Source organism: Acidovorax soli (assembly GCF_014207955.1).
Lineage (GTDB): Bacteria > Pseudomonadota > Gammaproteobacteria > Burkholderiales > Burkholderiaceae_C > Acidovorax > Acidovorax soli_A.
Genome location: NZ_JACHLK010000010.1, coordinates 166506 through 221673, shown reverse-complemented (window position 1 = coordinate 221673; position 55168 = coordinate 166506). Strand labels below are relative to the sequence as shown.

Genomic DNA, 55168 nt, shown 5'->3' with positions numbered 1-55168 from the left:
CGCGGACGTCGGCATCGCTCTGGTTGAAGTTGGCGATCTTGACCTCGCTCTCGCGCAACACCTGCACCACGGCGGCCACTGCATCGGTGCCGCTGGCACTGGCGATCTGTTGCAGCGTCTTGCCCACGTACTTCGGGTTGCCCGCGGAGACCAGGATCGCCTCAGGCCCGTTGCGCAGGCGCATGTTCTCGGTGACATCCTTGCGCAGGCGCTCCTGCACCGTGGCATCGTCAAAACGCTTGAGCAGCGCCTCGCGCCCTCCCGCATTGGCCCAGGGCGGCATCACCGCCGCCGAAAGGTTGGTGCTCGACGCGAGCCAGGGGTACTGGTCGGCCGTGACTTTCTGGCCGCTTTGCTGCGCGGCCTCGACCATGCGGATCAGCTCTCCGGCCATGCCCTGCGTGTCCACGCCCAGGGCCTTGATGTGGGCGATGTGCACGGCGATTCCGGTTTCGCGGCCGATGCGCAGGGCCTCGGCAACCGCAGCAGGCAGGCCCTGCCTGGTCTGCTCGTTGCGGATGTGGCTGTCGTACAGGCCTCCGTGCGCGGCAGCCACCTTGGCCAGCTCGATCACCTCTTCGGTGGTCGAGAAGTTCTGCGGAGTGTAGTACAGCCCGGTGGACAGGCCGAGGGCCCCCTGGCACATGGCTGCATCGACCAGTTGCTTCATGGTCGCCAGCTGCGCGGCCGTGGGCGCCGCGTTGGCATTGGCCAACTGGCTCTGGCGCACAGGGCCGAAGCCCACGAACATGGCGACATTGGTGCCCGGCGGATGGGTGCGCAGGCGCTGGGCCTGGCCGGCGATGTCGTAGCCGCCGAAACCGTCGTTGCCGATCACCGCGGTGGTCACGCCCTGGGTGAGAAAGGGCAGGTTCATCCGCTTGTCGGCCGAGTCGGACAGCAGGTCCCCATCGGCATGGGTGTGGGCGTCGATGAAGCCCGGCGCCACCACCATGCCCGGCGCATCGATGGTCTGGCGCGCCACCGTGCCGGCCGGGGCCTTGCCGACGAAGACGATGCGCTCGCCCGCCACACCCACATCGCCTGAGATCGGCTCGACACCGTCACCGGTGTAGACCGCTGCACCGCGGATCAGGTAGTCGACCACGGGGGGCACGACGGGCGTACCGCCCGGGCTGCTGCAACTGCTCAGGGCGCCGGCGCCCAGCAGGGCGCCCAGGACCACGGTCAGCCGGTGTCGGGGTTTGGATGGGGTCATGGAGATCACGCAATCGTTGGAAAGAGAGAGGCCGCACGGCCCCCATGGGCCGCACTGGCGCATCAAAAGGAAGTGCGGGCAGGCCGCCCGGGATCACTGCGGGGCCGGTGCTGCCGGGCGGTCGCTGAATTCCTTGAGGTTCTTCTTCAGCTCGGCGCTCATGGGCACGTTCAGCGGCACATTGCGCGGCGGGATGGGCTGCAGGAACCACTTGTCGTAGAGCTTCTCGAACTCGCCGCTCTTCATCAGCGAGACCAGCGCGGCGTCGACTTCCTTCTTGAACTCGGGGTCGTTCTTGCGCAGCATGATGGCGTAGGGCTCGACCTGCAGCGCCTCGCCCACGATGGTCCATTCGGCCGGGTTCTTGGCATTGGCCACCAGGCCGTAGAGCAGGATGTCGTCCATGGCGTAGGCATCGGCCCGGCCGCTTTCGGCCAGCAGGGCGCCGTCGGCATGGTCCTTGGCCAGCAGCATCTCGGTGTCCTGGCTGTTGTCCTTGAAGTACTTGCGCAGCACCTGCACGTTGGTCGTGCCGCTGGTGGTGGCCAGCTTCTTGCCCTTGAGGTCGGCCAGCGAGCCGATGCCCGAAGTCTTCTTCACCATCATGCGCGTGCCGGTGTAGAAGTAGTTCACCGCAAACTCCACCTGCTCACGCCGCGCCACGTTGTTGGTGGTGGAGCCGCACTCCAGGTCCACCGTGCCGTTCATCACCAGCGGGATGCGGTTCTGCGAGGTGACGGGCTGGCGCTCGATCTTCAGGTCGGGCCGCTTCACCTTGGTCTTGAGCATCTCCACGATGCGGTCGCAGATCTCGATGCTGAAGCCGATGGGCTTGGCGTCGTTCAGGTAGCTGAACGGCACCGACGAGTCGCGGTAGCTCAGGTGGATCACCCCGGTCTGCGCCATCTTGGCCAGCGTGGACTGCGGCTGGGCGAACGAAGCAGACAGGGCGGCCAGCGACAGGGCGGCGCCCAGGGCGGTGCGGGTCCAAGGGGTCATGGGGTGCTCTCCGAAAAAAGGTGTGACAGGTCTGTGAACGCTTGCAATGTACGGGCCCGGCCGCCTTGCCGCGAGTAGCAATTTCGCCATGGTGTATGCCTTGGCGGCATGGGCCTGAGGGCACCTTTCTGGTGCAAAGACCTCCCCTCGGGCGCGTATGCCGCCAGGGCATGGCCCATTGGCATTCCGGCAATCGACGCCGCGGCCATCCACGCCGATGATGCGCCCTCTTTTCATCCCAAGGAGCAGGCGTTGTTGCGTATTGCAGTGATCGGTGGCGGTATCGTGGGCCTGGCGACGGCACGGGCCCTCATTGGCAAGGGCCACGAAGTGGTGCTGCTGGACCAGGGCCCCGGCCCGGCCGCGGGTGCCAGTGCCCAGAACGGCGCGCAATTGAGCTATGCCTATGTGGCGCCGCTGGCAGCACCCTCCATCTTCGCGCAGCTGCCGTCGCTGCTGCTCTCGCCGACCTCGCCACTGCGCCTGCGCCCCGGCCTCGATCCCGCGGCATGGAGCTGGTGCCTGCAATTCATGGCCGCCTGCACCCAGGCCCGCGCCGATGCCGGCACGCGCGAGCTGCTGCGCCTGGCGGCCGACAGCCGCGGCGCCTTCGAGCGCTGGCGCGCGAACATCCCCGCTGCACGCATCGAGCATGCCTCGCAAGGCAAGCTGGTGCTCTACCGCAGTGCGGCGGGCCTCGCGTCGGCCGCCCGCCAGGTGCAGCTGCAGCAGGCCATGGGCGGCCCCCTGCAGCAGGTGCTGACGGGCGCGGAGTGCTGCGCCCGCGAACCCGCCCTGGACCCCGCAGCCCCCCTGGCGGGCGGCATCTGGACCCCGAGCGAGGAGGTGGCCGACTGCGCCAAGGTGTGCGCCGCGCTGGCCGATGAGCTGGCCAGCGGGCCGGGCTTCACGGCGCTGTGGGGCCACCGCTTCCTGCGCTGGGAGCGCCAGGGCAATGCCCTCACGGGCCTGTTCGCCGAGCACGATGGTGTGCAGCAGCGCATTGCCTTCGATGCCTGCGTGGTCGCGGCCGGCGCGCAGACCCCCGGCCTGCTGCGCCCGCTGGGCGTGGGTGGCAGCGTGCCCATCCAGCCCCTGAAGGGCTACAGCATCGACGTGGCAGCCGAGCACATCGTGCGCATGCCCGCCACCAGCCTCACCGACACGGCCACCAAGACCGTGTTCGCCCCGCTGGGTGCAGGCACCACGCGCCGGCTGCGCGTGGCCGGCTTTGCCGAGCTGGTGGGGCAGGACACGCACATCGACCACGGCCGCATCGCGCTGCTGCTGGAGAGCGTGCGCACGCTGTTCGGCCTGCGCAGCGCACCGACCGACCTGCACCCCTGGGCTGGCCTGCGCCCGGCCACGCCCACCGGCCTGCCCTGCACCGGCCGCGCCGGTGGCATGCGCAACCTGTTCGTGAACTCGGGCCAGGGGGCCCTGGGCTTCACGCTGGCCTTTGGCTCGGCCGACCGGCTGGCCGCCGATTTCGAGGGCAGCGCACCGGTCTCCCGCTTTTCCTCTTCTTCGGCCGCGCTGGCGGCAGGCAACGCATGATCCACCCGAACCCACCGACCACCGCCCTCCCCTTCGTCGACGACGCCTTCGTGGCCGCGCACCTGACCGTGCCCGCGGTGCGCGAGTCCATCGCCCGTGCCTTCGCCAGCCTGGCGGCCGGCACGGCCCAGATCCAGGCGCGCACGCGCATCGAGTGCGGCGCCTTCCGGCTGAGCGCCATGGGCGCCGTGTGGCTCGATGAAGGCCTGGCCGCCGTCAAGACCTATGGCACCGTGGCGGGCCGCTTCGACTTTGTCTGCAACCTGTTCGACACCGCCACCGGCCGGCCCCTGGCCACCGTGCAGGGCAACGAGATCACGCGCTTTCGCACGCCAGCGCTGTCGGTGCACGCCGTATCGCGCCTGGCCACGGGCCGCCGCGTGCTGGCCCTGTTCGGCACCGGCGTGCAGGGCGCGGCCCACCTGGACGCGCTGATGGCCGAGCAGCCCTTCGACGAAGTGCGCGTGGCCGGCATGGGCGACATCAGCGGGTTCTGCGCTGCCGCAGCCCAGCGCTGGCAGCGGCCGGTGCACGCCATGGCGGCCGACGCCGCTGTCGACGGGGCCGACGTCATCGTCACCGCCACGCGCTCCAAGACGCCCGTGTTCGACGGCAGCCGGCTGAAACCCGGCGCCACCGTGATCGCGGTGGGCACCAGCCTGCCCACGGGCAGCGAACTCGACGACGCCACCCTGGCGCGCGCGGCACGCCTCATCGTGGAATGGAAGCCCCAGAGCCTGGCCGAGGCCGGCGAGGTGGTGACCGGCCTGGCCCACGGCGTGCTGCCGCCCGAGCGCATCGTCGATCTGGTGGAACTGGGCGCGGCCGACGCGCGCTGGCGCCAGTCCGACAGCGAGATCGTGGTCTTCAAGTCGGTGGGCGTGGGCCTCACCGACCTGGCTGCCGCCGCCCTGGTCTGGAAGGCCTGGCAGGCGCAGCACGGCGGCGCCTGACGCATCCCGTTCTCCGGCACAGGCGCCGCGCGCCTGTTACGCTTGGTGCCCATGTTCCGCATCCGCCACATCGAGATCTTCTATGCCGTGATGCGCGCGGGCACCGTCAAGGGCGCCGCCGACACACTGCACATCACCCAGCCCGCGGCCTCGCGCCTGCTGCAGCAGGCCGAGCAGAGCATCGGCGTCACGCTGTTCCAGCGCGTGCGCGGCCGGCTCACGCCCACCGTGGAGGCCCAGCGCCTGTTCCCCGATGTGGAGCAACTCTTCGGCCAGCTCGACGCCGTGCGCCGCAGCGCCGCCAACCTGGGCGCCGGCTCCGAGACCGTGCTGCGCCTGCTGTGCGTGCCCGGCCTGTCGATGGAGGTGCTGCCCCAGGCCCTGGGCCGCTGGAACCGCACCTACCCCGGCGTGCGCCTGACCTTCCGCACCCTGCACTCGCGCCAGATCGCCGATGCCATCGTGCGCCGCGAAGCCGACCTGGGCTTTGCGCTGGAGCCCTCGAACCACCCCGCCGCGGTGGACCTGCCCATCGGCCGCGGCCGGGTGGTCTGCGTGGGCCGGGACCTGCCCGAAGGCCCCATCCCCCTGCAGGCGCTGGGGCACCACCCGCTGATCGACCTGGACCCGGCCGACCCCATCGGCCGCCAACTGCACATGGCCTACGACGCCCACGGCGTGACGCCCGCAGCGCGCATCACCACCGCCAGCTACCACGCGGCCATCGAGATGGCCGCCCAGGGCCTGGGCTGGGCCCTGGTGGACAGCTGGTCCGCCTGGCACGCCCGGCGCCATCCGGGCCTGCAGGTGCAGCCCCTGGCGCCCGAGGTGGGCACGGTGGCCTATGCGCTGCGCTCACGCGACCTGCCCTGGAGTACGGCCGCAGGAGCGCTGGTGGAGGAGATGGGGCGGGCGCTGGGGTGACCTGGCTGGCCTGCCGTTGGCGCGAAAAGAAAAAAGCCCGCACCCCAATGGCACGGGCTTTGTCGTCATGGAGTGAGAAACGGGCACCCTTTCAGGCTGCCCGCCCCCGTGGCCGGGTACAACCGGGCCCTGAAAGCCTGCAACGGGTCAGCGCGGCTTGCGCGGCGCCATGCCCAGCGCTTCCTTGTGCTTGTTGATACGGGCTTGCTTTTTCTCTTCCATGCGCTCCATGGCCTTGCGCTTGGTGTAGCCGGTGCCATCGGCCCAGGCCCACCAGGCGATGGTGGCACCATAAAAGCCCAGGATCACCCACCACGACATATTGGCCACGGGTCCGATTTCCAGGTATTTGAGGGCCGACAGGATGACGGCGATGGCGAGCAGGTACATGGCATTCTCCAATCAATACGGTGGCGCAGGGGCTTGGCGGCCTGCGGGGCCGGGGTCAACCCAAGTCACTACAATTCCGTTAAAAGAACTGTAACCCAACCCACAGGAAAATCCCCACCATGAAGCGCACTCTGATCACATTGGCTCTTTCTCTGTCGGTGGCAGGCCCCGCCATGGCCGATCTGGCTCTGGCCACGGCCAAGAGCTGCATGGCCTGCCATGCCATGGACAAGAAGGTGGTGGGCCCCTCCTACAAGGAAGTGGCCGCCAAGTACGCCGGCCAGAAGGACGCCGTGGACAAGCTCGCGGGCAAGATCATGAAGGGCGGCGGCGGCGTCTGGGGCCCCGTGCCCATGCCCGCCAACGCCCAGGTCAGCGAGGCCGATGCAAAGAAGCTGGCCGCCTGGGTGCTGACGGTCAAGTAAGCTGCTGCGATCCCCCCCAAAAAACAGCCGCCCCTTGCACAGGGGGCGGCTGTTGCATTTTGGGGCCAGGCCGCAGGCCTCGCCCCGTGGTTGTTTCTACACGAGGTGCATGTCCGCCCCGCGTGCGCGCAGCTGCTGCTCCAGCTGGCCCACGTAGGCGGCCGTGGTGTTGTCCGACTCCTGGGCACGCGCAGCCAGGCGGGTTTCGAGGTGGTCGATGCGCGCCAGCAGCGCAGCGTGCATCTGCTGGTGCTGCGCCTCCAGAAAGCTGCGCAGCTCGGTGAAGCGCGAGGCCTCGGCCTTGTCGGCCAGTTCGCGCTGGGCCTGCAGTTCCTTGGTGTGGCGGCGCGTTTCCAGCAGCACCGAACCCTGCAGCGACAGCACATAGGCCACGCCCACGATGGCCAGCAGCGCGGTGAGGCCCAGCATCACCAAGCCCAGGGGCGCCTCCAGGGTGGTCACCCCCAGGGACACGGCCACAGGGGCAGACAGCGCACCCCAGTTGAGCACGGCCAGGGCGGCGATGGCCAGCATGGTCAGTACCAGCACGATGGATCGCAATTGCATGGAAACCTCCGTTCGTTCGTTGCGTCGTGGCGCCAGGGCCGCGGTGGGCACTGGCGCGTGGATTGAACGGGTTGTAACCCATGCAGGGCGGCAAACACAGCCTTTGCAGCGGTTTGCCGAAGCTGTCCTACAAGGGAGGCTGCCGGCCCGCGAAATGCAGGCCGGCAGCCGGTAGAAAAATGTTGCGAAGCATCCCGAAACGAAAAAAGAGAGGGAGGGAGATACAGCGCTTCGGGAGGGCAGTTGGCCCCAGAGAACCGAAAGGCTTCGCAACGTCAAAACCAGGAAGGTTCGCGCCAGGCGCGAACGAACAAGTCCAATTGTAAGGGAGCCGGACCCGGGAAGCGCAATCAGGCACCGTGTGCGCGGTGACCGAACGACGGGATTCTGTGGCCACGTCACATCGCCTGCGGCGATAGGAGTGCCCCCGAACCCTGCAAGCGCTGCGCGCAGGCGCCGCTCGCGCGGCGCCTTCCTGGATCAATTGGTCTGGGCCAATTGGTCCAGGATTGCCGGATTCTCCAAAGTCGAAGTGTCCTGCGTGATCGCCTCCCCCTTCGCAATGCTGCGCAGCAGCCGGCGCATGATCTTGCCGCTGCGGGTCTTGGGCAGGTTGTCGCCGAAGCGGATGTCCTTGGGCTTGGCGATGGGGCCGATTTCCTTGGCCACCCAGTTGCGCAGCTCATTGGCGATCTGCTTGGCCTCCTCGCCCGTGGGGCGGGCGCGCTTGAGCACGACGAAGGCGCAGATGGCCTCGCCGGTCACGTCGTCGGGGCGGCCCACCACGGCGGCCTCGGCCACCAGGTCGGTCTTGGAGACCAGGGCCGACTCGATCTCCATGGTGCCCATGCGGTGGCCCGAGACGTTGAGCACGTCGTCGATGCGGCCGGTGATGCGGAAGTAGCCGCGGTCGGCGCTGCGCACGGCGCCGTCGCCGGCCAGGTAATAGCCCTTGAGCTCTTCGGGGAAGTAGGCCTTCTTGAAGCGCTCGGGGTCGTTCCAGATGGTGCGGATCATGCTGGGCCAGGGGCGCTTGATGACCAGGATGCCGCCCGTGCCGTTGGCGATGTCGTTGCCCACCTCATCGACGATGGCGGCGGCAATGCCGGGCAGCGGCAGCGTGCAGCTGCCGGGCACCAGCGGCGTGGCGCCGGGCAGCGGGGTGATGACGTGGCCACCGGTCTCGGTCTGCCAGAAGGTGTCCACGATGGGGCAGCGTTCACCACCCACGTTCTTGTGGTACCACATCCAGGCTTCGGGGTTGATGGGCTCGCCCACGCTGCCCAGGATGCGCAGGCTCGACAGGTCCGAGCGCGCAGGGTGCACGGCGGCATCGCCCTCCGCGGCCTTGATGAGCGAGCGGATGGCCGTGGGCGCGGTGTAGAAGATGGTGCACTTGTGCTTTTCGATCATCTGCCAGAAGCGGCCGGCGTTCGGGAAGGTGGGGATGCCCTCGAAGATGATCTGCGTGGCACCCGCGGCCAGCGGGCCGTAGGCCACGTAGGTGTGGCCGGTGATCCAGCCGATGTCGGCCGTGCACCAGAAGATGTCGTCGGGGCGCAGGTCGAAGGTCCAGTCCATGGTGAGCTTGGCCCACAGCAGGTAGCCGCCGGTGGAATGCTGCACGCCCTTGGGCTTGCCGGTGGAGCCGCTGGTGTACAGGATGAACAGCGGGTGTTCGGCGCCCACGGCCACGGGCGGGCAGTCGCTGCTCTGGCCCTCGAGGATCTCGCCAAAGGTCTTGTCGCGGCCGGCCACCATGTTGCAGGCCGTGGGCGTGCGCTGGAAGACGAAGACGTTGCGGATGGTGTCGCAGCCGCCCATGGCCAGGGCTTCGTCGATGATGGCCTTGAGCGGCAGCTCCTTGCCGCCGCGCATCTGGAAGTTGGCGGTGACCACGGCCACGGCGCCCGCGTCGATGATGCGCTCCTGCACGGCCTTGGCGCTGAAGCCACCGAACACCACGCTGTGCGTGGCGCCGATGCGCGCGCAGGCCTGCATGGCGATCACGCCCTCCACCGTCATGGGCATGTAGATGAGCACGCGGTCGCCCTTGCTGACGCCGTGGGCCTTGAGCGCATTGGCGAACTGGCTGACGCGGGCCAGCAGTTCCTTGTAGGTCACGCGGGTCACGCTGCCGTCGTCGGCCTCGAAGATGATCGCGTCCTTGTTCTCGGTGGGGGTGCCGATGTGGCGGTCCAGGCAGTTGGCGCTGGCGTTGAGTTCGCCGTCGTCGAACCACTTGAAGAACGGGGCGTTGGACTGGTCCAGCGTGCGCGTGAAGGGCTTGGTCCAGCGCACGTTCTCGCGCGCCAGGCGGGCCCAGAAGCCTTCGAAGTCCTTGTCGGCCTCGGCGCACAGGGCGTCGTAGCCGGCCATGCCGGACACACGGGCGGCGCGCGCAATGGCGTCCGAGGGGGGGAACACGCGGTTCTCGACCAGCACGGACTCGATTGCGGATGTGGATGCACTCATCTTGTTGTCTCCTGGGTCTGATGGAATTGATTTGGCCGGTACTGTCCTGCGCAGCACTTACAGGCCACTGACTGGCACGAAGCTTACAGAACTGGCGGACAAGTCCCCGCGGGCCGGTCGAATACCTGTCACGCGCCACCCCCTAAAATTGCGCGTCTTCCCCACTCCACCCGCTTTATGTCCGCTCCCAAGCCGCCCCTGACGCCCGCCCCCATGCGCCCGCTGCCCTCGCTGATCTTCGCCAGCCGCTGGCTGCAATTGCCCTTGTACCTGGGCCTGATCCTGGCGCAGGCGGTGTACGTGTTCCACTTCTGGGTGGAGCTGGTGCACCTGATCGAGGCCGCCTTCGGCAACACGGCCGCGCTCAAGTCCCTGGTTTCCAGCATCGGCTACAAGAGCGATGTCGATGTGACCGCGCTCAACGAGACCATCATCATGCTGGTGGTGCTGGCGCTGATCGACGTGGTAATGATCTCCAACCTGCTCATCATGGTGATCGTGGGCGGCTACGAGACCTTCGTCTCGCGCCTGCACCTCGAAGACCACCCCGACCAGCCCGAGTGGCTGAGCCACGTGAACGCCTCGGTGCTCAAGGTCAAGCTGGCCACTGCCATCATCGGCATCAGCTCCATCCACCTGCTCAAGACCTTCATCAACGCCGCCAACTACGACATCAAGGTGCTGATGTGGCAGACCATCATTCACACCGTGTTCCTGCTGAGCGCACTGGCCATTGCGCTGACGGACCGCCTGATGTCGCACAGCGCACCATCGTCGCACCATTGAGCAAGCGCCCCGCGCTGCCCCGCCCAGGCCGCTTTCGAGCGGCCTTTTTCATGCCCCATGGAATGTCCTGGCGCCCCGCGCCCGCGCATACCATGGCGGCAAAAACCCGCTTTCTTGACATAAAAGCGCTGAATACTTAGAATTTACTGGTGTTTTACAACCTGCAACGCAGGTAATCCACCTCCCGATTCATTTCGCTTGCTGGGTGGATCGCCCTGTCGGGCCACTGTCCCTGTGATGGACAGGCCCTGACGCCACGGCCGGATCTGCGGCCCTGATGCCCCTTGCTGCGCCGGGCCGCCCTTGGCGGCAGCCCAGTGCACGCGCCCCCGGAAGTCCTCTGCCCAGACCTCTTCCGGCGCGCACCCAGGCCCTTGCGCACCGCCTTCGCGTGCCATTCGGGCCGATCTCTTCCAGCCCCGTTTCCGTGACCCGTCACGCACTGCATTGCGCGTGCCTGCCGGGTCGGCTGCCGCATCAGGGTTGTGCTTTTCCAGCCCCGCGCCTGGGCCGCCTTCGGGTGGCCGGGCCTGTTGAACGAACCGCCATTCACCGAGGGAGGACCCACCCCATGGCCAAGCAAATCACCATCGACCATGTCTTCAAGGTTTTCGGCGACGCGCCGCAGACCGCGCTGGACCTGGCCCGCCAGGGCCTGGACAAGAAGCACATCCTGGCGCAGACCGGCCAGTCCATCGGCGTCTTCGACGCCAGCTTCACCATTGAAGCAGGCGAGATCTTCGTCGTCATGGGCCTGTCTGGCTCGGGCAAGTCCACCCTGGTGCGCATGCTCAACCGCCTGGTCGAGCCCACGGCCGGCCGCATCCTGGTGGACGGCCAGGACATCAACGCCCTCGGCGACCGCGCACTGCGCGCCCTGCGCCGCAAGGACATCAGCATGGTGTTCCAGTCCTTCGCGCTGATGCCGCACCTGACGGTGCTGGACAACGCCGCCTTCGGGCTGGAACTGGCGGGCGTGGACCGTGCCGAGCGAGAGCAGCAGGCCGCCCTGGCATTGGACCAGGTGGGCCTGGCGGGCTGGGGCGCGAGCTACCCCGACGAGCTCTCGGGGGGCATGCAGCAGCGCGTGGGCCTGGCGCGGGCGCTGGCCAGCGACCCGTCCATTTTGCTGATGGACGAGGCCTTCTCGGCGCTGGACCCCATCATCCGCACCGAAATGCAGAGCGAGCTCTTGCGCCTGCAGCAGGTGCGCCGGCGCACCATCGTCTTCATTTCGCACGATCTGGACGAAGCCATGCGCATCGGCGACCGCATCGCCATCATGAAGGACGGCGAGGTGGTGCAGGTGGGCACGCCCGACGAGATCCTGCGCACACCGGCCAACGACTACGTGCGCAGCTTCGTGCGCGGGGTCGACGCGGCCGCCGTGTTCAAGGCCGGCGACATCGCGCGCCAGCGCCTCACGGTGGTCAACGAACACAGCGACCGGGGGGCGCGCGCAGCATTGCAGCGCATCGAAGGGCACGACGACGACTTCGCCTACGTGGTGAGCCCCACCAAACAGTACCTGGGCACCGTGTCGGCCGACTCGCTGCGCACGGCCCTGCACGGCCACACCGGGCCGCTGGGGCTGCACCAGGCCTACATCGGCGGCGTGGTGCCCCTTGACGCCCAGGCCCCGGTGGCCGAGCTGTTCGGCCAGGTGGCCCAGGCGCCCTGCGCCCTGCCTGTGGTGGATGCAGACGGGCGCCTGCAAGGTGCCATCAGCAAGACCACGCTGCTGCGCTTTCTGGACCGGGACACGCCGCCCATCCCGGCCACCGCCCCCACCCCATCGACCGCCACCACCGGGAGCCCCGCATGAACGAAACCACCTTGCTCCAGAACACCCAGCCCGATGCCAGCCCCTGGGCCGGCGAGGCCACCGCAGCGCCGACTGCTTATGTCGATCCGTGGGAGGCATCCATGCAGGCCGGCGACGGCGGGGCAGCGTCCACCGACTGGCTCAACGCCCCAGCGTCTCCCCCCGACCTGGCCACCGCCGTAGACCCCTCGGCCGCCAGCGGCCTGCACCTGAACCCGCTGTTCGATGGCTCGCTGCCCGTGGAGGCCTGGATCAACCAGGGCCTGACCTGGGCGGTGGCGCATTTCCGCCCCTTCTTCCAGAGCGTGCGCGCGCCCATCGACGGCACGCTGGGCGCGGTCGAAGGCCTGCTCACCAGCCTGCCCGCACCCGCCATGGTCATGCTGGCCGGCCTGCTGGCCTGGCAGTTCGCGGGCCGCGCGCTGGCGCTGGGCACGGTGGTGTCGCTGGCGCTGGTGGCGCTGCTGGGCATCTGGCCTGAGGCCATGGTCACGCTGTCGCTGGTGCTGACCTCGCTGGCCTTCTGCGTGCTGATCGGCTTGCCCCTGGGCATTGTGCTGGCCAGCAGCGACCGGGCCCAGCGCTTCATGCGCCCGCTGCTCGACGCCATGCAGACCACACCGGCCTTCGTCTACCTGGTGCCGGTGGTGATGCTGTTCGGCATCGGCAACGTGCCGGGCGTGGTGGTGACCATCGTCTTCGCACTGCCGCCGCTGGTGCGGCTGACCAACCTGGGCCTGCGCCAGGTGCGGCCCGACCTGATCGAGGCCTCGCGTGCCTATGGCGCCTCGCCGCTGCAGATGCTGGTGAAGGTGCAGTTGCCGCTGGCCATGCCCTCCATCCTGGCCGGCATCAACCAGGCGCTGATGCTGTCGCTGTCCATGGTGGTCATCGCCTCCATGATCGCCGTGGGCGGCCTGGGCCAGATGGTGCTGCGCGGCATCGGCCGGCTGGACATGGGCCTGGCCACCGTGGGTGGCCTGGGCATCGTGCTGCTGGCCATCACGCTGGACCGCATCACCCAGTCGCTGGGCCGGCCGCGCCGCGGCGTGCGCCACTGGTGGCACCGCGGCCCCGCAGGGCTGGCGCTGCGCCTGCTGGCGCGCCTGGTGCAGCCTGCCCCCCCACCGCGGCCGGACCAGGCATCGCCCGCCCAGGCGGCCCTGGCCCGTGCCGGGCGCTGAACGCCCTTTCACGAACAAGGAACACCGACCCATGGCATCCAAGAACCACCGCATCGCCGCCTTGCTGACCGCCATCGCCCTGGCAGGCGGCGCACAGGCCCAGGGCGACCAGCCCGGCAAGGGCATCAGCGTGCAGCCGCTGCAAAGCTCCATCGCCGAAGAGACCTTCCAGACCCTGCTGGTGGGCCGCGCGCTCGAAAAGCTCGGCTACGCCGTGCAGCCCATCAAGGAAGTGGAGTACCCCACGGCCCACGTGGCCATCGCCCAGGGTGACGCCACCTACATGGCCAACCACTGGGATCCGCTGCATGCCGACTTCTACAGGAACGCGGGCGGCGACGCCAAGCTCTCGCGCACCGGCAGCTACTCGCAGAACGCCGTGCAGGGCTACCTGATCGACAAGAAGACGGCCGACCAATACGGCATCACCCGCATCGACCAGCTCAAGGACCCGCAGATTGCCAAGCTGTTCGACACCAATGGCGATGGCAAGGCGGACCTCACAGGCTGCACGCCGGGCTGGGGCTGCGAGGGCGTGATCGAGCACCAGCTCACGGCCTACGGCCTCACCGCCACGGTCACGCACGTGCAGGGCAGCTACTCGGCGCTGATCGCCGACACCATTGCCCGCTTCCGCCAGGGCCAGCCCATTCTGTACTACACCTGGACGCCGTACTGGGTCAGCGGCGTGCTACGCCCCGGGCAGGAAGTCGTGTGGCTGCAGGTGCCGCACACCGCACTGCCGGCCGGGCAGACCGGGGCGGACACGCAATTGCCCAACGGCAGGAACTACGGCTTCATCCCCAACCACCAGCGCATCGTGGCCAACAAGCAGTTCACCGATGCCAATCCGGCTGCGGCGAAGCTGTTCGAGGTGATGCAGCTGCCCGTGGGCGACATCAACGCCCAGAACCTGGCCATGCGCGATGGCCAGAACACGCAGGCCGACCTGGCGCGCCATGCCGATGGCTGGATACGCGCGCACCAGGCCACCTTCGATGGCTGGATCGCGCAGGCCCGGGCCGCAGCAAAGTAAGCCGGCCAGTGTGCGGAATGTCTCACTCCTTCGGGTGAGAGTGTGTTGCGCAGGCCACAAACCGGGTTTGCAGGCTACAGACTGCCGGGCAAGCGCCACATAATCCGGCCGCTTCGACCCACCTTTCCCGGCCATCGCCTTGTGGCCCGCCGCACACCATGCAATGCCCGCGCTGCAACTGGCAGAACCACGCCTCCTACACCCAATGCTTCAGCTGCCAGGCACCGCTGCCGGTGGCGGGTGCGCAAGCGGGCGCAGCCCCTGCGCCGTTCGGCTTCCCCACGCCCGCGCCAGCCCCGCGGCCCGCGCCGGCTCCGTCGCACCAGGCGGAACTGGTGGAGGTGTTTCCCGGCACCCTGGCGCGCCTGGGCGCCACGCTGATCGACGGGCTGATCATGCTGCTTGTGCCCATCGCCATGGTGCTGGCCTGGGTGTTTGCCCGTGCGGCCTTCGACGCTGCGCCCAACGCCGCCTACCCGGGGGCCCTGGCGCTGGCCGTGCTGGGCCTGTTCTCGCCCGCGCTGATGGATGCCATGGGCCCCGGCTCGCCAGGCAAGCGCCTGCTGGGCATGCGCGTCGCCACGGCCACGGGCGAACGCCCCGGCGTCGTGCGCTCCATGCTGCGGCATTTCCTCAAGTACACGCTGACCCTCGGGCTCACGCTGGCCATCCCCTTCCTGCTGCACCGCGTGCTCACCGCCCTGTTTGGCGAACGCGGCCTGCACAGCTCGATGACGGGCACTTTCGTGGTCGCGAGCAGCGCCAGCCATACCGCCATCCAGAAGGCCGTGGCCCTGGAGCGCGGGCCCGGCTGGTTCCTCAAGGCGATGGTGGTGCTGGGCGCACTTTCGGCCTTCAGCTTTGCGGTCATGGTGGCCGTGGCACTGTGGAACCAGGGCGATGAGCCCGCCAACCCGCACCGTGAACAGGTGCGCGAGCTGGACAAGGCCGCACGCCCCGTGCTGCAGCTGGTGGAAAACCACTACCGCAGCAGCGGCGGCTTTCCGGCCAATGCGGCAGCCATCGGCATCACGCAGGCCGGGCAGTTGCCCACGGGCTTCAAGGCCCTGACCATCGAACCCACCAACGGCGTGGTGCGGCTGACCATTGCCGAGGGCGCAGGCGAGCCGCTCAGTGGCAAGCACCTGGTCTACATGCCCACGATGAAGAAGCGCAAAGGCCAGAGCGACCTGGGCAAATGGCAGTGCGGCAGCGACGACATCGCGCGCGAGAACCTGTCCTTTGGCTGCCGCCACGCAGTGGCGGGTGCCGCGAAGTAGCACGGTCGCGCGGCGCCGTCCCACGCTGGTGCCCTGCAGGCTCCTACGGCCGGCTGTGGTGGCGCGCGGTGTGATCGGGGCATGCCTGCTCCCGGTTCGTCTCCCCGCACGCCCCGCCCCCGCCTGCCCGGCGGCCTGCGCTATGTGAGCACCGCCATGCCCGGCCTCACGCGCGTGAAGCGCGGCCAGCATTTCCGCTACCGCAGCCCCGACGGCCAGTGGGTGGTAGACCCCGAGGAGGTGGCGCGCATCAACCGGCTGGCCATACCGCCGGCCTACACCAGCGTGTGGATCTGCCCCCTGCCCAACGGCCACCTGCAGGCCACGGGCCTGGACGCGCGCGGCCGGCTGCAGTACCGCTACCACCCTGAATGGCGTGCCCAGCGCGACGAGAGCAAGTTCGACCGCATGCAGGCCTTTGGCCGCGCGCTGCCGCGCATCCGCGCCCGCGTGGCGCGCGAGCTGCAGGCCGGCACGCACCACCAATCGCCCACGCGCGAGCTGGTGCTGGCCACCCTGGTGCGGCTGCTGGACACCACCTTCGTGCGCGTGGGCAACGAGGAATATGCGAGCAGCAACAACTCCTTCGGGCTGACCACGCTGCGCACGCGCCATGCCCGGCTGCACGGCAGCAAGCTCACGCTGAGCTTTCGCGGCAAGAGCGGTGTGCCGCAGCAGGCCGCACTGGACGACCCGCGCGTGGCCAGGGTCGTGCGCCGCTGCCAGCAGCTGCCGGGGCAGGAACTGTTCCAGTACGTGGATGGTGAAGGCAAACCCCATGCCGTGGGCTCGGGCGATGTGAACGACTACCTGGCCGAGATCACCGGGGCAGACCCGGCCGGCGGCGATGCCCCGCGCTTCACCGCCAAGGACTTTCGCACCTGGCATGGCACCGTGCAGGCGCTGGAGCTCACGCGCCTGGCCTGCGCCGGCGATGCCGGGCCCAAGGCCTACAGCGCCAAGCACATCCTGGCCGAGGTGGCGCGCCAGTTGGGCAACACACCGGCCGTGTGCAAGAAATCCTATGTGCACCCGGCCGTGCTGGCGCTGGGCACCCGTCTGGCATCGGACGCCGGGCCGGGCATGCAGTCGGTGTGGGAGCGCATTGGCGGCGCCGCGTCGCCCCGCGGCCTGAGCGCGGCCGAGCGGCGGCTGCTGGCCTTTCTGCGCAAGCCGCGCAGCAGGGAATAGGCCGCCGGGCGCCCCTGTCGCCAATGTGCCCCGCAGGTCCCCGGCGCCACCGATGCATCGCTAAAATTGCTGCAGCGCGGCAAATGCCGGGCCTTTCTGTCGACTTGCCCCGAGAGCAGCCACCCACCATGCTGGATTCCCTGAGCCACGGCACTGACCGCAACGCACAGCAGCGCCCCTTCCTGAGCCTGGAAGAGCGCGACGCCATCAACCGTGGCCGCTGGTTCGCGGCGCTCACGCCCTCGCTGCGGCACGACATCTTCCGGCTGGGCCGCGTCACGCGCTATGCGCACGGCAAGGTCATCGTCGAACAGGGCAAGCTCGCGACCGACTGGTTCACCTGCGCCAGTGGTGCCATCCGTTTCCGGCGCACCACGCCCTCGGGCAAGCAGGTCACGCTGGCCTATGTGGAACCCGGCATCTGGGTGGGCGAGGCCGAGGTGCTGCACCAGGGCGCCAACACCTACGATGCCCACGCACACGGCCCCACCACGGTGCTCAGCGTGGCCGAGGCCGTGTTCCGCCAGTTGCTGCGCGAGCACCCCTCGTTCGGCGAGGCCCTGCTCACCCTGCAGGCGCGGCGCATGCGCTACCTGTACTGGATGATGGAGGACATGGCCACCCTGCCCCTGCGCGCGCGCCTGGCCAAGCAGTTGCTGCACATGCTGCGCCGTTTCGGCGAGCGCGCCGCCGTGCCCGGCACGCGCGGCGCCATCGGCCTGTCGCTGGTGCAGGACGAACTGGCCCAGTTGCTGGGCGGCTCGCGCCAGCGCATCAACATGGAGCTCAAGTGGATGGAGCGCGAGGGCATCATCGGCATCCACCAGCGCGACATCGTGGTGCACCAGTTGGCCCAGTTGGAAGCGCTGGCGCAGCAGGAGTCACTGGCCCAGGACTGAGGCCTCAGAGCGGATCACAAAACTCAGCGAAGCGGTTCTGGCTAGGCGCTGCGCCGCAGGCAGTACGAGTAGTACGACAAGACGCAGCAACGACGCCAGAAGAGTTTTGTGAGCCGCTCTTACTGGAAGATCACCAGGCCCTGGTCGGCTATCACCACCGGATAGTCCCCCACGGGCAGGTTCTTCACCTGCACACTGTTGGTCCCGGCATTGTTGTTCAGCACCACGCTGGTGTCCGTCAACTGGTAGACGCTGCCGTCAAGCAGGTCGGCAAAGCGCGGGCGCAGCGTGCTGCTCTGCGCATAGCGCGCAAAGTGAAAGCCCGAGCAGTTGATGGTGATGGGCGTGGTGCCCGCCGTCGCCGTCGGCAGTTCGGTGGTCTTCTTCCACACCACCAGCATGTTGCGCACCACGCCCGCATCGTTGCGCGAGTACGCATGCACGGTGTGGCCGTACGGGGCCGTGCAGCCGTGGTTGGCGATGCGCTGCAGGCGGTTGTCGAAGATGGCCGTGACGTTCTGGTAGGAGCCATAGGCGATCTTGCGCGCCTGCACGGTCTGGTCGCCGTTCTTCGGGCCCGAGGCCGGGTTGGGGTTGTACTGCCAGGTGCCCGTGCGCAGCAGCCCCTTGGTGTTCTTGGTCGAGTCGTAGTGCAGGTCCACGATGGTGAAGATGTTGGTCTCCATGCCGCGCCAGAAGTCGCCGAGCATGCGGCGCAGCATGTACTTGGCCTGGTTCGTCTCGTCGAACGGGGCGGCGGTGTCGCACAGCGCGAAATACTGGCACGCGGTGGAGGGCGCGCCGTTCTCGCCCTGGCGCAGCTTGAAGCCCCGGCCTTCGACCAGGGTGCGCAACGCATCGAACTTGGCGACCTGCGTGGGGTAGGAGTCGTAGTCCGGCAGGGCCCAGTAGGGGTGGAAGCCCACCGAGACATCGGCACTGGGCACCGTCGCGCCCTTGTTGTCGGCAAAGTAATCGACCACCGACTTCGCATACAGGTAGCCGTCGGAGGTGGCGCCGCCCAGCACGCCGCTGGTGAAGGAGCCGATGGTGATCTTGGCGCCCGGCTGGATGCTCTTGATCAACTGCGCGGTCTGCACCGCCAGCTGGGCATAGTCGGCCGCGGGCACATGGCCGTCGGGCTCGTTCCAGATCTCCCAGTCGGTGACTTTGACCGTGGGCTGGTTGTAGCGCGTGACGGTGGCGCGCACGAAGTCCAGCCATTTCTGCCGCCCGGTGCCCGTGGGCAGCACCCCGCCCAGGCCCTTGGTGCCGCAGTTGGTGCAGCCCGCCTGCTCGTTGCCATAGCCCAGGAACACGAAGGGCTTGACGCCCTGCGCGCGCACGCCGTTGACGATGGTGTCGAGCTTGCTGAAGTCGTAGGTGGCGGGGCTGGTGATCACCGGCTCGATGAAGTGCCAGCCCGACTGGATGCGCACCTTGGAGGCGCCCAGCGGGCCCAGGTAGTCGCGCCAGTTCTCGAAAGTGCTGTAGCCCCGGTCGGTGGTCTCGCCGCCGATGCCGAAAGGGCTGGTGATGCCGGCGGCCACCATGTCGGCCGTGCTGCGCGGCTTGACCTCGCCGATGAGGCCGAAGCCGGGCCCGGGCTGGGCAAAGGCGGTGCTGGCGCAGGCCGCGAGGGCGAGTGCCTGGGCGGCGGTTTTCAGATTCCAATTCATTGTTTGTCTCCTGTATCTCGTTCTTGGGTCGGCCCGCGGTGGTGCGAAGCCATGGCTGGTGTTGGAAGGTGCTCTGGGGTGCGTCAACTCCTTTCCGATGGGAAGCCGGACAGCAGCCACCCAGGCGCGCCCTGGTAGACCACGGGCCGCAGAAAGCGCTCGCAGGCATGCAGCCCGACCGAGGTGGATGCCGGCTGGGTGGACGAAGGCCAGGGCCCGCCGTGCTGCTGGGCGCGCGTGACCGCAACGCCCGTGGGCACGCCGCCGAACAGCACCCGCCCGGCGCGCGCCGTGGCCGTTGCGACCAGTTGGCGGGCCAGCGGCGCATCTGCTTCGGCGCCCCAGAGCGTGGCCACCAGCGTGCCGGCCATGGACTGCAGTACGGGCACCAGGGCCTGCTCGTCCTCGCACAGCGCGGCCAGCACCGCGGGCCCGAAGATCTCGTGGCGCAGCTCCTCGCGGGCCATGAAGTCCGCCGCCGGCACGGTGGCCAGCAGCGCACCCATGCGCTCGAGCGATGGTTCAAGCAGCACCCCCACGCCCGCAGTGCTGCGCAAGGCCTGCGCTCCGGACAGGTAGGCATCCGCGATGGCCGGCGTCAGCATCGGGTGCGCCGGCGCCTCGGCCAGGTGCAGCGCCAGCGCGGCGAGGAAGCGGCGCGACGCCTCGCAGCCCACCAGCACCACCACGCCGGGCCGCGTGCAGAACTGGCCCATGCCCAGGGTGACCGAGGCCGCCAACTGGGCCGCCAGGGCCTCGGGCGCCTGGGCCGAGAAGGCAGCCGGCAGGACCACCAGCGGATTCACCGAACCCAGCTCGCCAAAGAAGGGAATGGGCACGGCGCGCTGCGCCGCGAGCGCCTGCAGCGCCAGCCCGCCACGCAACGAGCCCGTGAAGGCCACCGCCTGGATCGCAGGGTGCTGCACCAGCGCCGCGCCGTGCTCCACCGAAGCCCCATCCACCAGCCCCACCAGGCCGCTGGGCAGATGCTGCTCGTGCAGCACCCGCTGCACCAGGTGGAACACGGCGCGCGACAGCTGCAGGTGTGCCGGGTGGGCACGCACCACCACCGGGCAGCCGGCGGCCAGGGCCGACGCCGTGTCGCCCCCCAGCACCGAAAACGCGAACGGGAAATTGCTGGCCGCGAACATGGCGACCGGCCCCAGGGGCACGCGCACCCGGTGCATGCCGGGCCGGCCGCGCGGCGGCGGGCCGTCGACCGCGGCATCGTGCTCCACCGCATGCAGGCTGCCCGCAAGGACGAAGTCGGCGAAGGCACGCAGCTGAAAGCAGGTGCGGTCCAGCTCGCCCTGCAGGCGCACGGACCCCAGGTGGGTTTCCCCGTGGGCCAGCGCCACCAGGGGGTCGCGGTGCTGCTCCAGCACCCGGGCCAGGGCCTGCAGGAGCCCGGCCCGGGTGGCTGGATCGCTGGCCGCCCAGAAGGGTGCCTCACGGGCCGCGTCCGCGGCGGTATCGAACAGGGAAGGGGATGCGCTGGTCATGGAATGGGCGAAGTGAAGCCTGCCGGTGCGCGCAACGCACACCGGCAAGGAAGCGGAAGTAGGGGACGCAGGCCCTGCGTCAGAAGTTGTGCTTGAGGCTCAGGTCGAACAGCGTGGTGCGCGTGAGCTTGTCCTGCTTGGCGCTGCCGATGTTGGCCAGGATGGAGGTGCGCTTGCTCAGGAAATGCTCATAGCCCACCGACAGCTTGGTGTTGGCATTGCCCGGCCCTTCGGGGTCCAGGCGCGAGACCGCCAACTTGACCAGGTGGGTGGACACGGGCACGCGTGCCGTGAGCGAGACATTGCTGCTGTCCACGTTGTTCACCTTGGAGCGCGCGTACAGCAGGGCCGGGCGCACCACGCCGAAGTCGTAGGAGGCGGCGGCCATCCACATCTTCTGCTGGGCCGTGGTGCTGTCATAGGCCGCGCCCGCATAGAACGGGCCCGAGGTGTACTCGATGTTCGCGCCCGCGCTGTTCGAGCGCGTGCCCTCGCCCGCGCTCCAGGCGACATTGGTCGAAAAGCCACCCCAGGTGGCGCTGCGCAGGCCGATGGTGTTGTCGCTGCGGATGCCGCTCACGGGCACGCCATAGTTGGCCAGCAGGTGGCGCGGCCCCGGTGTGGCCACCGTGTCGAAGCCCCAGGGGTCGGCCTTGAGCGCCACCCAGAACGCGGGGATGTACTCGCGCCCCGCATACACCGTGCCCCAGGCCTTGGGCGCGCCTGCATACACATAGGAGCGCGCCTCCCAGAAGGGGTTGTGGGCCAGGCCGGTGTCGGCATCGAAGCGGTGCTCCATCTGGAAGCCCGCCTCCAGGCCGCCGCCCAGGTCCTCCACGCCGCGAAAGCCGATGCGCCCGGCCGAGCCCTGGCGCACCTGCCACATGTTGGCGGCCGGGCCGGCGGGGCTGATGCCGCCATTGGTCGGGGTGGTGCCGCCGTTCTGGTGGAACACGCCCAGGTCCACGCGGCCATAGATGGTCACGGACGACTGGGCCAGCGCGGGCAGGCAGGCGGCGGCCGCACAGGCCAGGGCGCAGTGGCGCACAAGGTTCTTCTTCATGTCTCAAGTCTCCTCGGGTTGTGAACGGGGCTGCATGCCCCATGTTCTGGATTGTAGATTTTGGATTTTATAAAATCTGAAATGGAGTATATACTGGCAACATGGACGCACTCAACACCCCCACCTACATTCGTTTGCGCGACCAGTTGCGCAATGACATCGTCGAAGGCGTCTGGGCCCTCGGGGCCCACATCACGCTGACGGAGCTGGCAAAGCACTACCAGGTGAGCCAGAACCCGGTGCGCGAAGCGCTGCTGCAGCTGCAGGGCGAAGGCGTGGTGGCCATGCGCATGAACCGCGGCGCCGTGATCCCCACGGTGGATGCGCTCTACATCAACCAGCTCTACAAGATCCGGGGCGCCATCCAGTCCATGCTGGCGGCCGACGCGGCCACGGCCGCCAAGCCCGCCGACATCGACCGGCTGGTGGAACTGGAGGACATGCGCCGCAGCGCGGCCGAGCGCGCCGACATCCCCGCCTGCGTGATCGCCAACCGCGATTTCCACCGCTACATGGACGGCATCTCGGGCAACCGCATGGCGGTGGAGATGCTCGAAGGCCGCTCAGCCCTGGTCGATGCCGTGCGGCGCAGCAAGGGCTATGGCAGCGAGCGGCTGGAGATGGTCACGGTGCAGCACGCGCAGATGATCGATGCGCTGCGCGCCAACGATGGCAAGGCTGCTGCCGCGATCGCGTTCGAACACGCCGAGATGTCGCGCAAGGACCTGCTGGCCATGCTGCCCGCCCCGTAGCGCCCCCTTTTTTCCCCAGAACTGCAATGCTGCACTCCCTGCCAGACAGGGAGCGGGATTGCCTACGCCCAAAAAACCCGAAGGAGACACCACCATGCAACCCCGATCCCCCCGCCCCACCCGCCGGCTGGCCCTCACCGCCCTGGCCACGCTGGGCCTGCTCGCCGGTGCCGGCGCGGCCCAGGCGCAGAAATTCCCCGACAAGCCCATCACCCTGTACCTGGGCTTCGCGCCGGGCGGCAGTGCCGACACGGTGGCCCGCACCCTGGCCGAAGAGATGGGCAAGAACCTGGGCCAGCGCGTCATCGTGGACAACCGGGGTGGCGCCTCGGGCAACATCGCCACGCAGGCGCTGCTCAACAACCCGGCGGACGGCCACTCGCTGGTCTTTGCGGCCATCCACTTCGCCACCAACCCCTGGATCGGCGGTGTGAAATACAACCCGGCCAAGGACCTGCAGATGGTCTCGCAGATCACCAGCGTGCCGGTGCTCATGGTGGCCTCGACCGAGAGCGGCATCAAGACGCCCGCCGACGCCGTGGCCCTGGCCAAACGCACCCCGGGCGGTGCCAAGGCGGCATCGGGCGGCGTGGCCACATCCTCGCACCTGGCCATGGAACTCTTCAAGCGCGAGATGAAGATCGACATGCTGCACATCCCCTACAAGGGCGGCGCCCCGGCCAACCAGGACCTGATGGCCGGCCAGGTGGACCTGATGTTCGACCTCATGTCCGGCTCGCTCAAGGCCACCATCGACTCGGGCCGCGCCACGCCCGTCGCGGTGATGCAGGCCAACCGCATCGCCGCCTTGCCCAACGTGCCCAGCGCCGAGGAATTGAAGCTGCCGCGCGGCACGCACATCCGCAGCTGGCAGGGCATTGCCGTCAAGGGCGGCACACCCGCCCCCGTGGTCAAGCGCCTGCACGATGCCGTGGTGGCCGCAGCGACGAGCGAGGCCTTCCGCGCCCGCGTGGCGCAGCTCGGCTCCGAGGTCGTGACCAGCGGCAAGCCCGAGGACTTCCAGGCCTTCTACCTGCGCGAACTCGCGCGCTGGCAGACCGTGGTCAAGGACGCCGGCATCAAGGCCGAGTGAGCGAGAAAAGAAAAGGAAACCCATGAAGATCCAGGAAATACGCTGCCACCTGATGCAGGCGGGCGCCCCGCCGCAGACGGGGTGGACGGGCACGGGCAAGTCGGCGTTGGCCACCTCGCGCAACTGGCTGTTCGTCACCGTGCGGGCCGACAACGGTCTGGTGGGCACGGGCGAAGGCTCGGGCTGGCCCCGGGCCGTGGCTGCGGCCGTGCAGGACCTGGCCCCCCTGCTGGTGGGCGAGGACGCGCGCGCCACCGAACGCCTGTGGCAGCGCATGCGCGTGGCCTGCATGGGCCATGGCCAGACCGGCGTGGTGGGCATGGGCGCCATCAACGCCATCGACATGGCGCTGTGGGACCTCAAGGCCCAGGCCCTGGGCGTGCCGCTGTACGAGCTGCTGGGCGGTGCCACGCGCAGCAAGGTGCCGTTCTACGTGCATGCGGCCACGCCCGAGGCTGCGCTCGCAGCCGTGCAGGCAGGCGCACAGGGCATCAAGGTGGGCGGCATCGCCAAGGTGGTGGAGCGCGCCCATGCGGTGCGCGCCGCCATCGGCCCCGACATCGACCTGATGTGCGACCTGCACGGGCCGCCATGGCTGGCGCCTGCGGACGCGGTGGCCATCGGCCGCGAGCTGGAGCCATTGAAACTGCTGTTCCTGGAGGAGCCCGTTGCGCCCGACGACCTGCGCGGCTGGCGCCTGGTGCGCGACAAGGTGGCGCTGCCGCTGGCCGGCGGCGAGCGCCTGGCCACGCTGCAGGACATGCAGCCCTTCCTGGCCGAGGGCCTGCTCGACGTGGTGCAGCCCGACGGCGGGCGCTTTGGCGGCATCACCCAGATCCGAAAGCTCGCCGGCATGGCCGAGGCCCTGTCGGTCACCGTGGCGCCCCACTCGGGCTCGCTCGGGCCGGTGGCCGAGGTCGGCATGGTGCACCTGCTCAGCGCCATCCCCAATGCGCTGGTGCTCGAACGCATGGACCCGGACTGGGAGGGTCGCACCCAGGTGATGGACAGCGGCCTGCGCGTGGAACCCGGCTTTCTTTCGGCCGGCAGCGGGCCGGGCCTGGATCTGCGGCTGCGCGAGGACTTCATCGCCGCGCACCCCAGCCAGCGCAATGTCGGCCTGGCCACGGGCGGCTGGAATGCCGGCACCGACCACGAATCTGTTTACCTGCAAGCGCGTCGCCCCCGGGCACGCATCGGACGAGACCTGGAAAACCCATGACACCACTGCACACCCACACCCTGCCCCGCCTGGAGCTGGTATCCACCGCCACCCTGACCACCGTGCTGTTCAAGCGCGGCTTTCGCAATGTCTTCCTGCAGGAGGTGCGGCCCGTGAACCCGGCCACGGCCCGCATGGTGGGGCTGGCGTTCACGCTGCGCTACATCCCGGCGCGCGAGGACCTCGATGGCCTCGATGCCTTCGACGACCCGGCGCACCCGCAACGCGTGGCGGTGGAGACCTGCCCCGCCGGCCATGTGCTGGTGATGGACAGCCGCGGCGATGCCACGGCCGCGTCCTCGGGCAACATCCTGGTCACCCGGCTGATGCGCCGCGGCGTGGCCGGCGTGGTAACCGATGGCGGTTTTCGCGATTCGCCGGAAATCGCCGCCATGCCCTTCCCGGCCTTCCACCAGCGCCCCTCGGCACCCACCAACCTGATCCGCCACCACGCCATCGACATCGGCCTGCCCATCGCCTGCGGCGGTGTCTCGGTCTACCCGGGCGACGTGCTGGTGGGCGATGCCGAGGGCGTGGTGTGCATCCCGCGCCGCATCGCGGACGCCGTGGCGCGCGAGGCCTATGTGCAGACCATCTACGAGATCTGGGTGGAGGAGCGCATTGGCGCCGGCGACAGCCTGATCGGCACCTACCCGCTCATCGACCCCGAGCGCCGCCAGGCCTACGAAGCATGGAAGGCTGCGCACGCCGACCGCTGGCCCCTCGCCCATGACTGATGCGCCACCCCGCACCATCGCCCTGACCGGGGCCGCCGGTCGCATCGGCCGCGCCCTGCGGCCCTGGCTGCTGCCCGGGTGCAGCGAACTGCGCCTGCTGGACATGGCCCCGCTGCAGGCCGAAGACCCACGCGAGACGGTGCACCCCTTGGACCTGGCGGACCGCGAGGCGCTGGCGCAGGCCCTGCAGGGCTGCGATGCCGTCGTGCACTTCGCGGGCTACCCGCGCGAGGCGGGCTGGGACACGCTGCTGCCTGCCAATGTCGTGGGCGTGATCAACCTCTGGGAGGCGGCCCACGCGGCCGGCGTGCAGCGCATCGTCTATGCCAGCTCCAACCATGCCGTGGGCCTGTACCCGCGCAGCCAGACCATCGATGGCACGGCGCCACCGCTGCCCGACAGCCGCTACGGCGTCAGCAAGGTCTTCATGGAGGCGCTGGCCGCCATGTACGCCATCAAGCACGGGGTGCGCGGCTTCGGCCTGCGCATCGGCCACTGCAGCACCGCACCCGCCGACGCGCGCGCCCTGAGCCACTGGATCCACCCGCAGGACCTGGCGCAGCTGGTGCAGGTAGGCCTCACGGCCGACTACACGCACGAGATCGTCTACGGTGCCTCGGCCAACAGCCGCTCGTGGTGGGACGACGGGCGCGCCCGGGCGCTGGGCTACCGCCCCGTGCATTCGGCCGATCCGCACACCGCCGCGCTCGAAGGCGTGCAGTCGGGCGACCCCGTGGCCGAGCATTTCCAGGGCGGCAGCTTTGCCGCGGCAGGCTTTGACAATGCACGCGCCCCATTCCTCTGAGCCCATCGCCCCGCACACGCTGGAGCACCCGGGCACCGGCCCCATCGAGGTCTGGCCCGTGGGCAACCGCGTGGGCGAATCCCCGGCATGGCACGCGGGCGAGCAGGCGCTGTACTGGATCGACGTGCGCGGCCAGCAGGTGCTGCGGCTCGATCCCGTTCACCGGCAACTGACCCGCTGGCAACTGCCCGAGGTGGTGGGAGCGATGGCGGTCTGGAATGACGGCAGCCTGCGTCTGGCCTTGCAGCAGCGCATCGTGGATCTGGACCTGCACACAGGCCTGCTGCGCACGGTGTGCTTGCTGGCGGCGCATGAGCCGCCAGGCAACCGGCTCAACGATGGCAAGCGCTCACCCAGCGGGCGATGGTTCGTCGTGGGCTCCATGGATGACCGGGTGGACAAGCAGGCCCGTGGTGCGCTGTACTGTGTGAGCGACAGCGGCACGGTGCGCCAACTGCACACCGGGCTGGTCGTGGCCAACGGCATCGCCTGGAGCCCCGATGCGCGCACGCTGTACTTCTCGGACAGTTTTCGCGGCCAGGTCTGGCAGGCCGCATGGAACGAGGCCGAGGGCACGATGGGCGAACCCCGCCCCTTTGCCGATCTGGGCGAGGCCGAGGGCCGGCCCGATGGCGCGCAGGTCGATGGCGCAGGGTGCTACTGGTCTGCCGGCGTGTCGGCCGGCGCCCTCAACATCCTGGCGCCGGACGGCACCAGGCAGGCACGCATCGCCCTGCCCTGCCGCGCACCCACCATGTGCACCTTCGGCACGGCCAATGACCTGTGGGTCACGAGCCTGGTGCGGCCCGGCTGGGAACCCACGGCGCTCGACGGCGCGCTGTTCCGGTTGCAGGTGCGCCGTTAGGCCGCGCGCAGCGCGCTCGGCGCCACCCCGAGCACGCGCCGCATGGTGCGCGCCATGTGGCTCTGGTGCGCAAAACCGGCCGCCAGGGCCACCTCACTGGCCGGCAGCCGGCCCTGGCGCAGCAGCGCGCTGGCGCGCTCCACCCGGCGCTGCAGCACGTACGCGTGCACCGGCACGCCCAGCGAGCGCTTGAACAGCGTCTTGAAGTGCGAGACGCTGCTGTGCGCCACACCGGCCAGCACGGGCAGCGACAGGTCTTCATCGAGCCGGTTCTCGATGTAGTCCACCACCCGGCGCAGTTGCGCTGCGGACAGGCTGGGCAGTGCCTTCTTCGCCAGCGTGTAGCGGCCCAGCAGGTGCACGGCCAGGGCCGTGCCCAGGCTTTCGGCATAGAGCCGGCCGTTGGGGAAACCGGCCTGGCGCTCGGCATCCAGCGCCCAGGCGATATGGGCCAGGTGCGCATCCTGCAACTGGTGGCGCGGCGCCAGGGCGGCGCGGCCGGTGGGCAAGCCCGCCTCCTGCGCCGTGCGTTCGAGCAGCGCAGGCGCAAAGCGCAGCACCACCGAACGGCCGGGCCCGTCCTCATGCCAGATATCCGCCTGGCCGGCGGCCACGATGTCCACGTCGCCGCGCCTGTAGACAAAGCGCTGCGTGCCGCACAGGCCCTGCACCGGCTCGCCCGAGTGCACGCGAATGCGCAGGTCCGCCAGCGGCTTGAGCTCCACGGTGCCGCCCGGCGTCTCCACCAGGTCCACCTGCAGGCCCGCGCGGCCGGGTACCACTGCCAACAATGCTGATTCGTCCATCCGTGCTCTCCAAACAGCCGTTCGTGCGCGACCGGCACCACGATTTTCCAGATTATTGGCTTGTCGCCGCGAGGGCACTTTTTGCCCGCGGTTTGGCGCTACAGCACGAAAGGCTTTTGCAATGGCGAAGAAGACAACGACCGTGATCGGAATGGGCATGATGGGCAAGAAGCTGGCCGCCCTGCTGCTGCAGGCAGGCCATGCGGTGAGCGTATGGAACCGTTCGCCCGCAGCAGCCGCCAAGGTGGTCGGCCAGGGCGCCACCCTGCACCAGGACGTGGCCCGGGCCATCGCCGCCAGTGAGGTGGTGGTGGTCTGCGTGAAGGACTACGAGGTGGCCAACGCCATCTTCTCGTCACCGGGTGTGGAGGCGGCGCTCAAGGGCCGCACCGTGGTGCACCTGACCACCGGCAGCCCCAAGGAAGCGCTGGACATGGACGCCTGGGTACGCGGCCACGGCGCCCTGTACCTGGACGGCGCCATCCAGGCCGCGCCCGAGCAGATGGGCGCCCCCACGACCCCGGTGCTGGTATCGGGCGCGCAGCAAGCCTACGACAGCGCGCTGGCCGTGCTGCAGGTGTTCGGCGGCGGCATTGCCTACCTGGGCGAACGCGCGTCCCTGGCCTCGGCCATGGACTTCGCCACCCTGTCCTACGTGTATGGTGCCACCCTGGGCTTCTTCCACGGCGCCCGCATCGCCGAAACCGAGGGCCTCAACGTTGCGCACTACGGCAGCATCATCCACCAGATCGCGCCCTCGTTCGGCGAGTTTCTGCAGCACGAGGGCCAGGTGATCCACAGCGGCGACTTCGCCATCACGCAAAGCCCGCTGCGCATCTCCATCGACGCCACGCGCCGCATTGCGCAGCACGCGCGCGACAGCGGCATCCACGCCGCCGTGCCGGAGCTGGCGGAAACCCTGTTCCGCCAGGCCGAGGAGGCCGGCTACGCCGACGAAGAAGCGGCCGCCGTGGTCAAGGTGATGCGGGGCTGAACCCGCGCACGGAGGCCATGGCCGCCCCTCGGCCCACTCATACGGCTTCGCCTTCGACGGTTGACGGAGAGTCCGTATCTGTTATTCATTGCGCTGCGCGCCACCCGCGACGCATGAAACTGGCGCGGCCCAGGCAAGTGCCCCCGCGCAAGGGCCGCCCCGCCGCGCTGGGGGCGTCCCCCTCCCGACTCGCGCAGCGGGTCGAGAGAGGGGTGAAGGCGCGGAGCGACTCAGGGGGTGTTCACTTCACATCACTTCCACTGGTACTGCAGTTGCAGGTCGACCGTGCGGCCGCCGCCGTAGTAGCAGTAGAAGTCGCAGCCGCTGAGGTAGGTCTTGTCCGTGAGGTTGCGGGCATTGAGCTGCAGGGCCCACTGGCGGTTGATGTCGTAGCGCACCATCAGGTCCAGCAGCGTGTACGAGGCCACCGTGCGGCCCGGGTAGGTGGCTTCGTCGACCGTGGAGCCGTTGTAGCGCGCACCGGCCGCCACCGTGAGGGCGCCGTCGGCACCGGCGAAGCCGCTCATGCGGTGGCTGACCCACAGGCTGGCCTGGTTCTTGGGAATCAGCGGCGTGCGCAGGGACTGCGTCACGCTCTGGTCCTGGCGCGAGTTGTTGTGGGTGTACGAGGCCTTGATGGCCGTGGCGGCCCCGATCTTGAAGTCGCCCTGCCATTCCACGCCGTGGTTGGTGCGCTTGCCGATCTGGCGCTGGACGTTGGACGCGTCAGCAGCCAGGGCGTTCTTCTCTTCCAACTCGAAGTAGGCCAGCGTCATGGTGCCGCCATTGAGCCAGGACGGCTCCAGCTTCACGCCGACTTCGGCCTGCCGGCCTTCAAAGGGCTTGTAGGGGTTCTTGTTGGCATCCACGCCCAGGGCCGGCCTGAACGATTCGGAGTAGCTGACGTACGGGGCCACGCCGACCGAGCTCATGTACATGGCGCCCAGGTTCACGCTGTTGTGGTCCACGTCGTAGCCGCCGGGCACGCTGTTCTTGGCATTGTCATGGCGCAGGCCGGCGCTGAAGTTCCAGTGGCTGCCCACCTGCAGCTGGCCCGCTGCGTAGGCGCCCCACTGGCGCAGGCGGTCGGCATAGGGCGTGCCCGAGAGGCTGATGGGCGCGCCATAGACCGGGGCGAACATGTCCATGTCGGGCACGAAGCCGAAGCCGTTGTTGGTGCCCGAGGTGTCTGACTTCAGGTAGTCCACGCCCACAGTGGGGGTGAACTTGATGTCGTTGCCGAACTTCAGGGTACCGGTGACGCGGTTGTCCAGGTAGTGGCTGCGCGTGTCGCCCTGCGTGAAGCTGTAGCCGCGCTTGGCCATGCGGGCATTGTCGGACGACCAGGCAAACACGTTCTGCTGGTCCAGGTCCAGGTGCGAGTACTTGTAGTTCTGCGTGAAGGCCCACTGGTCCGAGAACTGGTGGCTCAGCAGCCAGCCCAGGCTGGCCTGGGTGCGCTTGAGGTGGTCGAAATCGGGCTCGCCCAGGTTGGTGCGGCGGTCGATGCGGCCGTAGGGCGTGTTGATCAGCGAGCCCCAGCCGGGCATGAAGCCGTTGGTGGGCGTGCCGCTTTCGCGCTGCACACTGCCCAGCAGGGTCAGCGTGGTGGCCTTGCCGAACTCCACGGTGGCGCTGGGCGCCAGGTAGAAGCTCTCCATCTCGGTGCGGCGCTGCTGGCCGTCTTCCTTGCGCGCCTGCGCCACGATGCGGTAGTACACCGAGCCATCGCTGTTGGCGATGCCGTTGTAGTCCACGCCCACGCCCAGCTTGCCGCGGTTGCCGGTTTCGGCATTCATCGACAGGGCCTGCTCCTTCTTGGGCCGCTTGGTCACCAGGTTCACCACGCCGCCGGTGCCGGCAGCGCCGAACACCAGCGAATTGGCGCCCTTGACCACTTCCACGGCTTCGAGGCCGAAGACCTCGGGCTTCCAGACGAAGAAGCCATTGGGGGTGGTGGGCGTGCCGTCGATGGAGGTCGAGGCCTCGAAGCCGCGGATCTTGAACCACTCCACCTTGTTGTCGGCGCCGAAGGGCTCGCTCACGATGCCGGCCTGGTACTGCAGGGCCTGGTCGAGCTTGCGCGCGCCCTGGGCTTCGATGTCGGCGCGGCGCAGCACCACGCTGGAATTGGGGGCGTAGAAGTCGAGGCTCTGCAGCTCATCGACCGAGCCGATGACGTTGACGGTGGCGAGCTGGCGCTCTGCGGCACCGCCAGCGGCCTGCGCATGCGCGGCCGAGAGAGGGGCCAGCAGGCCGCAGGCGGCCAGCGCGGCACAGGCGGTGGGAAGGAGTCGGTAGGTTTTCATGGCAAGGCTCTTGGACGGTTGGTCGTAGAAGACAGACAGGGGCAACCGAGGGGCCCGCATGCCGGCTTGCCATGTGCGCCATAAGCCAGGACCACGCGTCCTGGGCAGCCTGGGCACGAAACGACCAGACCTAGAGCCGGCGCACCGCCGGACACGCCAAGCCCCTATCGGGTTGGTGTGCAGTTGCCGCTACCCCTGTTGGATGACAGAGGTTTTGCAATGCAACAGATGAGAATGTAAACCAGTTGTATTCACATGGCTATCGCCATGGCCTGCTGCAACCGCCGGGAGTATGTTCAGCGCCACGGTCACGCCGCGCGTGGCGCGCTGGCGTGTGCATGGACCCGCGACGGGCAGCAGGCAAGCGCTCAGCGGCCCACCATGTTGCCCGGCACCACCCACTGGTCGAACTGCTCGCCCGTGACATGGCCCGAGGCCACGGCGGCTTCGCGCAGGCTGGTGCCTTCCTTGTGCGCCTTCTTGGCGATATAGGCGGCCTTGTCGTAGCCGATGTGGGTGTTGAGCGCGGTCACCAGCATCAGCGAGCGATCCACCAGCTCGGTGATGCGCTCGCGGTTAGGCTCGATGCCCACAGCACACTGGTCGTTGAAGCTCACCATGCCGTCGGCCAGCAGGCGCACGCTCTGCAGGAAGTTGTGCGCCACCATGGGGCGGAACACGTTGAGCTCGAAGTTGCCCGAAGCACCGCCGAAGTTGATGGCCACGTCGTTGCCGAACACCTGGGCAGCCAGCATGGTCACGGCCTCGCTCTGCGTGGGATTGACCTTGCCGGGCATGATGGACGAACCAGGCTCGTTCTCGGGAATGCTCAGCTCGCCGATGCCGCTGCGCGGGCCGCTGGCCAGCCAGCGCACATCGTTGGCGATCTTCATCATGCTGGCGGCCAGGGTCTTGAGGGCCCCATGGGCATGCACCAGAGCATCCACCGAAGCCAGGGCCTCGAACTTGTTGGGCGCGGTGACGAAGGGCAGGCCTGTGAGGCGCGCCAGTTCGGCGGCCGACTGCTCGGCATAGCCCTTGGGCGCGTTCAGGCCCGTGCCCACGGCCGTGCCGCCCAGGGCCAGCTCATACAGGTGGGGCAGCGCGGCGCGCACATGGCGCTCGCCATGGTCGAGCTGGGCCACATAGCCCGAGAACTCCTGGCCCAGCGTGAGCGGCGTGGCGTCCTGCAAGTGGGTGCGGCCGATCTTGACGATGCCGTCGAAATCTTTCGCTTTCTTGTCCAGCGTGGCGCGCAGCTTGGCGATGGCGGGCAGCAGCTTGTGCGTGAGCGCCTCCACGGCCGCCACGTGCATGGCGGTGGGGAACACGTCGTTGCTCGATTGGCTGCGGTTCACGTCGTCGTTGGGGTGCACCAGGCGGCCCTCGCCGCGCTCGCCGCCCAGGATCTCGCTGGCGCGGTTGGCCAGCACCTCGTTGACGTTCATGTTGGTCTGCGTGCCCGAGCCGGTCTGCCACACCACCAGCGGAAACTCGCCCGGGTGCTTGCCCGCGATGACTTCATCGGCCGCGGCGACGATGGCCTCGGTCTTCTTCGCATCCTGCAGGCCCAAGGCCTGGTTGACCACGGCCGAGGCGCGCTTGACCTGGGCCAGCGCCTTGATGATTTCGCGCGGCTGCTGCTCGCCCGAGATGTCGAAGTTCTGCAGTGAGCGCTGCGTCTGCGCGCCCCACAGCTTGTCGGCCGGCACCTCGATGGGGCCAAAGGTGTCGCGTTCGGTACGGGAGGTCATGGGAAACGGTACTCCAGGGTAAACAACGGTGAAGCGGTGGCGCGGCGGTCACCGCAGCGAGCCCGGGACCAGGGCCCGGAACCCACAGAAGACAAAGGCTGGCCGGGGTGAACCGGCGCGCCCGGGAGCATAAGGCAAAAACAAACAATTCTCATTTACCACGCCCCAAGGCGCAGCCAGGACCAGGGGCAAAGGCGCCAGACCGCCTGGAAATGCCTTGGCACGCCCCGTCTGCCGAAGTGTTCCGGTAAAGGCGTCCTAGAGCCAGCACTCCAGCAAAAAAAGCTACAAATTGGTACACTTTGGCCTGAAAAGCCTTTTCACGGCCTTTTTTCCGGGCAAGCCGCCGCTGGTCAGGCGGTCTGTCGCCCCCCACCCCACTGCGTTGGTTCATGCCCCGCCCCCAGCCGTGCCTGTGCAACGGCCAGGCGTTGCGGCTGCACTGCGCACGCCGGCGGAAAGCACTGTGAACCGGCCCGCCGCTTGCTGCAGCATGCCCCTCTTGACGGCACGCCTGCGCAGGCGCAACCTGCCTACCGAAACCGCCATCCTTGTCCTTCTATCCCATGAACGCGTTCATGCCCTTCAGCTACAACCTGTTCGTGGTGGCAGCGTCCTTTGCCATGGCCATGCTGGCCTCGTATGTCACGCTGGACCTGGCCCGGCGGGTGCGCACGGCACAGCGCCGCGTGGGCCTGGCCTGGTGGGCAGCGGGTTCTCTCGTCATGGGCACAGGCATCTGGTCCATGCACTTCCTGGGCATGCAGGCCTTCAAGCTGCCCATCGAGATCGGGTTCTCCGGCGGCGCCACCTTGCTGTCCTGGCTGGCGGCCGTCGCCGCATCGGCCATGGCGCTGGAGCTGGCCAGCCGCGAGCAGTTCGGCACCATCCAACTGGGGCTGGGTGCGCTGGTGATGGGCGCCGGCATCAGCGGCATGCACTACATCGGCATGGCCGCCATGGACATGAACCCCGGCATCGTCTGGGACCACCGGGTGGTGGTGCTGTCGGTGGCGATCGCGGTGCTGGCTTCGGCTTCGGCCCTGCTCATCTTCAAGCTGCTGCGCCGCGTGCGGCCCGGCCAGCGCCTGCCCTACCAGCTGGCCGCCTCCTTCGTGATGGCCGTCGCCATCTGCGGCATGCACTACACCGGCATGGCGGCGGCGCGCTTCGCCGTGGGCTCGGTCTGCCTGAGCGCTGGCGAGCTGGGCGGCCCGGGCCTCACGGCCATGGTGCTCATGGCCACCGGCATGCTGCTGGTGAGCACGCTGTTCACCTCCATCCTGGATGCACGGCTGCAGACCACGGCCGAGCACCTCACGCGCTCGCTGCAGGAGAGCAATGCGCGCCTGCAGGCCGCCAACGACGAACTGCAAAAGCGCGCCTTTGCCGACGCCCTGACCGGCCTGCCCAACCGCCTGCTGTTCGAAGACCGGCTCATCCACGCCCTGCTGCGCCTGGACCGCACCAACCACCTGCGCGTGGAAGACCGGCTGGCCGTTTTGTTCGTGGACCTGGATGGCTTCAAGCCCATCAACGACTCCTTCGGCCATGCGGCGGGCGACGTGATCCTGCGCGGTGCCGCGGACCGGCTGCGCAAGGAGGCGCGCGAGTGCGACACCGTGGCGCGCGTGGGGGGTGACGAGTTCCTGATCCTGCTGGAGGACGTGAGCGACGTCGCCGACTGTGTCACCATGGCCAACCGGGTGCTGGAGTCGCTGTCGCGGCCCTTCGAGGTATCGGGCAAGAAGGTGCAGATCGCCTGCTCCATCGGCATCGTGGTGCACCCCGACCATGGCGAGCGCACCAAGCTGGTGGCCAATGCCGATGCCGCCATGTACGCCGCCAAGCGCGCGGGGGGCGGCTGCTACGCGCTGTTCGAGCCGCACATGGGCTCGGACGCCTCCGAACAGCTGGAACTGCAGAACGACCTGCGCCAGGCCATCGACCGGGGCGAGCTGGCGCTGCACTACCAGCCCAAGATCGACGGCACGCGCGGCCAGATCAGCGGCGTGGAAGCCCTGCTGCGCTGGAACCACCCCAAGCACGGCATGGTCAGCCCCATGGTGTTCATCGCGCTGGCCGAGCGTTTCGGCCTGATCAACAAGCTGGGCAACTGGGTCATCGACGAGGCCTGCCGCCAGACCGCCGAGTGGGCCCGCAACGGCATGCGCATGCGCGTGGCGATCAACCTGTCGGTGCACCAGCTGCGCGAAAGTGGCCTGGCCGACCGCATCGGGCATGCGCTGCAGTTCCATGGCCTGGATGCCTCGCAGCTGCTGTGCGAGATCACCGAATCGGTGGCCATGGAGGACATCAAGGCCACGCAGCGCACCTTCGACGGGCTGGCGCGCATCGGCGTGTTCCTGTCCATCGACGACTTCGGCACCGGCTATTCGAGCCTCAACTACCTGCGCCAGTTGCCCGCCCAGCAGCTCAAGATCGACCGCAGCTTCGTCAACGACCTGGAGAGCAGCGAGGACGCGCGCGCCGTGGTCAGCGCCGTGGTGAGCCTGGCGCACGCGCTGGGCCTGCGCGTGGTGGCCGAGGGCGTGGAGACCGAGGGCCAGCGCGACATCCTGCTGGCCATGGAATGCGACGAGCTGCAGGGCTTCTACTTCGCCCGCCCCATGCCGGCGGATTCGCTGTTTGCCTGGTCGCAGGGCGAAAAGCCGGAGGGCGCCGTGGACTTCACGCCCTCCGTCATCGGGAGTTTGTAAACCCTGTGGGGGCCCATGCCCGGCCCCTGTGACCATCCGTAGCAATCATCGGCATGTTCTTACAGCGCGCAGGGCCCAACGCGCGCACCATGGCACCACAGTGGCCGCACCGCCATTGACGTGCCGACTCACGTTGACCGGTGCGCACCCCGCCAGAACGGAGACTTCCATGGCCACCAGCAGCCTGCTCGGTATCGACGCCGACAACCTTCCGCCCCTGCACAGCGCCACCGGCAACGACAGCATGGGCCCCAGCGATGCCTCCGACTCGGGCAGCGACAGCGCGGGCGTGTACAGCGCCGACCCCGAGATGGACACCGACCGCCATGGCACCGGCGAACGCGCCAGCGTGGAACCCGGGCTGCACCGCGAGGCGCGCGACATCCTGCCCGACCACATGGAGGCCTTCTCGCCCGACGACGATGCCGACGGCGATCTGGCAGCCGAACCCGCGGTGGACGTGGATGCGGACCTGTATCCTGAAGAAGAGAGCGATGAGCCCGGAGCTGAAGACGAACCCGCCTGAGCCGGCCTTCAATCGCCCTCAATCCCCCTTGAACCCCGACTTCCTGATGACCGGCAGCCAGCGCGCCGCGGCGCGCTCGGTGGCGGCGGCCACCTCGGCGGGCTCGGACCCGGGCACCGCGTCGTAGCCCGTGTGCAGCAGCTTGCTGCGCACCTCGTCCTGGGCCAGCACCTTGCGCAGCGCCTGGTTCCATTGGGCAATGGCGGCGGGCGGGGTGTCGGCGCGTGCATAGACCACATAGCCCGAGGTGGCCACCAGATCGGGAAAGCCCGACTCCGCGAACGTGGGCACGTCGGGAAGGCTGGCCGCGCGGCGGCTGCCCGACACCGCCAGCACGCGGATCTTGCCGGCCCGGTGGAACTCCATGAAGGTGGTGGTGGCGTCCATGCCGGCGGGGATCTGCCCGGCCAGCAGGTCGTTGAGCATGGGCGTGCCGCCCTTGTAGGGCACGATCTGCCCCTTGGTGGCGGACTGGGCGATGAAGTCCATGGCCAGAAAGTGCAGCAGCGAACCGATCAGCGAGATGCCGATATCGGCCTGCGCGGGCTGGGTGCGCGCGGCCTGCAGGTACTGCGCCAGCGTCTTGTGGGGCGAGTTGGCACCCACGGCAATGCCGAACTGCAGCGTGGCGACGTCGGTGATGGGGCGAAAGTCCTTCATCGGGTCGTAGCGCATGCCGGAGTAGATCGCCGGGCCGATGAACATCGGGTCCACGGGCGAGAGCAGCACCGTGCCGCCATCGGCCGGGGCATTGCGCAGTGCCTCGCCCGCGATGCGGGTGGCGCCGCCGGGCCGGTTGTCCACGACGACATTGCGGCCCAGCTCGGCCTTGAGCTTGTCGGCCAGCACCCGCGCCAGAAAGTCGCCCGCGCCGCCCGGCGGAAACGGCATCAGCATGGTGGCGTAGTCCCTGGACTGCGCGCCAGCGCCCATCGGCAGGCCGGCCGCCGCCAGCATACCGCCCAGCAGAGCCAGCTTGCGCCGCTGCACGGCAAAGGCGGGGGAAAGGGAGAGATCGTCATCGGACATGGGGTACCTCGCAGGGGTTGGGACAGGACAGACGCACGGAAATCAACAGTTCAGCAGCGCAACGAATCCGGCGCGCTCTTCGATCGCCTGGGCCGCGTCGAGCAGCAGGTCTTCGCGAAAACGGCCCGCCACCAGTTGCACGCCCATGGGCACCGAGCCATGCATGCCGGTGGGCACGGCCATGCCCGGCAGGCCCAGGCAGGCCGTGGCCAGAAGCGGGCTTTGTGCATCGAGCAGCGCGCGAAAGCGGGGCCAGGACTGCGTGTCCTCGTCCTGCGGCGCGGGGGGTTGCCAGGACACGGGCATGAGCAACAGCGCAAACCGATCGAGGAACACCGACCACTGCCGCGCCAGCCCGGCGCGCTGGGCCAGGGCGTCCTGGAAGGCATCGCGCCCGCCCTCGGCAATGCCCTGCTCCATGTAGCCCTGGCTCGCGCGCATGGCCTCGTCCCCATGGTCGCGGATGGCGGCACTGATGCCGCGGCGGCCGTCCTCGACACCGAGAACGCGCCAGAGCTCGGCCGCCTCCCGCATCGCGGGTGGCTGAACCTCTTCGACCACATAGCCCGCATCGGCCAGCCAGTGCGCGGCATCGTCGAGCGCCTGCACCACGGCGGGGTGGGCGGCGATACCCGGGTAGGAGCGGCACAGCGCCACGCGCAGGCCTTGCTGGGCAGCAGGCTCCACGGCCGATGGCCAGGGCACGCAGTTCGGGTCGCGCGCGTCGAACACCGCCATGGCCTGCATCGCCAGCCGCAGGTCGGCCACCGAGCGCGCCAGCGGCCCCTGGGCCGACATCAGCTGCGCGGTGATGCCGCGCTCTGCCGCCGCACTCGCGTTGTAGGCCGGGATGCGGCCCACGGTGGGGCGCAGGCCGGCCACGCCGCAGCAATAGGCAGGGTAGCGGATCGATCCGCCCATGTCATTGCCATGGGCGATGGCGCCCATGCCGCTGGCCACGGCGGCCGCCGCCCCACCGCTGGAGCCCCCGGGTGTGGTGCCCGCGTCCCAGGGGTTGAGGGTGCGGCCATGCACCGCGTTGTCGGTGAACCAGCGCACCGAATACGTGGCCGTGTTCGTGCGACCTACCAGGATGGCACCCGCACGGCGCAGGTTGGCCACCACCGGCGCATCCTCCTGCGCGATGAGCCCGCGCTGGGCCACGGAGCCATTCGTCGTGGCCAGCCCCGCCTGGTCCACATTGACCTTGGTCGTGACCGGCACGCCGTGCAGCACACCCAGCGGCCCACCCGCGGCCACCTGGCGGTCGGCGGCATCGGCTGCGGCCAGCGCAGCCTGGTCCAGCACCTCGGTGAGGGCGTTGACCTCGGGGTTGGCGGCCTGGATGCGCGCCAGCACGCTGGTGGTCACCTCGCGGCATGACAGCTCCTTGCGCCGGATGGCCGTGGCGGTTTCCGCGGCGCCAAGGCGCCAGAGTTCCTGGGAGGTGTCGTACATGGAAAAGGTCCTTAGGGTCAGGTATCGGAGCAATGGACGCAGCGTACGGGGGCCCAGGCTCTCGCGTAAGATGCCTTGAACACGTCGGCAATAACCACAGGTTGTCACTCAGGATGAAGGATTACCAGCTCAAGGCCCTGCTGCAGGTGGTCGATGCCGGCAGCATCCGCGCTGCGGCGCGCGCACTCGGCGTGAGCCAGCCCGCCGTGACCAAGGCCATCCGCGAGCTGGAGGCCGAGGTCGACGCGCCGCTGGTGCACCGCAGTTCGCGCGGTGTGGAACTGACCGAATGCGGGCGTCAATTGACCATCCGTGCGCGCCTGGTGCAGGCGCAGCTGGCCATGGCGCGCCAGGACATCCGCCAGCTGCAGGGCGGCCAGCAGGCCTCGGTGGCGGTGTCCGTCACGCCCGTGGTGTTCATGGGCGCGCTGCCCGAGGTGCTGCGCGAGTTCCAGCGTGCGATGCCCCAGGCCCAGGTGCGGCTGTTCGAGGGCCTGATGCCCCTGGCCCTGCCGCAGCTGCGAGAGGGTTTCGTGGACTTCGCCGTGGCCGCCGCCGTCGAAGGCTCCCTGGACTCCGATCTGGAACTGGAACCCATCGCCCCCATCCCGATGATGGTGGCCTGCCGCCCCGGCCATCCCCTGGCCGGCGCCACCACCTGGGAAGCACTGGTCGACGCCGAATGGCTGGTGCACCGGGCGCCGGGCAGCCACCACACGGTGCTGTTCGAGCGCTTTGTGCGCCAGGGCCTGCCCGTGCCGCAGCGGCTGATCGAGGCCAACACCTTCGGCGTGTCCTGGAGCCTGATGACGCGCAGCGACCTGCTGCTGATGCTGCCCGAGCGGTTCCTGTCCATCGAGCCCTACTGCCGCCAGATCGTGCGCGTGCCCCTGCGCATGGAGCTGCCGGCGCTCACGCTGGGCATCCTGAAACTGCGGGCATCGCCCTTGTCGCTGGCAGCCGGCAGGCTGGCCACGCTGTTCCAGCGGTATTGCCGGTAGGCCGGGCTCCAGGGGGCTTGCCGGAGCGCCAGCACGGTGTAAGCCCCGGGTGGGAGGCTTATGAAATAAATTTATCTGTATTGCGCTTTCGTTTTCGCAGGAACCTTGCTGGAGTCTGGCGAAGGAGCGAGAGACTTATTCCGCGAGCAATGCGAATCACTGCAGACCAAAGCTGAGGAAAAATGACGGATTTCCCCTGTTATCAGGGTGTGATTTGACTTTTCCCGTAAATACCTGGAGCGACAAAAAATCCCGCTCCGGGAGAAATGAAACGCCAAGAACTTTAGACATCATCGTTACGCGCAAGACAGTAAGAACCGTTTACTACACGCTATTCGCAGGTGGCAAATCTAAGGATTGGCGCATTCCCCCGGAAAGCACTTTTGACTACCTGGCATTAAAGGATGGACAGGGCTACCGCGTAGATACTGTGGATGTGTTTGTCCCCGACTATTCAAAGCAGAAATACCAGCAAGGCCAAATGAAGAAGGTCTGCGACTGGGTGACAGCTACTCCCATCACCCCCAAGCCGAAGCTACAGGCCAGAACGGCAAAGCAAAGGGAAGCAGCGGAATCCATGCCTCCGATGGCCGCTCCAGACCTTTTCATCTGGTAGCCCAGGAAATTGAAATCGATTTCAAAGTGATCTTTCCCGACAACGCCTAATGACTAACCCCTCTGAAGACAATAGGGAAAGCACGTCTCACCAATAATGAGTGTTCTCCCCTCCGAAACGCAGCTACGATCGGGATCTCCCACCAAGGTGAAATAAAATTACGCCAAGGAGTCATCCATGGCAAAAAAACCCCCTCGCAATTCGGTCCGAACACGCAAGTCGCGTAATGTGAGCCCGCGGGCTCGCCCAGAGCAACGAACGGTAATCGACAAGATCATTGACGCACTTGTGATGGTCAAAGCATTTCCCTTCTGGATCAGTCTCATCTACTTTGGTGAATCAATAAAAGAGGCAGCGCGCTCCCTGCAGGGCCCGATCACGCTGCTGGCTGGGGGTGTCGTCATGTACATCTTGCAGAGATTGAACGGCAACCCATAGCCCGGAAGCCGCGTCACTATGTAACTTGTGCGTCGCGCTACAGCATTGACGATTTCGCATCCATAGAATTTCGGGCAAGGAGCGCATCCATGACCACCAAGACTACCGCGAAAACGTATCCGCCCTCGCCTCTACGGCCCTTCGTGGATGCGGGCGTGCCGGCTGAAATCCTCTTGGAAGCTCACCGTGTACAGCAACGCCCGGCAATGATCCGCAGCATTGCGCTCGTGGTTACAGCCTTCGGCTCTGCCCTTGGAATTGCAGCGTACATCTACGACTCGCACAACACGCGCGCTCGCAGCCAAACTCCCGCGTCCCATCAAGTTGTCCAGGCCGAAGACGCCCAGAAGAGCCTCCCAATGCCACAAAAGGCACCATGACAAGCACAAAGTCAGGGTCGCCGGCGTGTACCCGAGCCTATCCCTGATCGACACTTTCTGCGGCTATGGAGGCTTCTGGCTGCGGCAACAACGGCAATGGCGCACATCAAATTGGCCCAGGCCTGCCCAAGGACCACCACCGCCACGCCTACACGGCCATCTCTTCAGTCCGCGCCTTGGTCAAAGAAGGCTACACGGCCACCACATCCCGTTCGAGCCCAAACGCCACGCCAGCAGACTACTGCGCGTGGCCCAGATCTTCGCCAACAAGCGCGAAGACGTTCGCGCAGCACTTCGTGGACAAGTTCGACGACTCCTTCCGCATTGAGCAGGTGCAGAAGATCGCTCAGTTCGTGTTCTTCATCGGCTTCGCTGACACCGTCCAGCGGAACTCGCGCACCAGTTCGTTAAATACCTCGCAGGCGTAGCTCAGTCGCATTCGCTCATGGCCCCCCGGTGTTGAATTCCACTGAATATTGACCCAGTTGAAGCAGTGATTTCCATTTGAAGCTGACCCACGTACTAACCCTATCCTGCTGCTTTTAGGAGCAGGAGATTTCAGGAGTGATAGACGTGGCGACACTCAGTGTCATCAGGCGATGGGCCCTGCGCGAGCAGCTGTCCATCCGCGAGATTTCAAGGCGCACAGGCCTGGCTCGCAACACCGTGAAGAAGTATCTGCGCTCGGGTGATGAGCAACCCAGCTATGCCAAGCGCGCGAGCTCCAGCAAGCTCGATCCATTCGCAGAGAAGCTTTCTACCTGGCTAGCCCTGGAGGCAAGAAAGTCGCGCAAACAGCGGCGCACTTTGCGGCAGCTCCACACACCCCAGCCTAAAAAGGAGAAAACTCAGCACTTATCCACATCGTAGACCTCTCAGTTCAGACAACAGAGTGGGTCAGTATTCGATGGAAAACGCGGGTCAGATCTCAGTGGAATCCAACATACGACTATGCTGCTCTACGCGAGCGGTTGCAATGCGCGGTGGATCCTGGCGCTGTTGTGTGGGATGACGCTTTGAGAAATCACAAAGTCGCGGACGCAATGTTCGACAAGCCAGCGGTAAACGTAGGAGATGACGAGCGCAGGGAAGCGTAACTCAATCAGAACGGAAGCCAGTTGATGTTTTTGCAAGAGTCTTCGCGCGCATAGGCCGGTTCCAGAGCTGTACAAGCACTGAAACACTTGTTCCACTTGTCGTAGCTACCCTTTTCGTTGGTCACCTGCTCCATAGGGCATTGAGCCAAGCATGCCTGCCCGTGTTGCCTTGCGGTCCTGAAATCGATGACTCCACGATTCTTGGCTGCGACGAGCGCGTCAATGTCGAGTTTCTTGGCGCGAGGTGCCATGTAGCTGCGGAGCCTATGCAAGTCGTTGCGCGGCCCCTGCAAGATGAAGTCCTCGTGCTGTTTGAGGCTCGGGTTCGTCTTGTAAACCTCGTCCATGCCTGCGATCTTGCTTTCAAGCACACCCATGCAATAGGACGACTTCAGGTCCGCGTCCGTTGGTAGATCACTCTGTGCCATCACCGACGACCCAACCGCGAGAGAGAGCGCCACGGCGACGCCTTGCAAGTGAATCTTCATGACCCCTCCCCTTTATCTTTCGGCCGAAAGTGATCCACCTCGTTGTCGCGGAAAACCACGTTCCCACCGCGCTTCTGCACTTCCCTGATTGAGAAAATCACAGACCTGGCAGCGTTGAAGTACCGATTCGCATCATCCCTGTCTGGCATCCAGGAGTCTGCATGTGCAACTCGATTCCGCAACTGCTGTAGCTCCCTGATGCTATTAATCAGGTTTTTCGGCAAGGCGCCTTCTTGTTGAATGGCCTGAAGCCATCCAGCGGGGCTGCGCGTATGAGATGTGGACACGAAGATGGCGCGTTCGTTGATGAACTCGAGAAGCTGAACTTCGATGTCAGACCAAGCTGAAAGAATCAACGCACTTGGGTTCAAGTCTCTGGGCCTGAGGTGTTCAAGCTCTTCGCTCCCGTCATTCTCGACCATCGAAAATTTCGGACGCTCCGGGACTGGTGCTGCTGTGTTTTCCGATTCAGAGGCAGGTACATGCGTGGATGGCTGCTCGCGCGGTGGAGGGGGCTCGCTCAGCTCCTCTTTGAGACTTTGTTTGGCTGCTTCAGCTTTTTCCTCCACGCTGATGAAATCGAACTCGAAGCCAGCACCTTTTGCACGTCTGACTTTACCAAGCAGCTGTTCAAGCTTGCCTTTGAACAAGACGCCCAGGATCACGACGGCTGCAGGCCAAGCAATCGCCGCCACAATTTTTGAAATGAACTCAAGCCAACCCATGTTGCCCTCCGTCTCACCAGTCTAATCGGGCTCGTAACAAAACGTCAGTTTTTTACTGCTATTCGACAGTTCTTGAGTCCGGTTGATCAATAGCGGGTGGGAATAGAGGGTGGGCAATGATGCCCGAGAGAACTGACATGGAAGACCTTACATTTGAAGCAACATCACCCCTGCAAGCGCTGAACTATCTCAAGCTCGCACGCCACCACCCAGAACAAAGCAGCCAACTGATCGACGCTGCGCTGGACTACTTGGAGCCTTACTTCCAAGACAACTTGACGCTGAGCACCGCTGATAAGGCGCGCATCCGCGAAATCCGTTCGGCCTCGCAGTGCAGGGAGAGTCGGCATGAGTCCAGGCGTGATCCTGGCCCTCAAGGCCCACTACGAACGCAAGCAAGGGGAGTTGGCACTGAAGTTGGCTGCACGGGACCATGACGCGGCAACCCAAGCGCTCGCGGATGCCAAGGAACAGTTGGCATCCTTGCGCGACCAAGAGAAGTTCATCAATGGTGTGCTCACCGAAGATGAGCAGGCAGAGCTGCTGTTGAAATGCCTCACAACCCCATAAGGCCGAGGAGCAAGCGGCTACTCATCTGCTTTGAAAGGGCCGGTAATCGCCCCTGTCCGCGTCCATACCAGGTAGGCCACCCAATTTTTGCCATCGCGCGTGCAATGCACCAGGTACTCGGTCCGCGTGGCCCGGCTTTCCTTGTACCGATACTCGCCGCAGCCGCGGATTTGCTTGGCCACGAAAGCTCGCGAAATGTCGACGTTCAGATCGTCTTTCCAAGGCCCCGGGTATTCGGAGTTGCTTGAAGTTGAGGCCGATACAGGCTGCGCATTTGCAGCGGCAGCCGCCGACTTCCGATCATCTTCGAGCTTCGCCTGCCGGGCTTTTCTAGCTTCGGGAGTTTCGGCGTCAATTTCAGCCTGAAGCTTCTCGCACTTCGCTGGCTCAACGCTTCCGGCGCACCTCGGATGACCGGCTATTGCTGCGGTCGTACTCAGCGCAAGCGCGAATGCATAAAGCGATTTCATGTCTAGACCCTCTCTTTCGGCTGATAGTAGCGCGCCCTACGCGGCGGGCTTGTTCAGGATGCCTGCTGCCTTTTCTGCTGCAGCCATGGGGGTGACATGCAGGTAGACCATGGTGGATTGCAGGGAGGCATGGCCGAGCTGGACTTGCACCTCGACGATGTTCAACCCACCCTGCAGTAGCCGGGTCGCGTTGGTATGGCGGCGTGTGTGGAGCGTGACTTTCCCCAGGTTCACGTCGATCCCTGCTCTCGCGCACGCGGCCTTCATCCACTTGTAGGCGTTGTTGTGTTTGCGCTTCGTGGGAAACACCCACTCATCCGAGGCTTCCAGCTTGCGACGGGTCAGGGTGGCTTTCATGCGATCAGTCATCACAATCGTGGTGTCCGTCCCGCCCTTCGGCCGGTAGATGAGCACAGTGCTCTGAGCGAACGAGACTTGCGACCACTTCATCTGCGCCATCTCGCGGTAACGAGCCCCTGTGTCCAACAACATCGTCACCAAATCACAGTTGGTCTGCCGTGCACGGTCAGTGCGGAGGCACTTGCCTGGGTACTTGGCATTGGGATCAATGGCCGCAAACACCCCCGCCTCTTCCTCTTTTGTGAGGTAGCGAAGCCGGGTCTTCTCGGGCTTGATCCGCTCGATCTTCGGGCATGTTGACCACTTCTTGCTTTCTGCGAACCGCACCAGCGCAAGCCAATACGAGGACATGACGGAGAGCGTGTTGTGGGCTACCCCTGCTTCACGCCGCTTCTCGATCACCTCCAGAACCGCGTGCTCATGCACATCGGAAAACTTTTCGTTTGGCAACGACAAAAAGTGGCCGAGGTGCCCTTTCGCGCTTTGCCACCCCGGCTTGCCTTTGCGCTCATCCAGAAACGCCTTGATGACCGCGTGGAGCCCCATGGGTTTGTTGCCGACCACGAACACTTCGCGGATCGCATCCGCCTCCCACAACGCGGCCATTTGCTGGGCAAGCTTGAGATCGTCGGTCTTGGTGGACTTGAAAAAGGGATGACCGTCGATGGTCTTGCGCCAGTGATAGACGCCCTGTTTGCTCATTGTCAGACTCATGTGCACCTCAGCTTTGAGCGCTGCGGGGTGCAGCGCGGAGGTCACCTAGTCTGTGTTCAGGCGCGCCAAAAATCATCTATTTCATGCGTCGCGATTGCAAATTTTCTACAAGGCTAGGGGTACGAAAAGACACGTACCAGGAGGAAAACGCTGAGATGGGATAATTCAGGGAAGAGTCGCGCCGAACCGCTACGAGCGTGACCAGATAACGTTTTCCCACTGAAAAGCCCACGATGACCACGATCAAGTACGACGATCTCGTCGAGTCCGTTGCTGCTGCGCTGCAGTACATCTCCTACTACCACCCCACCGACTACATCGCCCACCTGGCGCGCGCCTACGAACGCGAGCAGAGCGCTGCAGCCAAGGACGCGATCGCCCAGATCCTGACCAACAGCAAGATGAGCGCCACCGGCCAGCGCCCCATCTGCCAGGACACCGGCATCGTCAACGTATTCCTCAAGGTGGGCATGGACGTGCGCTGGGAAGGCTTCCCCGCAGGCCTCGAAGACGCCATCAACGAAGGCGTGCGCCGCGGCTACAACCACCCCGACAACACCCTGCGCGCCAGCGTGGTGGCCGACCCGCAGTTCGACCGCAAGAACACCAAGGACAACACGCCCGCGGTGATCTTCGCCCAGATCGTGCCCGGCAACACGGTGGACATCACCGTGGCCGCCAAGGGCGGAGGCAGCGAGAACAAGAGCAAGATGATCATGCTCAACCCCGGCGACAACGTCATCGACTGGGTGCTCAAGACCGTGCCCACCATGGGCGCCGGCTGGTGCCCGCCAGGCATGCTCGGTATCGGCATCGGCGGCACGGCCGAGAAGGCGGTGCTGCTGGCCAAGGAAAGCCTGATGGACGACCTGAACATGTACGAGCTGCAGGCCAAGTCCTCGCGCGGCGAAAAGCTCGACAAGGTCGAGGAAATGCGCCTGGAACTGTACGAGAAGGTCAACGCCCTGGGCATCGGCGCCCAAGGCCTGGGCGGCTTGACCACGGTGCTGGACGTGAAGATCAAGATGTACCCCACGCACGCGGCCAGCAAGCCCGTGGCCATGATCCCCAACTGCGCGGCCACGCGCCACGCCCATTTCGTGATGGATGGCTCGGGCCCGGTGTACATCACCCCGCCCTCGCTGGACCTGTGGCCCAACGTGAACTGGGCGCCCGACTACAACAAGAGCAAGAAGGTCAACCTCGATACCCTGACCAAGGAAGAAGTGGCCAGCTGGAAGCCCGGCGACACCCTGCTGCTCAACGGCAAGATGCTGACCGGGCGCGACGCCGCGCACAAGCGCATCCAGGACATGCTGGCCAAGGGCGAAAAGCTGCCCGTGGACTTCACCAACCGCGTGATCTACTACGTGGGCCCTGTGGACCCGGTCAAGGACGAGGCCGTGGGCCCGGCCGGCCCGACCACGGCCACGCGCATGGACGGCTTCACCGAGATGATGCTGGCCGAAACCGGCCTGATCGCCATGATCGGCAAGTCCGAGCGCGGCCCGGTGGCCATCGAGGCGATCAAGAAGCACCAGAGCGCCTACCTGATGGCCGTGGGCGGCGCCGCCTACCTGGTGAGCAAGGCCATCAAGAAGGCCAAGGTGCTTGGTTTTGCCGACCTGGGCATGGAGGCCATCTACGAGTTCGACGTGGTGGACATGCCGGTGACGGTGGCGGTGGATGCAGGCGGCACCAGCGCCCACATCACCGGCCCGGCCGAGTGGCAAAAGCGCATTGCCACCGGTGAATTCCGCGGCATCGAAGTGGCGGCGGCCTGAATGGCTGACAGCCCCGGCTGAAACCACGCCCCCGGTCGCGCGCCAAGCGCTGCCGGGGGATTTTTTTGGGCCTCCCGCATCCCGGCGCGAGTCCAGCGGCGGTCACGGGTTTTCGCGCCACCTTCCGTGCATGGGGGGCCCGGCAGCGTTACAGTGCGGGGCATCGATTGCATGCCTGCCCCGCCCTATTCCTTTCTCCCATGACCTCCCCGAATTCCCAGCCCATCGGTGTGTTTGACAGCGGTGTGGGCGGCCTGAGCGTGCTGCGCGCCCTGCGCGCCGAGCTGCCGCACGAGCGCTTTGTCTACCTGGCCGACAGCGCCCATGCCCCCTACGGCGAGCGCGGCGATGCCTATGTGGGCGCACGCACCCATGCCATCACGCGCCACCTGCTGGAGCAGCATGGCATCAAGGCATTGGTGGTGGCCTGCAACACGGCCACGGCGGCGGCCATCCACGAAGTGCGCAGCCGCTACCCGGCGCTGCCGCTGGTGGGCCTGGAGCCGGCCATCAAGCCCGCGCTGGCGGCCACAAAGACCGGCCGCGTGGGCGTGATCGGCACGCGCGGCACCCTCACCAGCGCCAAGTTCGGCAAGCTGCTGGCCAGCCTGCAGGACAGCACCGAGTTCGTGGTGCAGCCCTGCGATGGCCTGGCCCACGCCATCGAGCGCAGCGTGGACCGCCCCGTTCCCGCCAGCCCCGAAGGCACCGAGACCTGGGCGCTGTGCGAGCGCTACATCGAGGCCATGGGTGCCTTTGGCACTGCCCCAGGCCAGATGGACACCCTGGTGCTGGGCTGCACGCACTACATCTTTGCCGAGCGCGACCTGCGCGCCCTGGTCGGGCCCGAGGTGCGCTTCATCGAGACCGGCGAGGCCGTGGCGCGCCAGACGCGGCGCCTGCTCGAAGGGGCCGGCCTGCTGGCCGGGCCGCAAGCGCAAACACCCGAGGTGCAGCTGTTCACCACCGGCGGCCTGCCCCAGCTGCAATCGGCCGCGCAGCGCTGGCTGGAGCTGCCCGCGGCGTCATGCCAGACGGTGGCGATTCCCTCGCCGGCCACCGAGCCCAGCGACGCTGCCTAGCATGCGGATCCGACAGACCCTCGTGGCCCTGGCGGCGGTGCTGGTAGCCACCTGCGCCACGGCGCAGACCGAAGCCCCTGCCACTGCGGCCCCGGCTGCCACGCCTGCAGAACAGGCCCGGCAACTCGCGGACCTGGAAAAGGCCCAGCGCGAACTGCTCAAGGAGCTCAAGCGCCAGCTGGCGGAAATGCCCGAGACCGTGCGCAAGCAGCGGCTGCGCGCACGCATTGCAGAGATCGAGGGCCGCGCCAACCCGCCCCGGGACCTGTACATATCGCCCAGCGCCAAGATGAGCGGGCCGATGAAGACCTACTATGCGCGCATGCGGCAGCGCATCGAGGACTGCGGCACGCGCCACTTCCCGAGCAAGGACGGGAAGCGGCTGTATGGCCAGGGCATCGTGGGCATCACCCTGGCCAACGACGGCGCGGTGATCCAGGCCGATGTGCTGCAGTCATCGCAAGACCGCACGCTGGACGCGCACATGCTCAAGATCGTGCAGGCATCGGCCCCCTTCGGCACGCCGCCCGCCAAGCCCATGGCCGATGGCTCGCAGCGCTACCGCCGCCTGGTCGTCATCACGGGCTTTGACTTCAACCGCGACAGCGACAAACCCGACCCCGAGCCAGTGCCAGCCCAGGAACGCTGCAAATGGGAATAAGCTGACGGCGCTGGCACCCGTCAAAGATCCGAATGAAGGCGAATCCGTATCAGTTATCCATTGCGCTGCACGCCACCCGCGACGCATGAAACTGGCACGGCCAAGGCCAGTGCTCCCGTGCAAGGGCCGCCCCGCCGCACCGGGAGCGTCCCCCTCCCGACTCGCGCAGCGAGTCGAGGGAGGGGCTGAGGGCCGCGGCTCCAAGCCTGCCTGCGCAGGCTTGGACGTGCCCGAAGAGCCGCCGCCTCTGGGGAGGCACCGAGGCGCGAAGCGACTCAGGGGGTGTTCATCTCACGCCGGCTCGCCACCCCACAGGCGCTCGCCCGTGTGCTCCACATGGGTCAGGTACATGCGCAGGTCGAACTCGTACTGGTGGTACTGCGGCTCCATGTGCTGGCACAGCTGGTAGAAGGCCTTGCCATGGCCCTTCTCGCGCAGGTGCGCGAGCTCGTGCACGACGATCATGCGCAGGAACTCATCAGGGCCCTGCTTGAACATCGCGGCGATGCGGATCTCGTGCTTGGTCGCAAGCCGGTTGCCCTGCACTCGCGAGACAGTGGTGTGCAGGCCCAGGGCATGCCGCACCACATGGATCTTGTTGTCGAACAGCACCTTGTTGATGGTGCCGGCATTGCGCAGGTGGCGGTTTTTCAGCTCCTGCGCATAGTCGTACAGCGCCTTGTCGCTGCGCACGGCATGGGCGTCCGGGTACTTCCTCAGCAGCGCCGCGCCCAGACGGCCCTGGGCGAGCAGCTCGCGCGCCTGCTGCTGCAGGGGCGCGGGGTAGGACTGCAGGTAGGGCAGCTGTACGGGAGCGGTCGTCGTCATGCGCCAGACACCCTGCACCGGCAGGGCTTGCAGCAAGCCATCGGATGGGGTGCGCGCGCCGTCAGTGCAGGTGGCGTGGCCGGCGGCCGCCACCACCATGGCCGCTGCCGCCCGCGCCACCGCTGCCGCCGCGTGGCGGCTTGCCGATCTCCAGCGAGTTCACCAGCGCGTCAAAGCGCTGGCTGAACAGCTTGTCGATCTCGGCCACCACGCCACCGAGCTCGGCGCCGTCGAAATGGCGTTCCATCATGTTCACCACGTCCTGCACCAGCAGGTCGCGCTGTACCTGCATGATGGCGGCGGGCGTGGGGCCTACGAAGAGCATCAGGAAGTCGTCGCGCGACTCAGCGCCTTCGGCGCCTTCGTCCTCTTCATCGAAGTCCGCGTCGTAGAAGGTGACCTCGATGGCTGCGCCCAGTTCGGACAGTTCATTGAGGCTCATGCACATCTCGTCGAGCGACTGGCGGAAGTCCTCGTCACCGCGCACCGTCCAGCACATCTGCAGCAGGTGCTCCTGCGCGTCGTACTTGATGCCGGGCTCTTCCTCATAGGCGCTGGCGGCGCCATCGGCCAGCGAGCGCGCGCCCGCATACTTCCACAAGGGTTTCAAGGCCTCCTGGATCTGCTCGAAGCTGGCATCCGCGCGCAGCTGGACCTGTCCGTGGACGTGGATTTCGAAGGGTGCGTTGTAACTTGACATGATTTTTCGAATCGTAATGGTGCCCGGAGCCGGGATCGGCAAGCCCCATGCCTACTGGCTTGCCCTGGATTCTCAAGGAAACTGGGGGCGTTGACTGCGTTGGCGCATCCTTTCAGCCCCACGATAGCGCTATTTTCTCATGGCGCCAAGGGCACACGGAACAAAGCGCAGTCCCCCCACACCTCGGCACGGCATGGCCGGCGGCGCCAAGGCTGTCTTCGGCAGGGCCGGCACCCGTGAAAGGCAAAAGGGCTGGCCGCTATGGCGGCCAGCCCTTTTTTCGCCATCGCCGACCGAAACCGAAGTCTCAGGTCGCCGCCGGCTGGGCCTCCAGCACCTTGGAACTGCCCCCGCGCTGGCGGAAGAACGACACCGTCTGCCACAGGATGAACAGCGCGATCAGGCCGATCAGCGTGCCGCTGATGGGGCGGTTCACGAACACCTCGAAGCTGCCGCGCGACAGCAGCATGGAGCGGCGGAAGTTCTCCTCCAGCATGGGGCCCAGGATGAAGCCCAGCATCAGCGGCGAGGGGTCCATCTCCAGCCGCATGAACAGATAGCCCAGGGCGCCGAAGGCCACGGTGATGAACACGTCGTCCAGGTTGTTGTTGATGCTGTAGGTGCCGATGCAGCAGAAGAACAAGATGGCCGGGAACAGCACGTTGTACGGGATCTTGAACACCGACAGCCAGTAGCGCACCAGCGGCACGTTCAGGATCAGCAAGAAGCAGTTGCCGATCCACATGCTGGCCACCAGGCCCCAGAACAGCTCGGGGTGGCCGGCGATCATGTTGGGGCCGGGCTGGATGCCCTTGATGATGAAGGCCGCCATCATCAGCGCCATGACGGCGTTCTCGGGGATGCCGATGCTCATCAGCGGGATGAAGCTGGTGCGCGCAGCGGCCTCGTCGGCCGCGGCCTGGCCGGCCACGCCCTCGATGGAGCCATTGCCGATCTCGTGCTTGTACTTGCTGACCTTCTTGTCCAGGGCATAGGCTGCGAACTGGGCGATCACCGGGCCACCGCCGGGCAGGATGCCCAGGATGGAGCCCACCACGCTGCCGCGCAGCGCGCTGGGGATGATGCGCTTGAACTCGGGCCAGGTGGGGATGAGCTTGATCTTGCCGTTGAAGGGCGAGCGCTCTTCGCGCGAATCAAGGTTCTTGGCGATCTCGGCAATGCCGAAGCAGCCCAGCGCAATGCTCACGATGCCCACGCCGTCGGCCAGGAAGGGCATGTCGAAGGTGAAGCGCGCCAGGCCGCTGTTCACGTCGGTGCCGACCGAACCCAGCAGCACGCCCACCATGCACATGGCCAGGCCGTTGAGCAGGCTGCCGGTGGTGACGAAGCTCACGCAGACAAAACCCACCAGCATCAGCGCGCAATAGTCCGCCGGTCCGAAGAGGAAGGCCACCTCGCCCAGGCTGGGCGCCAGAAAGGCCAGCACCACGATGGCCACCGTGCCGCCGATGAAACTGGAGACCCCTGCCGTGAACAGCGCCAGGCCCGTCTTGCCCTTTAATGTGAGCTGGTAGCCGTCGATGCACGCCACAATGGAGCTGGCGTGCGGGATCTTCATGGTGATGGCGCTCACGCTGTCGCCGTACTGCGCCCCATAGTAGATGCCGGCCAGCATGATGAGTGCGCCGGTGGTGTCGATGGAATAGGTCAGCGGCAGCAGCAGGCTGATGGTGGCCAGCGGGCCCAGGCCCGGCAGCAGGCCCACCAGGGTGCCCACGGTGCATCCCAGGGCGCAGAACATCAGGTTCTGCAGTGTCAGTGCGTGGCCGAAGCCGAACGCGAGGTTGTGGAGAACGTCCATGGCGACCTCAGTACAACGGCAGGTTGACGCCCAGCAGCTTCTGGAACATGAAGGCGATGCACAGCAGCACCGCGGCGATCTTGAGGTTGCGCACCACCGAGTACGAGGTGCCCGCAAAGCCCGCGCAGAACACCAGGAAGACGATGCCCGCAACCATGTTCACGAAGTGCGAGATGGCCGCGAAGCCGCACAGGCTGGCGAGGATGATGGCGATGTTGCGGAAGTGGAAGTCCATCGGCACCGGTGCCACCAGGCGCGCGCGCACCACGGTGATGGCGCCGATGGCAAACAGCATGCAGCTGACAATGAAGGGGAAGAGCCCCGGGCCGGCGCGCCCGAGCGATCCCAGCGAGTAGCCCATCGACGGCAGGCCGAAGCCCAGCGCCAGGGCCATCAGGGCGAAGCCCCGGACCATATTGCGGTTGACCATGAAAATGTTGTCTCCATGAAGGTTTGAGGAAGCACGCCCATGGCTGGGGTATGCTGGCGTGGCGACTATTCCCATCGAACCTGATCGCTGGCTGATCTCGGCCATGCGTAATTCCACGTAGCACCTGCATCCCATGCGCCTCCTGTTGGTGGAAGACGACCCCGTGCTGAGCCGCACCATGGCCCGCGGCCTGGAGAACGCGGGCCACCGCGTCGAACTGGCCCATACCGTGCAAGAGGCCCAGCACTGGTGGGCCGTGCAGGCCTTCGACGCCGTGCTGCTGGACCTGAACCTGCCCCATGCGGCCCACGCGCGCAGCGGCCTGGGCAGCGGGCTCACCGCCCTGCGCACGGCGCGCGCACGCGGCGACCGCACGCCGGTGCTGGTGCTCAGCGCACGCGACAGCACCGAGGAGCGCATCGCCGGGCTCGATGCCGGGGCCGACGACTACCTGGGCAAGCCCTACGAGCTCAAGGAGGTGGAAGCGCGCCTGCGCGCACTGCTGCGCCGTGCCAGCGGCACGGCTGACCGGGTCACCGTGGGCCGTCTGGCACTGGACCGGCAGGCACGCCGCGTGAGCATCGCCGGGCAGCCGCTGGAGCTGCCTGCGCGCGAATTCGACCTGCTGTGGGAGCTGATGACGCCGCCCGGCCGCGTGCTGAGCAAGGGCGACCTCTCGGCGCGCCTATCGGACGCGGGCGAGGCGGTGGCCGACAACGCGCTGGAGGCCTCGTTCTCGCGCCTGCGCCGCAAGATCGCAGGCAGCGGCGCGGGCATACGCACGCTGCGCGGGCTGGGCTACGTGCTCGAGGACGATGCCTCCAGCACCTAGGCCCCCGGCGCTGCGCCAGCGCCTAGGGCGGCGCGTGCTGCTCTCGCTGCTCCTGGTCTGGGGGCTGGGCAGCGCGATCGTGCTCGGCGTGGGCAACCACTTCGTGGCGCAGGCCTTCGACCGGGCCCTGCTCGACGACGCCCATGCGCTGGCGGCCCTGGTGCGCAGCGGTGGCCTGGACGAGCGCCACGGCCCGGGCGCCAGCGCACTGCGGCTGGAGCTGACGCCGCGCGAGGTGGATCTGCTGCGCTTCGACCAGAGCGAGACCGTGTGGTTTGCCGTCTACGGGCCCGATGGCCGCTTCATCGCAGGCGACCACGATCTGGCGCCCAGCTCAATCGCCCCGGGCAGCAGCCATGCGTTCTCGCAGTTGCTGCGCGCGGGCCAGGACCTGCGCCGCGTGAGCCTGCACACGGCGGGGACGCCGTCGTTCACCGTGGTCATGGCGCAGACCACGACCGAGCGCACGCACCTGCTGCGCCGCCTGCTGGTGTACGCGGGGCTGGCCCAGCTCTGGCTGCTGGTGGTGCTGGGCTCCTGGCTGCTGCGTGGCATCGACCGCGAGCTGCGCCCGCTGACCACCTTGCAGGATGCCGTGGACCGGCGCGACGCGGCCGATCTCGCGCCACTGCCCCCGGCGCTGACGCAGCAGGCCGGCAGCAGCGACGTGCAGCGCCTGGGCGAAGCCCTCGATGGCCTGCTCGCGCGGGTGCAGCACAGCCTGCACGCCCAGCGCGAGTTCGCGGGCAACGTGGCGCACGAGCTGCGCACGCCACTCGCCGGCATCCGCGCGCAGGCCGCCCACGCGCTGGCGCAGAGCGATCCCGCGGTCTGGCGCAGCGAACTCCAAGGCATCGCCGAGTCCGAGCAGCGCGCCAGCCGCACGGTGGACCAGTTGCTCGCGCTGGCCCGCGCGGCCGAGGGCGGCACCGCCCTGGCCCTGCAGGCCGTGCCGCTGCACACCCTGGTGCGCGATGTGCTGCTGCGCTTTCTGCCCCGCGCGGATGCCCTGGGCGTGGACCTGGGCGCCGATGGCCTGGAACAGGCCGTGCAGGTGCGCGCCCACACCGCACTCATCGAAGGCATTCTGAACAACCTGCTGGACAACGCCCTGCGCTACGGGCGCGGCCAGCCGCCGCGCATCAC

General features: G+C 67.2%; 52 protein-coding genes and 1 pseudogene (2 of these 53 only partly in view). 32 read left to right on the top strand and 21 right to left on the bottom strand.

Annotation, left to right across the window (positions count from 1 at the left end; genetic code table 11):
* Both HNP48_RS23475 and HNP48_RS23470 read right to left on the bottom strand, forming a co-directional pair.
* Positions 1-1219 carry the 5' portion of an amidohydrolase family protein gene (locus HNP48_RS23475; protein WP_184861629.1) on the bottom strand. It extends 464 nt beyond the left edge of the window, so only the first 1219 of its 1683 coding nucleotides appear in the window; the start codon lies at positions 1217-1219; its stop codon lies off the left edge, out of view.
* A gap of 93 nt (positions 1220-1312) precedes the next feature.
* A complete protein-coding gene (locus HNP48_RS23470) occupies positions 1313-2218 on the bottom strand; it encodes an amino acid ABC transporter substrate-binding protein (RefSeq protein ID WP_184861627.1) in 906 nt (301 codons plus the stop codon).
* Positions 2219-2470: 252 nt separating this feature from the next.
* Between HNP48_RS23470 and HNP48_RS23465 the strand changes: the two genes are divergently transcribed.
* From HNP48_RS23465 to HNP48_RS23455, 3 genes are read left to right on the top strand one after another with little or no spacing between them, the layout of a single operon-like run.
* Positions 2471-3775 (top strand): FAD-dependent oxidoreductase, encoded by a 1305-nt coding sequence (locus HNP48_RS23465; protein WP_260420348.1) that lies wholly within the window; start codon positions 2471-2473, stop codon positions 3773-3775.
* A complete protein-coding gene (locus HNP48_RS23460; protein WP_184861625.1) occupies positions 3772-4728 on the top strand; it encodes an ornithine cyclodeaminase family protein in 957 nt (318 codons plus the stop codon). Before HNP48_RS23465 ends, HNP48_RS23460 begins: the two co-directional genes overlap by 4 nt.
* A 51-nt stretch (positions 4729-4779) precedes the next feature.
* A complete protein-coding gene (locus HNP48_RS23455) occupies positions 4780-5652 on the top strand; it encodes a LysR family transcriptional regulator (RefSeq protein ID WP_184861623.1) in 873 nt (290 codons plus the stop codon).
* Positions 5653-5799: 147 nt separating this feature from the next.
* Here the strand turns inward: HNP48_RS23455 and HNP48_RS23450 are convergent, their stop codons facing one another.
* Entirely contained in the window at positions 5800-6042 is a 243-nt protein-coding gene (locus tag HNP48_RS23450) for a TIGR04438 family Trp-rich protein (protein ID WP_184861621.1), read from the bottom strand.
* Between the two features lie 119 nt (positions 6043-6161).
* On the opposite strand from HNP48_RS23450, the gene HNP48_RS23445 reads away from it, so the two are divergent.
* Positions 6162-6467 (top strand): c-type cytochrome, encoded by a 306-nt coding sequence (locus HNP48_RS23445; RefSeq protein WP_184861620.1) that lies wholly within the window; start codon positions 6162-6164, stop codon positions 6465-6467.
* Between the two features lie 96 nt (positions 6468-6563).
* Here HNP48_RS23445 and HNP48_RS23440 read toward each other — a convergent pair whose 3' ends face one another.
* On the bottom strand, positions 6564-7034 hold the full coding sequence (locus HNP48_RS23440) for a LapA family protein (protein WP_184861619.1): 471 nt from the start codon (positions 7032-7034) through the stop codon (positions 6564-6566).
* Between the two features lie 480 nt (positions 7035-7514).
* Complete coding sequence (acs, locus tag HNP48_RS23435) at positions 7515-9509, bottom strand: acetate--CoA ligase (protein WP_184861618.1); 1995 nt, start codon at positions 9507-9509, stop codon at positions 7515-7517.
* Between the two features lie 177 nt (positions 9510-9686).
* On the opposite strand from acs, the gene HNP48_RS23430 reads away from it, so the two are divergent.
* From HNP48_RS23430 to HNP48_RS23400, 7 genes are all read left to right on the top strand, one after another.
* Complete coding sequence (locus HNP48_RS23430) at positions 9687-10295, top strand: TIGR00645 family protein (RefSeq protein WP_260420347.1); 609 nt, start codon at positions 9687-9689, stop codon at positions 10293-10295.
* Positions 10296-10866: 571 nt separating this feature from the next.
* Complete coding sequence (gene proV / locus HNP48_RS23425; protein WP_184861616.1) at positions 10867-12120, top strand: glycine betaine/L-proline ABC transporter ATP-binding protein ProV; 1254 nt, start codon at positions 10867-10869, stop codon at positions 12118-12120.
* Positions 12117-13304, top strand: a complete 1188-nt coding sequence (gene proW, locus HNP48_RS23420; RefSeq protein ID WP_184861615.1) for a glycine betaine/L-proline ABC transporter permease ProW — start codon at positions 12117-12119, stop codon at positions 13302-13304. Before proV ends, proW begins: the two co-directional genes overlap by 4 nt.
* 31 nt (positions 13305-13335) lie before the next feature.
* Positions 13336-14340 carry a glycine betaine/L-proline ABC transporter substrate-binding protein ProX gene (gene proX, locus HNP48_RS23415; RefSeq protein ID WP_184861614.1) on the top strand — a complete coding sequence of 335 codons (1005 nt, stop codon included), beginning with the start codon at positions 13336-13338 and terminating at the stop codon, positions 14338-14340.
* A 158-nt stretch (positions 14341-14498) separates the two neighbouring features.
* Positions 14499-15620, top strand: a complete 1122-nt coding sequence (locus HNP48_RS23410; RefSeq protein WP_184861612.1) for an RDD family protein — start codon at positions 14499-14501, stop codon at positions 15618-15620.
* Between the two features lie 81 nt (positions 15621-15701).
* Positions 15702-16811, top strand: coding sequence for a DNA topoisomerase IB (locus HNP48_RS23405; protein WP_184861610.1), 1110 nt, complete (start codon positions 15702-15704; stop codon positions 16809-16811).
* A gap of 128 nt (positions 16812-16939) precedes the next feature.
* On the top strand, positions 16940-17710 hold the full coding sequence (locus HNP48_RS23400; protein ID WP_184861608.1) for a Crp/Fnr family transcriptional regulator: 771 nt from the start codon (positions 16940-16942) through the stop codon (positions 17708-17710).
* A 119-nt stretch (positions 17711-17829) separates the two neighbouring features.
* Here the strand turns inward: HNP48_RS23400 and HNP48_RS23395 are convergent, their stop codons facing one another.
* The 3 genes from HNP48_RS23395 to HNP48_RS23385 form a co-directional block, all read right to left on the bottom strand.
* On the bottom strand, positions 17830-19389 hold the full coding sequence (locus tag HNP48_RS23395; protein WP_184861607.1) for a hypothetical protein: 1560 nt from the start codon (positions 19387-19389) through the stop codon (positions 17830-17832).
* Between the two features lie 83 nt (positions 19390-19472).
* Positions 19473-20891 (bottom strand): aldehyde dehydrogenase family protein, encoded by a 1419-nt coding sequence (locus HNP48_RS23390; RefSeq protein WP_184861606.1) that lies wholly within the window; start codon positions 20889-20891, stop codon positions 19473-19475.
* Between the two features lie 79 nt (positions 20892-20970).
* Positions 20971-21954 (bottom strand): porin, encoded by a 984-nt coding sequence (locus tag HNP48_RS23385; RefSeq protein ID WP_184861605.1) that lies wholly within the window; start codon positions 21952-21954, stop codon positions 20971-20973.
* Between the two features lie 101 nt (positions 21955-22055).
* Between HNP48_RS23385 and HNP48_RS23380 the strand changes: the two genes are divergently transcribed.
* The 6 genes from HNP48_RS23380 to HNP48_RS23355 all read left to right on the top strand — a co-directional run bounded on the left by HNP48_RS23380 (position 22056) and on the right by HNP48_RS23355 (position 27428).
* A complete protein-coding gene (locus tag HNP48_RS23380; RefSeq protein WP_184861604.1) occupies positions 22056-22706 on the top strand; it encodes a GntR family transcriptional regulator in 651 nt (216 codons plus the stop codon).
* A gap of 94 nt (positions 22707-22800) precedes the next feature.
* The gene (locus HNP48_RS23375) at positions 22801-23799 is read left to right on the top strand and encodes a tripartite tricarboxylate transporter substrate binding protein (protein ID WP_184861603.1); all 999 of its coding nucleotides are present in this window, start codon (positions 22801-22803) and stop codon (positions 23797-23799) included.
* Between the two features lie 22 nt (positions 23800-23821).
* A complete protein-coding gene (locus tag HNP48_RS23370; protein WP_184861602.1) occupies positions 23822-25021 on the top strand; it encodes a mandelate racemase/muconate lactonizing enzyme family protein in 1200 nt (399 codons plus the stop codon).
* Between the two features lie 5 nt (positions 25022-25026).
* On the top strand, positions 25027-25758 hold the full coding sequence (locus HNP48_RS23365) for a ribonuclease activity regulator RraA (protein ID WP_409362580.1): 732 nt from the start codon (positions 25027-25029) through the stop codon (positions 25756-25758).
* Entirely contained in the window at positions 25751-26563 is an 813-nt protein-coding gene (locus HNP48_RS23360) for an NAD(P)-dependent oxidoreductase (RefSeq protein WP_184861600.1), read from the top strand. Before HNP48_RS23365 ends, HNP48_RS23360 begins: the two co-directional genes overlap by 8 nt.
* A complete protein-coding gene (locus HNP48_RS23355; RefSeq protein ID WP_184861598.1) occupies positions 26541-27428 on the top strand; it encodes an SMP-30/gluconolactonase/LRE family protein in 888 nt (295 codons plus the stop codon). Before HNP48_RS23360 ends, HNP48_RS23355 begins: the two co-directional genes overlap by 23 nt.
* Here the strand turns inward: HNP48_RS23355 and HNP48_RS23350 are convergent.
* Entirely contained in the window at positions 27425-28234 is an 810-nt protein-coding gene (locus HNP48_RS23350; RefSeq protein ID WP_184861596.1) for an AraC family transcriptional regulator, read from the bottom strand. The two genes, HNP48_RS23355 and HNP48_RS23350, sit on opposite strands and share 4 nt — an antisense overlap.
* Between HNP48_RS23350 and HNP48_RS23345 the strand changes: the two genes are divergently transcribed.
* A complete protein-coding gene (locus tag HNP48_RS23345) occupies positions 28122-29228 on the top strand; it encodes an NAD(P)-dependent oxidoreductase (protein WP_184861594.1) in 1107 nt (368 codons plus the stop codon). The two genes, HNP48_RS23350 and HNP48_RS23345, sit on opposite strands and share 113 nt — an antisense overlap.
* A 251-nt stretch (positions 29229-29479) precedes the next feature.
* On the opposite strand, the gene HNP48_RS23340 is transcribed toward HNP48_RS23345, so the two are convergent.
* Together HNP48_RS23340 and fumC are read right to left on the bottom strand one after the other, a co-directional pair.
* Positions 29480-31537, bottom strand: coding sequence for a TonB-dependent siderophore receptor (locus HNP48_RS23340; RefSeq protein WP_184861592.1), 2058 nt, complete (start codon positions 31535-31537; stop codon positions 29480-29482).
* A 368-nt stretch (positions 31538-31905) separates the two neighbouring features.
* On the bottom strand, positions 31906-33291 hold the full coding sequence (gene fumC / locus HNP48_RS23335) for a class II fumarate hydratase (RefSeq protein ID WP_184861590.1): 1386 nt from the start codon (positions 33289-33291) through the stop codon (positions 31906-31908).
* 566 nt (positions 33292-33857) lie between these two features.
* Between fumC and HNP48_RS23330 the strand changes: the two genes are divergently transcribed.
* Both HNP48_RS23330 and HNP48_RS23325 read left to right on the top strand, forming a co-directional pair.
* A complete protein-coding gene (locus HNP48_RS23330; RefSeq protein WP_184861588.1) occupies positions 33858-36011 on the top strand; it encodes a bifunctional diguanylate cyclase/phosphodiesterase in 2154 nt (717 codons plus the stop codon).
* A gap of 169 nt (positions 36012-36180) precedes the next feature.
* Complete coding sequence (locus HNP48_RS23325; RefSeq protein WP_184861586.1) at positions 36181-36537, top strand: hypothetical protein; 357 nt, start codon at positions 36181-36183, stop codon at positions 36535-36537.
* A gap of 18 nt (positions 36538-36555) precedes the next feature.
* On the opposite strand, the gene HNP48_RS23320 is transcribed toward HNP48_RS23325, so the two are convergent.
* Both HNP48_RS23320 and HNP48_RS23315 read right to left on the bottom strand, forming a co-directional pair.
* Complete coding sequence (locus HNP48_RS23320; protein WP_184861584.1) at positions 36556-37566, bottom strand: tripartite tricarboxylate transporter substrate-binding protein; 1011 nt, start codon at positions 37564-37566, stop codon at positions 36556-36558.
* A gap of 42 nt (positions 37567-37608) precedes the next feature.
* Positions 37609-39024, bottom strand: coding sequence for an amidase family protein (locus tag HNP48_RS23315; RefSeq protein ID WP_184861582.1), 1416 nt, complete (start codon positions 39022-39024; stop codon positions 37609-37611).
* Positions 39025-39137: 113 nt separating this feature from the next.
* On the opposite strand from HNP48_RS23315, the gene HNP48_RS23310 reads away from it, so the two are divergent.
* The 6 genes and pseudogenes from HNP48_RS23310 to HNP48_RS23285 all read left to right on the top strand — a co-directional run.
* Positions 39138-40025, top strand: coding sequence for a LysR substrate-binding domain-containing protein (locus HNP48_RS23310; RefSeq protein WP_184861580.1), 888 nt, complete (start codon positions 39138-39140; stop codon positions 40023-40025).
* Between the two features lie 214 nt (positions 40026-40239).
* Entirely contained in the window at positions 40240-40641 is a 402-nt protein-coding gene (locus tag HNP48_RS23305) for a hypothetical protein (RefSeq protein ID WP_184861578.1), read from the top strand.
* A gap of 177 nt (positions 40642-40818) precedes the next feature.
* Positions 40819-41079, top strand: a complete 261-nt coding sequence (locus HNP48_RS23300) for a hypothetical protein (RefSeq protein WP_184861576.1) — start codon at positions 40819-40821, stop codon at positions 41077-41079.
* A gap of 89 nt (positions 41080-41168) precedes the next feature.
* Positions 41169-41459 carry a hypothetical protein gene (locus tag HNP48_RS23295; RefSeq protein ID WP_184861574.1) on the top strand — a complete coding sequence of 97 codons (291 nt, stop codon included), beginning with the start codon at positions 41169-41171 and terminating at the stop codon, positions 41457-41459.
* A gap of 65 nt (positions 41460-41524) precedes the next feature.
* A complete protein-coding gene (locus HNP48_RS23290) occupies positions 41525-41887 on the top strand; it encodes a hypothetical protein (protein ID WP_184861572.1) in 363 nt (120 codons plus the stop codon).
* A 136-nt stretch (positions 41888-42023) separates the two neighbouring features.
* A pseudogene (locus HNP48_RS23285) lies at positions 42024-42281 on the top strand (IS21 family transposase); the annotation flags it as partial.
* Between the two features lie 280 nt (positions 42282-42561).
* Here HNP48_RS23285 and HNP48_RS23280 read toward each other — a convergent pair.
* Together HNP48_RS23280 and HNP48_RS23275 are read right to left on the bottom strand one after the other, a co-directional pair.
* Positions 42562-43044: a hypothetical protein gene (locus HNP48_RS23280; RefSeq protein ID WP_184861571.1), complete on the bottom strand. Its 483-nt coding sequence runs from the start codon at positions 43042-43044 to the stop codon at positions 42562-42564.
* Complete coding sequence (locus tag HNP48_RS23275; RefSeq protein ID WP_184861569.1) at positions 43041-43769, bottom strand: hypothetical protein; 729 nt, start codon at positions 43767-43769, stop codon at positions 43041-43043. Before HNP48_RS23275 ends, HNP48_RS23280 begins: the two co-directional genes overlap by 4 nt.
* Before the next feature lie 360 nt (positions 43770-44129).
* Here HNP48_RS23275 and HNP48_RS23270 point away from each other — a divergent pair, with 360 nt between their 5' ends.
* Entirely contained in the window at positions 44130-44339 is a 210-nt protein-coding gene (locus HNP48_RS23270; protein WP_184861567.1) for a hypothetical protein, read from the top strand.
* Positions 44340-44356: 17 nt separating this feature from the next.
* Here HNP48_RS23270 and HNP48_RS23265 read toward each other — a convergent pair whose 3' ends face one another.
* Both HNP48_RS23265 and HNP48_RS35680 read right to left on the bottom strand, forming a co-directional pair.
* Positions 44357-44809, bottom strand: coding sequence for a hypothetical protein (locus tag HNP48_RS23265; protein ID WP_184861565.1), 453 nt, complete (start codon positions 44807-44809; stop codon positions 44357-44359).
* Positions 44810-44845: 36 nt separating this feature from the next.
* Complete coding sequence (locus HNP48_RS35680) at positions 44846-45928, bottom strand: site-specific integrase (protein ID WP_184861563.1); 1083 nt, start codon at positions 45926-45928, stop codon at positions 44846-44848.
* 188 nt (positions 45929-46116) lie between these two features.
* Here HNP48_RS35680 and HNP48_RS23255 point away from each other — a divergent pair, with 188 nt between their 5' ends.
* The 3 genes from HNP48_RS23255 to HNP48_RS23245 all read left to right on the top strand — a co-directional run bounded on the left by HNP48_RS23255 (position 46117) and on the right by HNP48_RS23245 (position 49410).
* Positions 46117-47667 carry a fumarate hydratase gene (locus tag HNP48_RS23255; RefSeq protein WP_184861561.1) on the top strand — a complete coding sequence of 517 codons (1551 nt, stop codon included), beginning with the start codon at positions 46117-46119 and terminating at the stop codon, positions 47665-47667.
* A 200-nt stretch (positions 47668-47867) separates the two neighbouring features.
* Positions 47868-48749 (top strand): glutamate racemase, encoded by an 882-nt coding sequence (gene murI / locus HNP48_RS23250; protein WP_184861559.1) that lies wholly within the window; start codon positions 47868-47870, stop codon positions 48747-48749.
* Position 48750: 1 nt separating this feature from the next.
* The gene (locus HNP48_RS23245) at positions 48751-49410 is read left to right on the top strand and encodes a TonB family protein (RefSeq protein WP_184861557.1); all 660 of its coding nucleotides are present in this window, start codon (positions 48751-48753) and stop codon (positions 49408-49410) included.
* 291 nt (positions 49411-49701) lie between these two features.
* Here HNP48_RS23245 and HNP48_RS23240 read toward each other — a convergent pair whose 3' ends face one another.
* The 4 genes from HNP48_RS23240 to HNP48_RS23225 all read right to left on the bottom strand — a co-directional run bounded on the left by HNP48_RS23240 (position 49702) and on the right by HNP48_RS23225 (position 53190).
* Positions 49702-50238: a M48 family metallopeptidase gene (locus tag HNP48_RS23240; protein ID WP_184861555.1), complete on the bottom strand. Its 537-nt coding sequence runs from the start codon at positions 50236-50238 to the stop codon at positions 49702-49704.
* Positions 50239-50299: 61 nt separating this feature from the next.
* On the bottom strand, positions 50300-50938 hold the full coding sequence (locus tag HNP48_RS23235; protein ID WP_184861553.1) for a DUF6806 family protein: 639 nt from the start codon (positions 50936-50938) through the stop codon (positions 50300-50302).
* A gap of 307 nt (positions 50939-51245) precedes the next feature.
* Complete coding sequence (locus HNP48_RS23230) at positions 51246-52760, bottom strand: tripartite tricarboxylate transporter permease (RefSeq protein ID WP_184861551.1); 1515 nt, start codon at positions 52758-52760, stop codon at positions 51246-51248.
* Positions 52761-52767: 7 nt separating this feature from the next.
* Positions 52768-53190 carry a tripartite tricarboxylate transporter TctB family protein gene (locus HNP48_RS23225; protein ID WP_184861549.1) on the bottom strand — a complete coding sequence of 141 codons (423 nt, stop codon included), beginning with the start codon at positions 53188-53190 and terminating at the stop codon, positions 52768-52770.
* Between the two features lie 133 nt (positions 53191-53323).
* Here HNP48_RS23225 and HNP48_RS23220 point away from each other — a divergent pair, with 133 nt between their 5' ends.
* A complete protein-coding gene (locus tag HNP48_RS23220) occupies positions 53324-54022 on the top strand; it encodes a response regulator transcription factor (RefSeq protein WP_184861546.1) in 699 nt (232 codons plus the stop codon).
* Positions 54006-55168, top strand: partial view of a sensor histidine kinase gene (locus HNP48_RS23215; protein ID WP_184861544.1) — the 5' portion only. 289 nt of this gene lie beyond the right edge of the window; the window shows 1163 of its 1452 coding nt (coding positions 1-1163); it begins with the start codon at positions 54006-54008; the stop codon falls past the right edge of the window. The genes HNP48_RS23220 and HNP48_RS23215 overlap by 17 nt, the downstream gene beginning before the upstream one ends.

What these genes read in the sequence shown, in the direction of transcription:
- HNP48_RS23450 (WP_184861621.1), bottom strand. Translation starts at nt 6,042, where the DNA reads ATGTACCTGCTCGCCATCGCCGTCATCCTGTCGGCCCTCAAATACCTG.
- HNP48_RS23310 (WP_184861580.1), top strand. Translation starts at nt 39,138, where the DNA reads ATGAAGGATTACCAGCTCAAGGCCCTGCTGCAGGTGGTCGATGCCGGC.
- HNP48_RS23460 (WP_184861625.1), top strand. Translation starts at nt 3,772, where the DNA reads ATGATCCACCCGAACCCACCGACCACCGCCCTCCCCTTCGTCGACGAC.
- HNP48_RS23320 (WP_184861584.1), bottom strand. Translation starts at nt 37,566, where the DNA reads ATGTCCGATGACGATCTCTCCCTTTCCCCCGCCTTTGCCGTGCAGCGG.
- HNP48_RS23470 (WP_184861627.1), bottom strand. Translation starts at nt 2,218, where the DNA reads ATGACCCCTTGGACCCGCACCGCCCTGGGCGCCGCCCTGTCGCTGGCC.
- HNP48_RS23400 (WP_184861608.1), top strand. Translation starts at nt 16,940, where the DNA reads ATGCTGGATTCCCTGAGCCACGGCACTGACCGCAACGCACAGCAGCGC.
- HNP48_RS23240 (WP_184861555.1), bottom strand. Translation starts at nt 50,238, where the DNA reads ATGACGACGACCGCTCCCGTACAGCTGCCCTACCTGCAGTCCTACCCC.
- fumC (WP_184861590.1), bottom strand. Translation starts at nt 33,291, where the DNA reads ATGACCTCCCGTACCGAACGCGACACCTTTGGCCCCATCGAGGTGCCG.
- HNP48_RS23295 (WP_184861574.1), top strand. Translation starts at nt 41,169, where the DNA reads ATGACCACCAAGACTACCGCGAAAACGTATCCGCCCTCGCCTCTACGG.
- HNP48_RS23360 (WP_184861600.1), top strand. Translation starts at nt 25,751, where the DNA reads ATGACTGATGCGCCACCCCGCACCATCGCCCTGACCGGGGCCGCCGGT.
- proV (WP_184861616.1), top strand. Translation starts at nt 10,867, where the DNA reads ATGGCCAAGCAAATCACCATCGACCATGTCTTCAAGGTTTTCGGCGAC.
- HNP48_RS23255 (WP_184861561.1), top strand. Translation starts at nt 46,117, where the DNA reads ATGACCACGATCAAGTACGACGATCTCGTCGAGTCCGTTGCTGCTGCG.
- HNP48_RS23265 (WP_184861565.1), bottom strand. Translation starts at nt 44,809, where the DNA reads ATGAAATCGCTTTATGCATTCGCGCTTGCGCTGAGTACGACCGCAGCA.
- HNP48_RS23225 (WP_184861549.1), bottom strand. Translation starts at nt 53,190, where the DNA reads ATGGTCAACCGCAATATGGTCCGGGGCTTCGCCCTGATGGCCCTGGCG.
- HNP48_RS23290 (WP_184861572.1), top strand. Translation starts at nt 41,525, where the DNA reads ATGGAGGCTTCTGGCTGCGGCAACAACGGCAATGGCGCACATCAAATT.
- HNP48_RS23370 (WP_184861602.1), top strand. Translation starts at nt 23,822, where the DNA reads ATGAAGATCCAGGAAATACGCTGCCACCTGATGCAGGCGGGCGCCCCG.
- HNP48_RS23380 (WP_184861604.1), top strand. Translation starts at nt 22,056, where the DNA reads ATGGACGCACTCAACACCCCCACCTACATTCGTTTGCGCGACCAGTTG.
- HNP48_RS23375 (WP_184861603.1), top strand. Translation starts at nt 22,801, where the DNA reads ATGCAACCCCGATCCCCCCGCCCCACCCGCCGGCTGGCCCTCACCGCC.
- HNP48_RS23235 (WP_184861553.1), bottom strand. Translation starts at nt 50,938, where the DNA reads ATGTCAAGTTACAACGCACCCTTCGAAATCCACGTCCACGGACAGGTC.
- HNP48_RS23405 (WP_184861610.1), top strand. Translation starts at nt 15,702, where the DNA reads ATGCCTGCTCCCGGTTCGTCTCCCCGCACGCCCCGCCCCCGCCTGCCC.
- HNP48_RS23245 (WP_184861557.1), top strand. Translation starts at nt 48,751, where the DNA reads ATGCGGATCCGACAGACCCTCGTGGCCCTGGCGGCGGTGCTGGTAGCC.
- murI (WP_184861559.1), top strand. Translation starts at nt 47,868, where the DNA reads ATGACCTCCCCGAATTCCCAGCCCATCGGTGTGTTTGACAGCGGTGTG.
- HNP48_RS23230 (WP_184861551.1), bottom strand. Translation starts at nt 52,760, where the DNA reads ATGGACGTTCTCCACAACCTCGCGTTCGGCTTCGGCCACGCACTGACA.
- HNP48_RS23340 (WP_184861592.1), bottom strand. Translation starts at nt 31,537, where the DNA reads ATGAAAACCTACCGACTCCTTCCCACCGCCTGTGCCGCGCTGGCCGCC.
- HNP48_RS23455 (WP_184861623.1), top strand. Translation starts at nt 4,780, where the DNA reads ATGTTCCGCATCCGCCACATCGAGATCTTCTATGCCGTGATGCGCGCG.
- HNP48_RS23440 (WP_184861619.1), bottom strand. Translation starts at nt 7,034, where the DNA reads ATGCAATTGCGATCCATCGTGCTGGTACTGACCATGCTGGCCATCGCC.
- HNP48_RS23315 (WP_184861582.1), bottom strand. Translation starts at nt 39,024, where the DNA reads ATGTACGACACCTCCCAGGAACTCTGGCGCCTTGGCGCCGCGGAAACC.
- proX (WP_184861614.1), top strand. Translation starts at nt 13,336, where the DNA reads ATGGCATCCAAGAACCACCGCATCGCCGCCTTGCTGACCGCCATCGCC.
- HNP48_RS23275 (WP_184861569.1), bottom strand. Translation starts at nt 43,769, where the DNA reads ATGGGTTGGCTTGAGTTCATTTCAAAAATTGTGGCGGCGATTGCTTGG.
- HNP48_RS23300 (WP_184861576.1), top strand. Translation starts at nt 40,819, where the DNA reads ATGGCAAAAAAACCCCCTCGCAATTCGGTCCGAACACGCAAGTCGCGT.
- acs (WP_184861618.1), bottom strand. Translation starts at nt 9,509, where the DNA reads ATGAGTGCATCCACATCCGCAATCGAGTCCGTGCTGGTCGAGAACCGC.
- HNP48_RS23220 (WP_184861546.1), top strand. Translation starts at nt 53,324, where the DNA reads ATGCGCCTCCTGTTGGTGGAAGACGACCCCGTGCTGAGCCGCACCATG.
- HNP48_RS23350 (WP_184861596.1), bottom strand. Translation starts at nt 28,234, where the DNA reads ATGGACGAATCAGCATTGTTGGCAGTGGTACCCGGCCGCGCGGGCCTG.
- HNP48_RS23325 (WP_184861586.1), top strand. Translation starts at nt 36,181, where the DNA reads ATGGCCACCAGCAGCCTGCTCGGTATCGACGCCGACAACCTTCCGCCC.
- HNP48_RS23330 (WP_184861588.1), top strand. Translation starts at nt 33,858, where the DNA reads ATGAACGCGTTCATGCCCTTCAGCTACAACCTGTTCGTGGTGGCAGCG.
- HNP48_RS23355 (WP_184861598.1), top strand. Translation starts at nt 26,541, where the DNA reads ATGCACGCGCCCCATTCCTCTGAGCCCATCGCCCCGCACACGCTGGAG.
- HNP48_RS23385 (WP_184861605.1), bottom strand. Translation starts at nt 21,954, where the DNA reads ATGAAGAAGAACCTTGTGCGCCACTGCGCCCTGGCCTGTGCGGCCGCC.
- HNP48_RS23410 (WP_184861612.1), top strand. Translation starts at nt 14,499, where the DNA reads ATGCAATGCCCGCGCTGCAACTGGCAGAACCACGCCTCCTACACCCAA.
- HNP48_RS23390 (WP_184861606.1), bottom strand. Translation starts at nt 20,891, where the DNA reads ATGACCAGCGCATCCCCTTCCCTGTTCGATACCGCCGCGGACGCGGCC.
- HNP48_RS23280 (WP_184861571.1), bottom strand. Translation starts at nt 43,044, where the DNA reads ATGAAGATTCACTTGCAAGGCGTCGCCGTGGCGCTCTCTCTCGCGGTT.
- HNP48_RS23445 (WP_184861620.1), top strand. Translation starts at nt 6,162, where the DNA reads ATGAAGCGCACTCTGATCACATTGGCTCTTTCTCTGTCGGTGGCAGGC.
- HNP48_RS23395 (WP_184861607.1), bottom strand. Translation starts at nt 19,389, where the DNA reads ATGAATTGGAATCTGAAAACCGCCGCCCAGGCACTCGCCCTCGCGGCC.
- proW (WP_184861615.1), top strand. Translation starts at nt 12,117, where the DNA reads ATGAACGAAACCACCTTGCTCCAGAACACCCAGCCCGATGCCAGCCCC.
- HNP48_RS23345 (WP_184861594.1), top strand. Translation starts at nt 28,122, where the DNA reads ATGCGCAGGTCCGCCAGCGGCTTGAGCTCCACGGTGCCGCCCGGCGTC.
- HNP48_RS23430 (WP_260420347.1), top strand. Translation starts at nt 9,687, where the DNA reads ATGTCCGCTCCCAAGCCGCCCCTGACGCCCGCCCCCATGCGCCCGCTG.